The organism is Psychrobacter sp. Rd 27.2 (assembly GCF_001921755.1).
GTDB lineage: Bacteria > Pseudomonadota > Gammaproteobacteria > Pseudomonadales > Moraxellaceae > Psychrobacter > Psychrobacter celer.
In genome coordinates this window covers 57,672-104,820 of the sequence record NZ_MRYB01000011.1, presented here as the reverse complement: position 1 = coordinate 104,820, position 47,149 = coordinate 57,672, and the positions used below count along the sequence as shown (strand labels likewise).

The following is a 47,149-nucleotide window of genomic DNA, read 5'->3' as shown; positions in this document are numbered from 1 at the left end:
ATGTTTGGCATATCTATTAAGTAAGTAGAGTTCAATAATATACGTTGTGTCTTACAACTACTTTTGCAAGAGGTCTAATAAGCTCGCAATACACTCTGACAGAGATTGCACCGAACACCATAACCATTAACCCTGCAAAAAATCCTGCCGCACCCATACCTGAAAACATCACACTAATTCCGCCAACAAAAACGGCAAATAGCGATAGCCAATATATAATAGTGATAACTCTGGGTGTAATGAAAGAATCAAATGATAATAACGAATTCATGGTCTAATGTCCTAAATGGAATGCGGATTGTTAAAGCTAATGACAAAATAAAGCTTAATATTAAGTGTAATATTGTAGCAACATTATACCTATGTAGATTAACAAAACAATCTAATTAGAGACATAAGTTCACTTTAATCGTGATTAATTTTCATACTGCTTTTAAATAATTGGAAAAGGACAAAAAATGAAACTACGTATTCTAAAGTCTGCCGTGACCAACCCTTGGTTTAACCTCGCGACCGAGGATTGGATATTTAATACGCTCAATCCCGACTCGCACACGCTATTTTTATGGCGAAATAGCGAGACCGTGGTCATTGGCCGCTCACAAAATCCATGGGTGGAATGCAAAATCGATAAGATGGAAGCAGACGAGGTGTTTTTGGCGCGGCGACAGAGTGGCGGCGGCGCGGTGTTTCATGATTTGGGCAATACCAACTTTACCTTTTTATCACCCAAAAACGACTATGACCAAGACGCAAACTTTACCATTATTATTAACGCGCTTAAAAAATTAGGCATAGATGCGGATTTATCTGGGCGCAACGACATGCAAGTTGGTGATAAGAAAATATCCGGCAGCGCCTTTAAACATGCCGCCGATCGCAGCTTTCATCATGGTACGTTACTCGTCAATGCCAACATGCAAAAGCTCGGCGACTACCTCAACCCCCATCCGCTTAAACTCAAAGCTAAAGGCATTAAATCGGTTCGTGCGCGCGTGGCAAACTTGGTTGAGTTTAATGAGAATATCAATCATGAGATTTTATCTGATGCGATTATCGAAGCGTTTTATGAATATTATAATGATACCGCGCCAGTAGAAGAATTGGATGAAGCCAGTCTCGCTAAGCAGCCGACATTAAACAAATATTATCAGCAAATGGCGGATTGGGATTGGCGCTTTGGCAAGACGCCTGAATTTACTCATCACATCGAGACGCGATTTGATTGGGGCATTATTGATTTGCACCTTGATGTGAAGCAAGCAGTGATACGCGAAGTGGTCATCTTTTCTGATGCACTAAACGTGGAATTGATTGACTTGTTAAAAGAGACACTAACTGATATCAAATACGATAGACATGATATTAAAGCCAAGCTGGCTAAGCTGGGGCAAGCACATCTTGATGTGGCAGCGCAGATTAATGATGTGTCTGCGTGGTTACTTGGTGAGATGGAAGGTTAGATTTTTGCTTGTTATTAATAATGAATAAAGAGAGTCAAGTTCCTCTTGCAGTCAATTACTCAAAAGCCTTCATAATTCACGCCGATTGAGCTTACCATATAATTTATACCTTTAAACAAACTTAAGTTTGATATTTAGCGTCATAGCCCTCTATAATGTGATGCACATAATAGATCCGCTATAAAAGTCCAAACTTTAAACGTTTAAGCAAGGTAGCACTATGGCAGCCTATATCACCGTCGGCGCAAAGACCTCTCACGGTGGGATGGTCATCTCCGGCTCACCGCACACCACTCACAACGGTATCTCTGTCGCGCGTAAAGGCGATAAAGTCATCTGTAAAAAATGTAAAAAGGTCACTACTATTGTTAGTGGTGACCCGTCGTTTATTGTCGATGGCGCACCTATTGCTCGCGGCGGCGATGTGACAAGCTGCGGCGCTAAGCTGATTGCGATTCAGCAGTCATTTGCGGAGTCGGATTTTGATGTGATGGGAGTTGAGCAGGCAGAGCCTTTGGTGTTTGCAAATTCGGAGCCTGATAGTGAGTTAAGCAATAACTTTGTACAAGACAATGGTGCATTTGGTATAGGAGGTAAAAAAGATTGGATTAAAGGTGCCTTTTCTCTCGGACTATGGAGCCAAGAGCAAGGAAAATCACCTTTAGAAACTCGTAGATTGTTAGATGAGTACAACACTGGCAAACACTATACCAACAAAGCACACCCCTTATTATCAACCGATAAGCCTAAAAACTATGTTGGTAATGAAGAGATGTTTAACCACTATCTACATGGTCAAGGTCAACCCTTAACACTAGAAAATCTAGGTTCCCTAGAGTTATTGAAAAAAGCAGTTGTTAGAAAAGGAGCATTCAAACAAGATGGATCAATACAAAGTCGATTTATTCATCAATTAGTTAGAAAATTCAAAATAAATGATAAAGACTACACTTTTGAAAACTCTTACAATGTTGGTAAAGAAATTGGGATATGGGCTTATGGTAGTGGCGTAATAGCTGGTAAATTCGAAGGTGTAATAAATAAAAACTCTGTAAGTGATATTAGAATCTCTGGAAAAATCAACTACTTCTTCAAAGATAAATTTAAAGATCCTTACGATACATTTGACTGGATACCAGGAAGCTGGGATCCGAACGGTACGCCCTATAAAATCACAGGGAGTTGGTCGAACTATATAAACATAACTATTAAAAAATAGGTAAGGATAAAAGTTGTTTAAAAAACATAAAAACCTCTTAGTTTTATTATTCATTACTCTGTTAACTATAACAGTATTATCACTTCTTAATCATAAGATATATCAACCGCCAATCCTAGGTAAGTTAAAACTGAAATATATCTCTAGCGAAAATTACCAATTGACTTACAAGGGTGAAAAAATAGCAGGCAAAGTAACAGCTGTTGATAGCTGGTATGTACAAAACCCTTATGTTTATGGCTCAACCACGAATTTTAAAACGTCGATAGGCGATGGAATAATTTATTTCTTTATCAATGTGTGTGACGGAAATATTTTCGAAACAGAGAGTTCTATAGAATTTGAAAATTATTTGAATGGTAAGAAAATACTGAAAAATAAAAGAAACTGGATGAGTGGCGATAATGCTATAGATATCAAAAGAGCTGAATACTCCTCAAATATCGACTGTAATAACTATCAATAATTTAACAAAACACCTATCACGAAATTTTATAACCCCATCCATGTTAATGTCTTAACAAAAAAAATCAGTATATATTGCGTTAAAAATCACTAATAAAAAATCAATAAGTAATCGAACATAATAGACACCACCCCTGTTAAAATCTTTTCTGAATCCGAGTATAATTATCAAAACTATAAATCACGCAACCTAAAAAATCTGAAAATAAGTGATCGCACTAAAAAAGAGTATTATAGTCATTTTTTCTAATTTATATTTTTTCAATAGTCTTTAGTTTTTAAACAAGTCCACATATCAAAACTATCAATCATACAGATATGCCAACTAGATTCAACCCCTTACAGTACGTTGACACAGGTAGAGAACTAACAGATGAAGCAGTGGATGACTGGAGATTAACTTATCATATTAAAAATATCTAACTCTAAGACAATCGATATATAGTCAGTTCGAAATAAAATCGATGCGCTCATATGAACGGGCAACTGGTATAAATTTTCCTTGCTTGCTGTGTCTACGCTGACAGATGCTGCGCAAAATTCATACCAGCTGTACTGTATCGGTCTTAAAGTGAGTTAACTATATAGTCAATCCAACTTAAAGTTGTAACAGCAGACATTGCTGAATAAATGATTTAGATTATTCTTACCCCAGCCTTGCCTGAGCGTTTTTACTTCAGCCCACTTCTTCTCAATAGGGTTTAGATCAGGGCTGTAAGGCGGTAGCCAAAGAATACGATGACCATGTCGGTTTAATAGCTTTTTGATACGTTTGTTCTTATGAAGTCTGGTACTCGAGCATAGCTCTCCCCTTGCACTCGGGCAAAACAGTGCTTTGCTTTATTCTCGCTCATGTCCATGATGATGACACATTTGTGACCAAGCTTTGGAATATGTCCTTGTTGTGAAGCGGAGTCTGGTTATCAGGACTTTACCTTAGAATCCATTATTCATAATCGTAACAAGTGGGTTGAATCTCCAAAATTTAAATCGAATGAGAAATATAGAGAGCAATTAGTGAACTACTTGAAATATTTAGAACAGATTAAACAACCTAGTTTTGAAAAATATTATTGAGTATGTAGGAAAATAATCAGTGAAAATAAGAGGCAAACAATATAAATTATCCGACATTTTACTTATTGCTTTCGTTATTATTTTATTTATATGGACTGTAGACTTAGAACCAAATAAAGAGCTTGAAATATACCAACAAGAATTGGTTGAGAAAGAAAGCTGGCTCATATCCGAACTTAATAAAATTGCTAATTTTATGAGCTTCAAAGTAAGCGATAATAGTCATTCTAATAGGGATGTATGGTACACATCCAGATATGCAAGCCCCGAGTTTGACAAGAATAGACTGTTACATTTACATGGCTTTCTTCTCAAAGAAGGCTGGGTAGATATGACTGATAAAATTGACAAAAACGATTATATAGCTAATACCTCAAGTAGATCTGATCAAACAGCCAAACGTGTCCATATTCTATGTAAGGATAAAGCTACCATTTTTATGTATATGACCGACATGCAAAATGATTATCTTATTGATTTATTTAAAGCACGTACTTTGGTGGAGCTTAAGTACGATTACAGCTTACCTTGTTATGACTTAAATGAGCCACAGTATAGTCATACTAATGCCAGATAATAAATAATTGAGGATACTTTCCCCAAAGTTTTATTATAGATAAAAAAATTTCTCCGAAGGAATTATAATGTATCAACAGAAAATCTATAACTTAGCCCAATATATATTGCTAGCGACAGTGCTATCCAGTAGCTTAATAACTTCTGCTTGTTTAGCAGAGTCTTCAAACACACCTATATTATCTAATCAAAGCACCCCTGCTGAAATATACGAGCTTGGCCTTGCCTATTTTGAGGGTGACTCAGTCCCTCAGAGCTATGAAAAAGCTTTTGAACTGTTTCAAGAAGCGGCTAACCAAAAGTACTCTGATGCTCAATTTAATCTTGGTGTTATGTACGAAAATGGAGTAGGCGTTGCTCAAAACTATGAAAAAGCAATGCAACGGTATTTGTTAGCAGCTGATAATGGAGACTTTAAGGCTCAAAATAATATAGGCTCACTGTACTATTTTGGCAAGGGCGTAGATCAGAACTATGATAAAGCCCTTGAATGGTACAAAAAAGCTGCTGATCAAGGGGTAGGTGTAGCACAACTTAATATGGGTGGTCTCTATGAGAACGGTTATAGTGTACCGCAAGATTATGATAAAGCTTTTGAATGGTATGCATTGGCAGCTGACAATGGAGACTTTGATGCCCAAAATAATCTTGGCACTCTTTATGAAAACGGCTACGGCGTACCGCAAGACTATGACAAGGCTTTAGAGTGCTATACCAAAGCCGCTGATCAAGGGTTAGATTTAGCACAACTTAACATCGGTGGTCTTTATGAGAACGGTTATGGTGTGCCGCAAGATTATGATAAAGCTTTTGAGTGGTATCAAAAGGCCGCCGATCAAGGCAATCAACAAGCCAGTAATCGAATCGGTAGATTGGTTATGAATGGTAAAATCGACGATGAAGGTATCGTTATTTATAGCACACAAGAAACGGGACTCACATTAGGTGATATCGAAGAACCCCTATAGAATTAAAAAGGGTCACAGTTTACGAAGTAAAAAACGGCAGGAGATCCCTCCCCTACCGTCCTTTCAATTTAAAACTTTAATTCAAAAATTAAACTTTTAAATACTCGCCGCAACCTCAGCGCCATCACGAATCGCACGTTTGGCATCTAGTTCAGCGGCGAGCTTTGCACCGCCAATCAAATGATACTGCGCGTCTGGCGCATCGCCAACGTTTGGCATCAGCTCTACGACCGACTCTTGACCGGCACAGACGACCACGCTATCGACACGCAGCAGCTGGCTTTGACCTTGGGCATTGGTCACCCAAATGCCTTCGTTGGTGATTTTGTCATACTGTACGCCAGCAACTTGGATGACGCCGTGCGACTTAATATGGGCGCGATGCACCCAGCCAGAGGTTTTATTGAGTCCGCTACCCAGACGGCCTTTAGTGCGCTGCATCAAGTACACTTGGCGAACCGGCTTAATGGCTTCAGGCTTAATCAAGCCACCCTCCGTTTGGTAACTCGTATCAGAGGTCACGCCCCACTCTGCGCGCCACTCGCTGATAGACTGCGGCGTGGTGCGGTAGCTTGGATCTTTTAGCGCGTCAGGGCCGATTTCATCAAGTGATTGACCGTGGTTGGCCGTCAGATATTCACTGACATCAAAGCCAATACCGCCTGCGCCTATGACTGCGACCGTCTCGCCAACTGATTTTTCGCCCGATAGCAGCTCAGCATAGCTGATGACTTGTGGCAGCTCAGCACCTTCTAGCTTGCCTTCAAGGCTTCTTGGGACTACGCCTGTGGCGACAATAACATGATGGAACTGGGCTTTCTCAAGCATGGCTTTATCGACTTTGGTATTGAGTTTAATCTCAACGCCTAAGTGCTCAAGCTCATTGATATAGTAGCGAATGGTCTCAAAGAACTCTTCTTTGCCAGGGATGACTTTGGCATAGTTAAACTGACCGCCCAAGACGTCTTTGGCTTCAAATAATGTCACGTCATGCCCACGCAATGCCGCGACGTGAGCCGCTGACATACCAGCGACGCCGCCACCGATGACTGCGACTTTTTTCGGATTTTTGGTTTTCTTATAAACCAATTCCGTCTCGTAGCAGGCTTGCGGATTGACCAGACAAGTCGAGCGTTTGTTTTCGAACGTATGGTCAAGACACGCTTGGTTACAAGCGATACAAGTATTGATGCGATCCGTCTGACCTTTTTTGGCTTTATTAACCCAGTGCGCATCGGCTAAGAACGGACGCGCCATCTGAATCATATCCGCTTGACCACTGGCGACGATATCTTCGGCAGTCTCTGGCATGTTGATACGGTTGGCCGCCATCATTGGGATACTGATATGCTTTTTAATCTCAGCGGTGAAATCGACAAAAGCGGCGCGCGGCACGCTGGTGACAATCGTCGGGACGCGTGCTTCATGCCAGCCAATACCGGTATTCATAATGGTGACGCCCGCTTCTTCTAGCGCCTTGGCGACTGTGATGACCTCGTCCATGACGTTGCCGTCTTTGACCAAGTCAATCACTGACAAACGGAACAGAATGATAAAGTCTTCGCCCACCGCCGCACGAACGGCTTTGACCACATCGACAGCAAACTTCATACGGCCATTGATATCACCGCCGTATTGATCGCTGCGTTTATTGACATGACGTGATAAAAACTGGTTGAGCAAATAGCCCTCTGAGCCCATAATCTCAACACCATCATAGCCTGCCTGCTTGGCAAGCTTGGCGCAGCGTGCGTAGTCCTCGACGGTTTGCTCGATGTTTTTGACGCTCATCTTACGCGGTTTAAACGGTGTGATGGGTGACTTGATGGGACTTGATGACACGATAAATGGATGATAACCGTAGCGGCCACTGTGCAAGATTTGCATGATAATTTTGCTATCAAACTTATGTACCGCACGGGTGACGCGCTGATGGTTGATGACGTCCATTTTGCTATTCATGGTACCGCCAGCGGGTAGCAGCCAGCCTTCGCGATTGGGCGAGATACCACCTGTGATCATCATCGCCACGCCGCCCTTTGCGCGCTCTGCAAAATAAGCCGCCAGCTTGCCATAATTATAAAAACGGTCTTCAAGGCCGGTGTGCATCGAGCCCATGACCAGACGGTTTTTTAATGTGGTAAAGCCTAAATCTAATGGCTCGAATAGATGTGGATAGTGGTCGTTTGCGCGAGCAGTTTCTATGGTTTTGGCAGTGCGGCTGGCTGTCATATCATTTTCCTTATGAATGGTTTGGGAGACTACTTTTAAGCTGGCTGAGCGTGCAAAAGTTTCGCTTTTATATCAGCTGGGCTGCGGGATTGAGCATTGCTGATATCCTAACACACCGCTATTATTATCAGCTACGCGGACAAGCGACTGATGAGTGGGCAATATATTGCCGCGATGGATGGACAATACGGTTTTTGACATTTGTTTAAATATCCGCCATAAAACCTGCCCCATTTTCGATACGATTGGCTATAATAGCGGGGCGCTGCTTTTTACTCAGCCAAACAGTCGGTCAAGCAATCAGACAAAAAGCCTGTCGCCTGTGACGCAAAACTCACCCTACTCAGCGAGCCATTCAGTGATACGCTAGGCAGTTTACTGACAGCCGCCATTCAGTGACAAACGTTGTCGTTGAGTGACGTTACAGCTGCCACCATGCGACTGCGATCAGTTTTTCGCAGGCTTTGAGCCAATAACTCTGATGACCAATGCACCGCACGTGAGTCGCGTTTTACCAGTAATACGATGACATTGGCGTCGCTGTGTTATTTTGAGCTGACTTTGGGTTGAGCTGACTTAGCAGCCGCTTCGCTCATCCCTTGCACCATCGCATTATAGAAATACGATAAAGGACTATCCTAATGACAGACTTTCATACCGGTCTTGGCAAAACGCCTGCCAATCACCAACCGCTCACTCCTATCGACTTCATCATCCGTAGCGCGCAGGTCTACCCTGACAAAACTGCCATTATCTACGACGATCTGACGCACAACAACCTCACCCAGAGCTGGCAACAGACTTATGATCGCTGTCGTCAGCTGGCTGATGGTCTGCGCAAACTGGGTATCGATAAGAATGATACCGTCGCGGTGATGATGCCAAACACGCCAGCGATGGTCGAATGCGCCTTTGGGGTGCCGATGTCAGGCGGTGTGCTTTGTACCCTTAATACCCGTCTCGATATCAATGCGCTTAGCTTTTGTTTGCAGCATTCAGAAGCCAAAGTATTGATCTTGGACAGTGAGTTTGCTGAGCATGCCGAGATTATCGATGAGGCCTTTCCCAATCTTATCGTCATTCATGCGACAGATGCCGCGATCGATATTGAGCGTTTTGGTCAAATGAGCTACGAAGAGCTCATCGCCAGCTCAGACAACCTAGACAACTGGGAACGTCCAACGGATGAGTGGGATGCCATCGCCCTTAACTACACCTCGGGCACCACGGGCAAACCAAAAGGCGTGGTCTATCACCACCGCGGTGCCACGCTTAACGCTGTTTCCAATATTCTAGATTGGGACATGCCCAAACACCCGATGTATCTATGGACACTGCCCCTATTTCACTGCAACGGCTGGTGCTTTCCTTGGACCATCGCCGAGCGCGCCGGTGTCAACGTCTGCCTGCGCAAGATTGATGCAGATTTGATTTTGCAGCTGATTGCCAAGCACCAAGTGACGCATTACTGCTCAGCGCCTGTGGTGCACAACATGATCGCAGGTGGCAAGGCTGAATATAAAGCAGCCATTACTCATGAAGTCAAAGGCTGGGTCGCTGGTGCGCCGCCCTCTGAGACCATGCTGGCAGCGATGGAAGCGATGGGCTTTCATATCTCGCACGTCTACGGTCTCACCGAAGTCTATGGGCCAGTCACCATCTGCGCTGAGCAAGACGAGTGGGAGACGCTGGATGTCGCTGGCCGCGCTCAGAAAAAATCTCGTCAAGGCGTGACCTCGCATCTGATGACGGGTTTTGAGCTGTTTAAACAAGGCACCACGGAGCCAGTCGCCGCTGATGGGGAAGAGATGGGCGAGCTGGCCCTGCGCGGCAATATGGTGATGAAAGGTTACCTAAAAAGCCGCAAAGCGACCGAAGAAGCCTTTGCTGATGGTTGGTTCCGCACCGGTGACTTGGGGGTCAAATACCCTGATGGCTATATCAAGATTATGGATAGGCTAAAAGACATCATCATCTCAGGCGGCGAGAATATCTCAAGTATCGAGGTCGAAAACGTCTTATACAAAATGTCTGAAATCCAAAGCTGCGCCGTCGTCGCCGCACCGCACGACAAATGGGGCGAAGTGCCCGTGGCCTTTATCGAGATTCATGCTGGTAGCACCTTGCAGCGCGACCATGTGATGGAGCACTGCAAGCAGTACTTGGCAGGCTTTAAAGTGCCCAAGTACATTATCTTTGCTGAAATACCTAAAACCAGCACGGGCAAAGTACAAAAATACGAGCTGCGCCAAGCGGCCAAATCACTGGCACACGAAACACCCAAAGTCACCGCCAGTGCCAAAGCATAGCCATTAATCGTTTTATATCAGTACTGTAAAAAGGTCAGCCTAACGACTATCGCTAGGCTGACCTTTTTGATGCATAAGTTTTGATACATAAGTTTTGATATATGGGGATTGTCACTTAAGTCACCAGCGCTCAATCAAGCTTTGGCGCCACCCACTGATAGATGAGCATACCTGCCAGCATAGCAGCGGCAAATACATACGCTTGCCAGTGCCCTGTCCCCAGTAGCACAATGCTTGGGCCTGGACAGATACCCACAAGCCCCCAACCGATACCAAACATCATCGCGCCCATTAGCAGCTTTTTGTCAATCACAGTCTTACTTGGCAATAAGATAAAAGTGCCCGCCCAGCTGGTTTTTTGCCGCTTGGCCAACTGTACACCGATGATCGCCACTAGCAGCCCCCCACCCATCACCAAGGCCAAGGAGATATCCCACGCGCCAAAGACATCCAAAAACCCTTGCAACTTAGCAGGGTCGGTCATGCCTGCTATCAGCAGTCCCAAGCCGAATAATAAACCGGCCAGTAATCCAATCATGTTTTTTAGCATTATTGTGCCTCATACTTCATCTGTTTATTCAAGCCGTTATAGATAAAACGAGCCGTCTATACTGCGTTAAGTCATTTTTAAAACATACCGAGTACATGCCTGCCCACATACACAGTCACAACACCAAACAGCATAAATGTCGCCGTCGCTGCCATTGAGCGTTTTGACAGGCGCGCGTTGCCGCAGATACCATGGCCACTGGTACAGCCTGACCCCAAACGCGTGCCAAAACCCACTAATAGCCCAGCAACGAGCAACAAGGGTAATGACGTGGTGATCTCTATATCTGGCAGTGGTCGCACCAGACTATATAGTAAAGGCGAGACGATAAGCCCTGCGATAAACAGTATCTGCCACATCTCTATATTTTTGGGTTTTAGCACGCTTGACACGATACCGCTGATGCCGGCAATACGCCCAATACCCAATAACAAAACAACGGTCGATGTCCCTAGCAGCAAACCGCCGACCAAGGATATCGGCGTAAAGGCCAGCCAATCTATCTGTATACTCATCATATTTACCTAAGCCAATTTTTATCAAAAATAAAATACATTCGTTTTACATAAATACATTATATAATAAAATATAATAAAAGGGTAAAAAAATACTGAACCCAATGATTATAGGTTCAGTATGTGATCTGGATGATGCCCAATCAGATAAATGGTGATTAGGGCATGCCCTCAGTTTAATAGGAGCTATTAACTGGCCAATACTTCATCCAGCGCAGTTTCAAAGCGCTGCACTGCGCCGTCGATATCAGTCAATTTATCCAGACCAAACAGACCTAAGCGGAAGGTTTTAAAATTATCAGGCTCGCCAACTTTAAGCGGTACACCAGAGGCGATCTGTACGCCAGCCGCCGCAAACGCCGCGCCTTTATGCATATCATCACGGTCGGTATAAGAGACGACCACACCTGGTGCTTGGTAGCCTTCTGCTGCCACGCTCGCAATCCCTTTGGCTTCGAGCACGTGACGAATGCGCTTACCCAGCTCCCACTGCGCCTCACATAACTGATCAAAGCCGATTTTTTTGGCTTCATTGACGGTGTCGCGGAACTGACGCAAGCTGTCAGTGGGCATCGTCGCATGATAAGCATGGCCGCCGTTTTCATAGGCGCGCATGATATTTAGCCACTGTTTTAGATCAATACTAAAGCTGTCCGACTCGGTGTTGTCTACTTTTTGTACAGCCGCCTCACTTAGCATGACCAGCCCTGCGCCTGGGGTGCTGCTCCAGCCTTTTTGTGGGGCGCTTATCAGCACATCGATGCCCAAGTCTTTCATATCAAGCCAGACACACCCTGAGGCGATACAGTCAATGACCAACAAGCCACCAACGCTATGGACCGCCTCGGCCAATGCCTTGATATAGTCTGCTGATAAGATAATACCTGATGAGGTTTCGACATGCGGGGCAAACACCATGGCAGGCTTGGTCTCTTTAATTTTAGCGACTGCGTCTTCGATCGCGACAGGGGCAAACGGCTTTGGCGTATCGCCGTCTTCGCGGTGTGCTGTCAGTACCGTTGATGACTTGGCGATTTTGCCTTTGTCTAAAATTTGCGTCCAACGATAACTAAACCAGCCGTTACGGATGATCAAGCAGTCTTCATCATTGGCCAGCTGACGCGCCACAGCCTCCATTCCATAAGTACCAGAGCCTGGAACGATGGCGACCGCATCGGCGTTATAGACAGATTTTAGGTCAGCAGATAAGTCGTTCATGACTTGCTGAAAGGCTTTTGACATATGGTTTAGGGCGCGGTCAGTATAAACCACGGAGTATTCTAGTAGGCCGTTTGGATCAATATCTTGACGTAAGGCAGTCATGGGATGCTCCTTGCTCGTTGTCGGATTTTTGGATGGGTATAACCTGTGTTTTCGCCCCATTGATTATAGGGGGTAATCTACCAAAAAACCAACCCGTGTTTAGTGAACGGACGAGTAAGACATTTAGCGGCGGTGGGCGTCTTGGAGTCCAGACACCACAAAATCCAGCAGCTCACTGTCGCCTTGGCGGGCGGCTTTGCGCATGAGCTTGGATGGTGCGTGGGTCAGCGTTTGGGTAAGGCGACGTGACAGCTCGGTGAGGATATCTTCGGGATCGGCATTGTCTTGCTGTAGCTTGGCAATAGAGGCCTGTAGCAGCTTGTCCACCTGATCATGAGTACGGGCACGATACTGCTGGATGTCTTTGCCAACTTGACGGACCTGAAAACGGCGATCCATCTCAACGACCAGCTGACTGACCAGCAACTCGGCATCGACAGCTGCCTGCCTGCGCTGCTCGATGTTGCCTGCGATCACATGCTGCAAATCATCGACCGAGTACAGATATACATCATCGATACGGCTAATGGTCGAGTCGATGTCGCGCGGTACTGCCAAGTCGATCATCAGCATCGGCTGATAACGACGGCGCTTGAGTGCCTGTAGCGTCATGGTTTTATCAATGAGTACATCCATACTGCCACTACAGCTACTGACAATATCGGCTTCACCCAGCACTTGCGGCAGCTCCGCAAGTGCTCTGACCTCGACGCGGCGATTGGGATGGCGCAATTCGGCCGCCAAGGCTTCGGCGCGCTCAGGGTTGCGATTACAAATAATCACTCGCCCCACACCCAGCCCTGCGATATGCGTCGCCACCAAGCGGTTCATCTCCCCTGCGGCAACGACCAATAGCGTCCGACTGGGCAAATCATTAAATATCTGCGTGACCAGTTTGGCCGCAGCAAAGCTCAACGACACCGCTTGCGCGCCCACCTTGGTCTCATTTCGCACGCGTTTGGCCGCGGCAAAGACTTGATCGACAATCCAGCCGAGCTGATTACTCAAGGCTTTTTGGTCTTGTGCCAAATGAACGGCGCGCTTGATTTGACCAAGGATTTGCGGCTCACCCAAGATCATCGAGTCCAAACCTGCAGCCACTCGCAGCCAATGCGTCAGAGCATGGGTATCACGGTGCACGTATAGATGAGGCTCAATCTCAGCCAGTGGCAGCTGCTTAAACTCAGCCAGCCATGTTTTTATCTTAATGATATGAGCGCTGATGGCGGCGGCCGATAGAGTGGTGCTGGTGGTCGTGGCGGCGTTGGTTGCAGACTGAGCAAGCTCGCTTTCTACAGGCTGCGGTACCAGTGCATAAATCTCAGTACGGTTACAGGTCGAGACGATCACGCTGCCATCGGTAAAGGCCTCTAACTGCTCGAGTGCGACATTCACATCGTCACCAACAAGCGCCAAGCGCTCTCGCAGAGCGACTGGTGCGGTTTTGTGATTGACCCCAATGACCACTAATCTCATTATTGATAGACCATAAAAATGACGCTCACCTGCCAGCCATACGGTGTTTTGATTGTTTATATAAACCAATTCTTATATAGTCGACTCTAAATAAAACAGATACATTGCATTTCAACACGGAACTGTCTCATTTTTATCCTAAACTCACTATATATAATATATAAACAAAAAATACCGTTTGCGACGACAGCGCTAAAAGGAAGAGCTTAAAATCGCCTATTATATCATTATTACCAGCGTTAATTAACACTCACCCACTTCGGATGAGTATTTGCTTGTATCTGGGCACTTGCCCGACAAATCAACCACCTAGGCGACTTTTATGACGGGTATCATTACATGACGCCCTGCATCTGTAATTGTGCGCTAGTTGAGTAACACGGCTGCTATTGTTTATCTTGTCATTCTACTCTTATAATGTTTGACAGGCGCTTTCATCTGAGTGTTACCCTAAGTTTTCATCTCAGCCTGCATCATTGAAAACGCACCTTAACCTGACGAACCACCCCTTATTAAACGCTACCTATGGATTAGGCAGTCACTATCGGGCGAACACAGCTATTTATGATTTTTTTTGGGTCATTATTTCGGGCACCGCCAGCACTTGATGAGCGATTGAGCCTACGCGCTTTATTAAACCTCATTATAGAGCGCTTGTGCCAACGCTATCGGCTAACGCTATCGTTGGCTGTTTGTCTGTGCCTATCTGCTCCTGTGCACGCCAGTGCTATCGATATCCCAGCGAAGGTAGAAAACCAGCAAAACAGCGTCAGCACGCTTACGAGCGCCGCGACACCCAGCGCCAGCGAAAGACTGCCAGAGACTGTCGATGTGCAGCGCTTGGCTCCTGCTAGCATCTGGCAGCCTGAGCTAAGCGAGCCAAGCTTGTACGCGCTTTTGGCGGCGGAGTTTGCCGCTGATCGCGATGACAAACAACGCGCCGTCGCCATTTATAAACAGCAGTCATTCAAAAAAGATGCCACCGCTGTCTTTGAGCGGGCGCTGAGCTTATCTTTACAAAACGAGAGTGTGGCCGACTCGTTACAGTTTGCCAAAACGTGGCAAGAGCAAAACCCCGATCACGTGCCTGCTTGGTTTTATGTCGCGCATTTGGCACTGCGCGCACACGATTACGTCTTGGCAGGCGAGACACTAAACCGCATCTTACGCTACGATCCACGCGCCGACTTAAGCGAGATATTAATCGGTATTTACCCCAATACCGATGCTGACAAACGCGATCTACTCGCCGCGCTTCAGCCGCTCGATAGCAAGCAAAACGCGTCATTATCGGTACTAAAGGCAGGCCTGCTCTACCAATTTAATGAGCCTGAGATTGCTATTGTACATATCAACCGTGCGCTGGCACGCCAGCCTGATTATGTGCCTTTTATTACCCTAAAGGCAGATATCTTACGTAAAATCGTCACCGCCGAAACCGTGGTCAATTACCTTAGCCAAGCGCGCTTGCGCAACCCTGATAGCAAGAGTCTGTACCTGTACGAGATTCGCTATTTACTGGACTTAAAACAAAGCCAAGAGGCGTGGCAATTATTACTACAAGCGCACGAGCGCTTTCGTGAGGATGCGGAGATTACCTTGCTTGCCGCCTTGGTCAGTCTGGATATCGAAGAGTACCGCAGCGCTGATGAGCTGCTAAATATACTCGCCAAATCTCCGGCTTATCTCGATCGGGCCTATTACTATCTAGGCATCAGTGCTGAGCGTCAGCAGCGCTTTGAGCAAGCCAAACACTATCTCAATGCAGTGATGCAAGAAGACTTGGTATTGGAGGCACGTCGAAAGGTGGTGGCGTTTGAGCTACTTGATGACGATGTCGCTGCCGCCATCAGCACTTTAGAAAAACTACGCAAACAATTTAGCGTCTTTGCCCCTGACACTTATGTCATGCAGGCCGATATTTTATGGCAACAAAACGAGCCGGATGAAGCGCTACGGCTGTTGACTCGGGCAGCGCGTAAATACCCTGACAATGAGATGCTATTGTTTGCTCGCGCTCAGCTCCTCGATGATAAAAACGACTATATCGTCAAACGCACCTTGCTCAATCATCTGCGCGCGCTCGATCCGAGCAATCTGGCCTATCAGCTAAGTTACGCCCAGCTGCTCTTGGCCAATGAGCCAAACTCTGAGCAAGGCTTGGTCTTGGCGACCGACATCATCCAGATTCGTTATGATGATCCACGCTACGACAACGAGCTGCACTTGCAAGCGCTCAACATATTGGCAAGTAACGCCTTGACCAACCGACGCTATCAGCAAGTCATCGACTATCTACAGACCCCTTATGATGTCTTTCCGACCTTGCGCTCAGGCACGCTGTTGCTACGCGCTTATCAAGGCCTGGGCGATAACGCCAAAGTCGAGGCCTTGCTTGCCGACTTGCAGCAGCGCTTTTCATTTGGTCAGCATAATATCAGCGACCGCATACAACTGTATTAGAGTCTGTGCAAAAGCGGGGTGCGGAGTACCGGTTACAAGGCACTTATAAGAAGCTAACAGCCGCGTATAAGCGAGTAACAAATAGCGCTTAAGCTAGCCTTTAATCAAAATTATTATTTTTGCAAATTTGTTTGTTTTTGAGGATGTTTTATGCCAGTTGCCACCCTTTTTTTTCAGCTCTCTGCCGAGTTTAAATCTAAATATAAATCCAAATATAAATCCAAGTGCAAATCTAAGTTTCAGTCTAAAGCTAAATCGCAAAAGCTGATCCTGCTGACAGCGATGGCGGCTACCCTTGCCATTACCTCTGGCTGTCAGTCTCTAAAGACTGCCAATGCTAGCCATCAATCAGGCACCATGATACAAGGTCAAAACAGCGAGCAGCCAAACAAGCTAGAGAGCTTTAATATCACCGGCAAGATTGGTGTGACCACGCCTGCCAGTGACAGCAGCGGCGCGCAAGGTGGCAGTGCGTTTTATGCATGGGGCCAGCAAGACGATCGATTTGCCATTGAGCTGATTGGCGCACTCGGTATTGGCAAAACCAATATCGAATACGATGGTCAGACGGCCACCTTGGTCAGTGAAAAAACCGGTACTTTGACCGCTGATGATCCTGAGACCCTACTAAAAAAAGCCACAGGCTGGCAAGCGCCCATCTCGCAAATGCCCTACTGGATATCTGGTCGCCCCGCGCCCTCAGACAGCGCGCCCAAGCTCGATGCACAAAACCGCCTGATAAGCTCGGTCAATGGTGAGTGGACAGCCAACTTTACTTATAAAGGCTCAGACAAACGACCTTCCAAAATCAGCGCAGTGCAGCCACAAGGCAACAAGGTTGTCATGACGATTAATCATTAATCTATCAGGTACCAACAACGGATCGCCTTTCAAAAGCTATCGTTGCTCGTTAAGATAGCTTTTTATGACTGTACCTTATGATGAAAAAACATGACTGAAAACATATGATTGAAAATATAGCGGCATCATCTGCTTCTACGATGACTCGTCTCTCACCTGCCAAGCTCAATTTGTTTTTGCACATCACTGGCAAGCGCGCTGATGGCTATCATGATCTGCAAACGGTTTTTCGCCTGCTTGATTGGGGCGATTATCTGCATTTTTCACTTGTAGATGGCCTAGTAGACATCGATAGCACTTTAGCGATCGATCAGCTGTGTGAGCGACTATTAAGGCTGACAGGCGCAGAAGCCATCACCAGCCATGTCACGGACAATCTGATCTTTCAGGCTGCTCGCGCTTTATTGGCCGCGGCCATAGCGTCGAACAAGCTACCCAAGCAGCTTGCGCCAGTGACGATTGAGCTGGACAAACACTTACCCATGGGTGCAGGGCTGGGCGGTGGCTCCTCTAATGCAGCGACGACACTGCTGGCACTTAATGAGATATGGGCGTTTGACTTCTCCCAAGATGAAATGATAAACATCGGTACGACAGTGGGCGCAGATGTGCCAATTTTTATCTTTGGTCAGGACGCGATTGCGCAGGGCATTGGTGAGCAATTAACGCCGATAGCGCTACCAGATCAGCAGTATTTGGTCTTGACGCCTACGGCACATGTCAGCACCGCTGAGCTGTTTACCCATCCTACGCTGCAGCGTGATATTATCCCCCTCTCCATACCGACCATCAAGCGCCAAGCAGCGCACTATACACAAGCTCTACATGCGCCGTATCACAATGTCTTCACACCTGTCGTCACCGGCCTCGCCCCTGCCGTCGATGATGCATTACAGTATTTACAAGGCTTAGAGACGGTAGCACGCAGCACAGCACGGATGACCGGCTCTGGTAGTGCGGTGTTTTTGCCATTGGATGCCAGTATTGCTACCGATAAGGCATTGATAAAAAAATGGCTGGCAAATGCGCCTTGTCCTGCTTACTTGGTAGATAACTTATAATGGCGCTATCAGAGTACAGGCTGCATCCCAAAAGCGGCGGCTTTCCTATACACACTAGGGCGGCTGATATAGATGCTCCTTGCGCGCTACGCCGATGGAGACTACGTAACTGTATTTAAAAAGAGTATCACAACAGCACGTCAGAAAAATTTATACCCGCTCCACGTTGAAATATAGTGTATCTGTGTTATTTAGAATCGACTATATAAAAAATCGAGTGCAAAATTTTTTAATAAATACTAGAAAAAGGCGCAAATGACTTGCAAAATCTAAAAATTTACTTATAATAGGTCGCCACAATAGGGGTATAGCCAAGTTGGTAAGGCATCAGGTTTTGATCCTGACATCCGTTGGTTCGAGTCCAGCTACCCCTGCCATTTTTAGTTTGGATTGCTAGTGATAGCAATTGACAACACCTTCCCAATTTCGGTATAGTTCGCAATGAACACCGCTAGGGAACGCCGTCTTAGACGGTTGATAGGTAGCGACGCCTAGCTAATACTTTGTTAGCATTCAGCGCTCGTCCTGCCTAGACATTACAGGGGTATAGCCAAGTTGGTAAGGCATCAGGTTTTGATCCTGACATCCGTTGGTTCGAGTCCAGCTACCCCTGCCATTTTTTACTATCTTAGTAGTCTATAATTACTTTCACCACTCTTTTCTTTATTTGGGCAGTTAGACACTGCTTAGTGGTCGCTGCTTGAGTCAATAAATAGGACTTCAGTCATGCCTTATTTGGCAATTTTTACGGGCAACGCCCATCCAGAACTTGCGAAAACCGTCGCCGACCACCTACACATTCCTCTTGGTAAAGCTGACATCACGCGTTTTTCTGATGGCGAAATTGCCGTGGAAATTAAAGAGCACGTGCGCGGTAAAGACGTGTTTATCATGCAGCCGACTTGTGCACCGACCAACGACAATTTGATGGAAATCATGATGATGGCGGATGCGCTTCGTCGCTCTAGTGCGGGCCGTATCACAGCAGTGATGCCGTACTTTGGTTATGCCCGTCAAGACCGTCGTCCACGCTCAGCTCGCGTTCCTATCTCAGCCAAAGTCGTCGCCGATATGCTAAATATCGTCAGTATCGACCGCGTCATGACCGTAGATTTGCACTCAGATCAGATTCAGGGTTTCTTCGATATCCCTGTCGACAACATCTACGGCACCCCTGTCCTGTTAAATGACCTACAAAAACAAGACTACGACAACATCATGGTGGTATCACCTGATGTTGGCGGTGTGGTACGTGCTCGTGCGATGGCCAAACAATTGGGCGACACCGACATGGCGATCATCGATAAACGCCGTGCCCGTGCCAATGAGTCGCAAGTGATGCACATCATCGGTGATGTACGTGATCGTGACTGCGTCATCGTTGATGATATGGTCGATACTGCAGGCACCCTATGCAAAGCCGCTGAAGCATTAAAAGAAAACGGCGCGCGCCGCGTATTGGCTTACATCACCCACCCTGTACTATCGGGTAATGCGCTAAAAAACATCTCTGAGTCAGCCCTAGATGAAGTGGTCGTGACTGATACCATTCCATTGTCTCCTGCTGCTCAATCTTGTAGCAAAATCCGCCAAGTCAGTATCGCACCGATGCTCGCTGAGAGCTTACGCCGCATCAATAACGAAGAGTCTATCAGCGCCATGTTTGACGCCTAACGACTTCTGTGTCAGTGGCGGTTTGCACATACAGCTACACAGACACCTGATATAAAAAAACAGCGCCATATTTGATGATATGGCGCTGTTTTTTATGTTCGCATTTTTCGTAGGTCTTTATTATTGCTACAAAACCACGTATAATGCGCGCCTGTGCCGACCGTTTGTGTGATCTTTGATGGTTGGCATCTTTAAAAGTGCTGATCACGTTTGCCAGATAGGTTTTTGCTGATATTTGTCAGTAAACGATGACGGCAAACATATTGCTCTGTTTCTTGGTTGTCAGCGTCACTGATGACCGGTCATCGAGCTTTCATCACGTATTAGTGGATTGGTCGCAAATCCACTTTTTTATGACCAGACACTTCATTTATCTTTTTATAGGATTATATCCATGAGTATTAATCATTTCGAACTAAGTGCAGTTGCCCGTTCTGCAGAACAGCAAGGTAAAGGTGCGAGCCGCCGCCTACGTAAGCAGAACCTAGTACCTGCTATCATCTATGGTGGTGACGAAGAGCCAACTGCGGTTTCTATCAAAATCAATGAGCTGGTTAAGTCTCTTGAATTTGAAGCGTTTTTCTCACACATCTTGACGCTAAATGTCGATGGCGAAGCGCATCAGGTCGTTATCAAAGACCTACAACGCCATCCAGCTAAAGGCTTCCCAATGCATGCTGATTTCCAGCGCATTGTAAAAGGTCAGAAAATCAACATGAATGTTCCTGTGCATTTCATTGGCCGTGAAGAAGCACCAGGTACAAAAGCTGGCGGTATCTTGTCTACCCTAGTATCTGACATCGAAATCGTTTGCCTACCATCACAACTACCTGAATACCTAGAAGTTGACGTATCAGGCATGGAAATCGGCGATCTATTCCGTCTATCAGACATCAAACTACCAGAAGGCGTTATCATCTTCGAACTTGATATGGAAGATGCACACGACCGTACTATCGTTAACATGCAGCCACCAACGGTTGAAGAAGTTGACGAAGATGCTGACGAAGTTGATGCAGCTGACGTACCTGCGACCGAGCAAGGCGCTGAAAACAAAGACGGCGAATAATAAACGACCGCTAGGTCGTGGCACTATGCCGTCGACCTGCTGATAGGTTCGTTTCGTCAAAAAAAACAGCAGGTGATGTATATCTCCTGCTGTTTTTGTAAGTAGGGTTTGAGCATCACAGTGCTGTCAGACATAAACGACAGCACAATCAACCTTACGCTCATTTATCACATTTAAGCAGGATGTTTTTATGGCCATAAAGCTTATTGTCGGTCTTGGTAATCCCGGTCAGCAGTATATGTTTACGCGTCATAATGCAGGGTTTTGGTTTGTCTATCATTTGGCGCAGCAGTTCAATATCGCCCTTTCTCCTGACAAAAAGTTTCATGGGATAACGGGACGCGGACAGATTCATGGCGCTGATGTACGCTTGCTGATGCCATCGACCTTTATGAACAAATCGGGTCAATCGGTGGTACCGATGGTCAACTTTTATGGCATCGACAACGATGAGCTGTTGATCGCGCACGACGAGCTGGATATTCCAGCGGGTAGTATCAAGCTCAAAACCAATGGCGGCCATGGCGGTCATAACGGTCTGCGCGATATCACCCCGCATATCGGCAACGACTTTCATCGACTGCGTATCGGTATCGGGCATCCAGGTCACAAATCAAAGGTCAGTGGACATGTCCTCTCAAAGGCCTCACCTGATGAGCAGATTGCCATCGACAGTGCTCTGAGCGCCGCGTTTGATGCGTTGCCATTGCTGTTAGGCGGCGATATCGAAAAAGCCCGTTCCCAAATTAATGGCTTTAAACTGCCCTAATTATAATGGCCAGACCTTTACCGCTGGGTTTTTACCGCTGGACTTGTTACGTGATACTTTATAGTAGTCTTTTATTTTGGCAAAATCGCCCCCACTAACATGATGATTTCGTTCATTAATCTTTGTTACGCTAAGGAAGCAACTTATGCTACTTAATATGCTTAAATGCAAATTACATCGTGCCCGCGTCACTCATGCCGAGCTGCACTACGAAGGCTCATGCGGTATCGATGGTGATTTATTGGACCTCGCCGGTCTGCGCGAAAACGAATCAATCGACATCTATAATGTCACCAATGGCAAGCGTTTTCGCACTTATGCGATTCGCGCCGAAGCAGGCTCTGGTATCATCTCATTAAATGGTGCTGCTGCTCATATGGCAGACTTAGGCGATATCGTCATTATCTGTGCTTATGCGCACTTTGATGAAGCAGAAGCTGCGACCTACCAGCCAAAACTGGTCTACTGCAACGAAGACAACACGGTAAAAGACACCGCCAATATTATCCCTGTACAAGTGGCTTAAGCGCCTGACGCTCCAAGCGCTGCTGACCCATATCAAACGTCACCGCTGTCAGCCGTCAGGGCATATATATGATTATCGTACATAAAAGCTGACTCTACAGAGGATTCAGCTTTTTTTGTGCCATTTTTATCTGGCACATTTATATTTTTCTCCAAACTTAAAGATGGGCGGCGCTGGACAATACCTGCCAGCTACTTTGTAGATAAACCTAGTTTTAACGGTTTGACAAGTTTTAACGGCTTGACAGGGGTTGGCGTGCTTTTTGAGTTTGGGGTCATTATTCATTGATAAGGAAACATACTGATGTGGTTGGCAGTTATTGCTGTATTGATCGGCTTGGCAATTTTGGTATGGAGTGCAGACGTTTTTATTGATGGTGCCACGGCGCTGGCAAAAAAACTCAATGTACCCAGTTTTTTGATTGGGGTCATTATTTTGGGTCTTGGCACTTCTGCACCCGAAATGGTGGTGTCGGTACTGGCCGCCTTAGAAGGCAGTCCGGAGCTGGCACTGGGTAATGCCTATGGCTCAAACATCATCAATATCGCCTTGGTACTGGGCGCAACTGCCCTAATAAGCCCCATAATCATCCATAAAGGCATCATAAAACGCGATCTGCCAATATTGCTCATCATTACCGCTTTGGCCGCGTGGCAGCTGCGTGACGGGCAGCTGAGTATCGTTGATGGACTGGTACTCTTAGCACTATTGGTCGTGGTCTTAGGCATCCAAATCGTGCTGAGCTTGCGAGAAGGCAGCTCACATAAGGTTGATGATATCGATGATAATAAGATTGTAGAGCACCGCGCAGTGGATGACGCGCTGAGCGCAGCAAATAGTGAGCCAAGCTTGCTGCGTGGTTTGTGGGCATTGTTCCTTGGACTGACCATACTGGTGGCCAGCTCGCGCGCCATCGTCTGGGGTGCAGTAGAGTTGGCGACGCTATGGGGATTGAGCGAGCTGATTATCGGTCTGACCATCGTCGCCGTCGGCACGTCTTTACCTGAGCTGGTGGCCAGCCTGTCAGCGGCGCGCAAAGGCGAACACGATATGGCACTGGGCAATATCATCGGCTCTAATATTTTCAACACTTTAGGCGTGGTGGGTCTGGCAGCCTTGATCGCTCCGATTAGCGCCAGTCCGATTATTTTGTCGCGTGATGTGCTGGCGATGAGTGCAATTACGCTGCTACTTGTCGTGCTGTGCGGCGCCGCTTTTATCAAGCATCGCCCCTTTGGCCGAGGCTCAGGTGCAGCGTTGATGCTGTTTTTTGTTGGCTACACACTGTGGCTGATGCAAACCGTCAACATGTAGAGAGAAGATGAGATCGAGGTAGCTGTGCTAACTGCCAGCGCTTTATCATCCCTGTATGATAAGCGGTACAAATGACGCTTATCATATAGTGAGTTCAGTATAAAAACGATACAGTGGGACTGGGATAATTTTTACGCAGCATCGAGCAGCGCAGGCACAGCACGCAAGGAAAATTTATACCAGTTCCTCGTTGACATATAATGTATCTGTTTTATTTAGAATCGACTATACAAGCTCACAGTTATTGATTTTGCTTACGGTTTTTAAAACCGCGCCATAGTCCCTCATGCGCCACTTTTGGCATCTTAAGAGTAATGGAGTTTGAGAGCATATCTTGTACGGCAAGACCGCGGCGATTAAACAAACAAAACACGTAATTAAAAATTAAACCCAAGAACGCACTGGTTAGCATAATTGTACGCGACCCACCGATCAGGCTACCGATGACACCAAACAGCAACGGCATCAAACAAGCCGCCAATATGCGTTTAAACGACTGTCCCCAAGTCAATAAATGCCCAGCATTGTTGACGGTCTTTAGCCGCCATGTCTGCATGCCAAGGGTCTGGCCGCCGCGTCGCCAAAATATCCCATAAAACGCCACCAAGGTCAAAACAAAGGCCGGCGTCATGACAAGGTTTTGATACCAAGTCGGTAGCGACTGAGCTTGCGACGATTCGGTGCCAGTCTCCATGGTTAGCAAAGTCCCAATCACCGTCAACATTGTACCGACCAAAAACAACAGCGCCAAAATCAGCATGCCATCATACAAAATCGCCACCACCCGAGTTAAGGGTTTGGCAATGCTAGGGGCTTCATTTGGGTCTTGCTGCACAGGCGCACCGGGTGCAGAGGGTGCAGAGGGTTTAGGCGCAGAGGGGTTGGACGCAGTTTTTGGCGGGCGTTTGGATAAACTTTTTGACATGGTACAAGCTCATAGCAAGCAGTGAATAGTAGCGCTATTGTACCGTAATTCAAACGCTTATCGTACCTTTGATGATTAAAGACGTATGCGCCACGTGCTACTGGTATGTATTGTACGCAAATGATAGGTATAAAAACGACAGACACAAAAAAATCGCCAAAGTGTCATAAGACAGGCGATTATTTTAGGTTTTGCTTAAATTTTAATAAGATAAGCTAGTATGCAAATGGTGCGCCTGGAGAGATTCGAACTCCCGACCCCTTAGTTCGTAGCCAAGTGCTCTATCCAACTGAGCTACAGGCGCGTATTTTGCATATCATTCACTACAGTGTTTAATAACAATTGCAGTAAATTAGGTTGGTCATTATATAGATAATATCGCTTGTGTCAACTGATTTATTAAGATAATTTCAAATTATTTTTTGAAGTCATCGCTAAAAAATCATTTATCGTCGATATACTGCGTTAGCACTATTATAACAACAAAATAAATGGCGGTGAAGGAGGGATTCGAACCCTCGATACGCTTACACGTATGGTTCCTTAGCAGGGAACTGGTTTCAGCCACTCACCCACTTCACCGAACGAAGTAAGACACTTATAATACTGTTCAAAAAACAGCCTTACAAATACAGTATCGATGCTAACGATACGTCTTATGTCGTGGGCGAGTATTATAACAAAGCCAAAACGAATTGCAAGCCTTGTCGGCAGATTTAATCTCGCTTTTATGATAATTATTGATTTAAATGCTTTTATCGCTCATTGTGCCCAACAATACTGCCCAAATCTGTACATCAGAGACCCCCTATATACAAGGCTGCAATAGGCTGGTTTGTTTGAATGAACCACCTGTCATAAGTACAATCAATACAACACAAAACTGGCATTTTTTATGTCTGTAGAACGCTACTTATTTAAAACAGGTTAACGCCATGCTGATACTGGCTTTTTTCTTATTGGCTGGCTATAGTATTTATCAGTTTTCTGATAGCTCTTATAAATAAAAGGATATGTTATGCGACCCGTGGTACTGTGTTTTTCAGGATTGGACCCCTCAGGCGGCGCTGGACTACAAGCGGATATCGAGGCCATCGGCCAAGCCGGCGCCCATGCCGCCATCGCTTGTACCGCCATCACCATCCAAAGCTCGCAGCAGGTGTATGGGTTTGAGGCGTGTGCGGCCAGTTTGGTCAAAGATCAAGCCGTCGCCGTGCTCGAAGATCTGCCGGTCCGTGCCATAAAATCCGGCATGCTTGGCACCACTGACAATATCGCCATGCTCACAGAGCTGTTTGCCAAGCAAGTCATCGACGCTGATACGCCGTTTGTCTTAGACCCTGTGCTGGTCGCCAATAGCGGCGGCAGCTTGGGCAATGAGCAGACCTTGGTCACCGCCTTTCGCAAGCTGCTCCCCTACGCCACCTTAATCACCCCCAATACGCATGAGCTGCGTGCGCTAAGCGGCGAGCAAGACCTACATGTCGCTGCACGAAAACTGTGTGCGCAAGGCACCCGTGCCGTCTTGGTAAAAACCTCCCATGACTTCGACAGCGGCGATATCGAGCAGTATCTGTATATCAATGGTGAGATGGTACATCAGAGTATCTTGCCGCGCCTAAAAGGTGAGTTTCATGGCTCTGGCTGCTCGCTTGCCAGCTTTATCGCTGGACGCTTAGCCGTGGGCGATGCGCTGGTTGACGCCGTCAAAGCGGCAGATAATTGGATCACTCAAACGCTACGCGCCGCTGACGTCCCGCACCCTGACGACGACGACGCCCAACTGATACCCAATCGTTTTGTCAATTATTCACATATCCAATAAACACATATAAAAAGGGCGCTCTATATCGATAGAGCGCCCTTTACTCAGGCTAATTAACAGCGCAGCGCCCTAGTGTTAACCCAACATTGGCATAAAGCTGGCGGCCAAACCACCGATGAATATCTCAAGTAAATAAAACGCCAAAAAAGCCACCATCGGTGACAAATCAAACATGCCTAAGTTTGGCGTGATGCGGCGAAATGGTGCCAAAATAGGCTCGGCCAGACTGATGATAATACCGATAATCGGATGCTGAGACTGGGTAAACACCACAATCCAGCTGACGATAATAGAACCGATGACCAAGTAGCGACACATACGCAAAAAGTCTAATAATAAGCTGGTGGTACCCGTAAAAAACAACGGCACCGGCGCAATGCCTTTATGCATCAAAGCGGCTTTGCCAGAGATGTCGATCAGACGGATCAAAAACATCAGTACAATGGCAGCGATGCTGATTCGGCCTTGCGCGACGGTCGGAAAAATACGCCCAAACACATCGACGATATGGGTCGCTTTATAGGCAGGGGCAATCATGGGGTTACGAGCATCCATACCAGCAAACTGCAGCATAAAACGAATAAACACCAACATCATGGCGAAAGTGGTGACCAAATCAAAGATTTGAAATAACATGTTGTTCATGAAGCGCTACTCAATGTGACGTTATTAACGGATTTTAAGAAGACGAATGTCTTTATCAGGCGTTTTTTGATTATAAATGAGATATGCCATCATGCCTGACATATCCCAAGATAGAAAAACAGTAGTCAGCGATTATTTACTCATCTCTTCGCTCAGCGCTTGGCTGCGATCGTAGCAGGCTTGCATGGCTTCAATGATTTGACGACCAATCTCGTTGGCTTGCATAGACTCGACGGCCGCTTGCGTCGTACCATTTGGCGAGGTGACCTTACGGCGCAGCTCGGCTGGTGCGTCATCACTATTCATCGCCATTTTTGACGCGCCTAGCATGGTCTGCATGGCCAGTGCTGACGCTTGCTCTTTATTCAACCCCAGCGCGACTGCACCATCAACCATCGACTCGATAAAGTAAAACATATAAGCAGGCGCTGAGCCTGAAACGGCCGTGACCGCATGCATATGTGCTTCATCATCGACCCACATGACTAACCCTGATGCTTCCATCACCGCCGTTGCCAATTGCTTTTGTTCTGCAGAGATAGTGTCTGTACCATATAAGCCAGTCGCGCCCATCTGAATCATCGCCGGTGTGTTTGGCATCGCGCGCACGATATTGCTATAGCCGCCGAGCATGTCTGTCAATAAAGCCGTCGACAGACCTGCCGCGACCGAAATCACCAGCTGCTGATCTAGCGCATCGGCAAAGCCGCTCACCACCGTTTTCATCACTTGCGGCTTGACGGCCAATACCACGATGTCAGCACCGATAACAGCAGCGGTAGCATCGGCGGTTGGGTCGACAGCATTTAGCCCTTTAGCAGATAGCTGCTCGCGCACCTCGCTACTAGGGTCAGCAACTGTAATCAAGCTTGGCTCCACACCGCAGCTGACAAGCCCACTAATCAGAGCCTGCGCCATGTTGCCGCCACCGATAAAGCTGATTTTTTTATTATCTAATACTGACATACTTGTCTCCTACGCAAAAATCCAAAAGTATTCAAACTAACATACTGCTAGGGAAAATGACACTCAGTTTACCATACTGCTACTGGCATCGTTTGATAAATTCAGCGGCTTACTTGCCCGCTTGTTGCTTCATTGACTGATAGAGTTATCGCCTCTATTTGGACGGACTTTAGTGTTGCTTTGATATTGCTGGCTTTGTTGTCTGGCGCGCTTTTTGTATCATAATCTGACTGACGACACCCTCAGCTATCTCATCAAACGCCGCCGGATGATTACTCTCTACGCGCATGATATCTGTGTGCAATATCCAACAATCAAAAGGCGACAGCAATAAGATAGGCACGGCAGCTGCGTTTTCGATCAGATCGTCTTGTCCGTCTTTTAAATGCCTACAGTCGACGCTTACTATCACCAAGCTTTCACGCAGCCATACTGGTATGCCCAGCGTTTGATATAGTTTTTTGCCCGCTTGTGGCCGCGGCATGGACACCGTGCGCACGCGCTGCTGCCGCGCTAACGGCGCAAACGAGAGACGCATTGTACCCTGATGGTTGGCAAGCTTAGCTCTTAGTGTACCCTTGCTTAACGTAGCACTGCCGCTTCTATCACCACCCAATAAAGCAGCCAAAGCATGAGGCCAAATCTTGGCTTGCCAAACAAAATGTGTGTCACTGCGTAATGTCATCAAGATAGGCTGCGGTCTGATAGTAGGTGTACTAGCTACCTCAGCTGTCAGATCAGAGATTACATGCTCCATCTTACCCAGCGGTAATGTCAGCCAATCCAGCCAGTCGCTACTTATGCGATACAGCCGCTGACGATAACGGCGTATGACGTAAGACTGTAGACTCGCTTGCCAAAAAAGCGCGGTTTGGTGGTTAGAGTCCTGACGCCGGCTAAGGCCAAATACCGCATCTACCAGCTGCTTTGTGGGTGGTAATGGCTCATCTTGAGTAAGCCAATGATGCAGCAATTGGCGCTGACGGTATGGCGGCAGCGTGTTTAGCGCTGCTATATCTAGTACCCGCTGGGCGGACGCGAGCTGCAAATCCCTGACTGCTACCCGCTGCAGATCCGCTACTGCCTGATCATTGACGATGGATTGTGCGTCACTTAATAGCTGGGCGCTACGAGCGATGTTATCAATGACATTTGGATTGTACGTGGCCAAAACTGGCATGACATCGCGGCGCAGACCACTACGGACGTTGTCCCCTGCCTCATTGGTTGGGTCATCAATATAGGGGAGTTGTAAACGCTGCGCATAACGGCTGATCGTACTACGTTTGGCGGTCAACCATGGCCGCCACAGTGCGTTGCGCCGGCCATCTTGGGTTTGCGTGCGCCACGGCTGCATCCCTGATAGCCCATTGACCCCAGCGCCTTGTATCAGCCGCATCAGTATCGTTTCGGCTTGATCATCAGCATGATGTGCGAGCAGCAGTACATCGTCGGTGTTGAGTACGGCGCGCATCACCTCATAGCGGGCATGCCGTGCTGCCTGCTCATCTTGACCCTTAACTTGTGCGCGCAAGATTTGACAAGGCATATTTTGCGCGGTGGCCCAACGCGTGACGTGCTGCGCCCAGACGCCGCTATCTGCTTGCAGGCCATGATCGACGTGCAGCAACTGCGGCAAAAACGGCAAGCGGCCGCGATGATATAGCTGGACACACAGCGCCGCCAGCGCTAAAGAGTCTCGCCCACCACTACAGGCCAGCCAGACACGCCGGCCATGCAGCTGCGTGCTGTATTCTGTCAGACTACTCAGCAATGCCTGCGCCAAATTATCATCAATTGGTAGCGTCGCTATTGGTTTAATAGGAGAGGGAATAATTGCGCTACTGGTCATAATCAGCCTTGTTGATAGCAATCAAAATATCATGAGCCTTAACATATATACGTCGTATAGAAATTATGCTGTTAATTATAGTAAAGTCCAAATATGTCAGATACATGGCGATTAAGTCATTCAATACAAAGTTATTTTTTTAAAGGATTTAAATCGTAGTAGTTAAAAAGTAGCGGAGAATGTCTGGGCGCTTAGATGATTGGATAATTTATTGGCTCAAAATCTTATAAACTACCTCTTATAAATCACCTATGCATAAAAAAACGCGCCATACAATGACACGTTTTTATTTTAACACTTTTATTTTGCAATATGACTCATCAATAAATCAGCAAGGCAGCATCACTTCAGAGTCAAAGGACTTGAGCTTTTCATAACGCAGCGCGCAGCGGGTTTCAACATCCATCTCATTGAGCGCTTTTAATTGCTCAGTGAGCAAGGATTTTAGCGCATCCATGACAGGCTGCGGCTGGACGTGCGCGCCCTCACCTTCTTCAATGACCGCATCAATCAGACCCATTTGATGCAGGTTTACCGCGTTTAGCTTCAACGCTTCACTGGCGTCTTGGGCTTTTTCGGCAGTCTTCCATAAGATAGAAGCGCAGCCTTCAGGTGAGATGACCGAGTAGATACTGTTTTGTAACATATTGACCCTGTCACCCACGCCAATGGCCAGCGCACCGCCTGAGCCGCCTTCACCGATGATGGTCACGATGATAGGAACTTGTAGGCTAGAGAAGACCGCGATACTCTCAGCGATGGCTTGTGCTTGGCCGCGCTCTTCTGCGCCCACTCCTGGGTACGCGCCTTGGGTATCGACAAAGGTCATCACCGGAATATTAAAACGCTCAGCCATTTTTACCAAACGAATGACCTTACGGTAGCCTTCGGGGTTGGCCATACCAAAGTTATGGGCGATACGCTCACGCGTACTACGGCCACGGTGCTGACCGATGACCATCACAGGCTGACCCTCAAAACGCGCCAGACCACCTACGATGGCCTTGTCGTCGGCAAACGCGCGGTCGCCATGTAATTCATCAAACTCGGTAAACAGCTGATTGACATAGTCCATAAACAATGGACGCTTGGCGTGCCGTGCAAGCTGCACACTATCCCAGACAGTGCTCATAAATGCTTCCCTTTAATAATTATACTCAATAATGTTATCGGTTTTTGATAATAAAAGTACAGTTGTAAACTCAATAGAAGCTATAGTAGCACATCTTAAATGGCATGACATTATTGTCAAAGCGGCTTTTGTTACCTAGATCTGTAAACCATCTTACTAACGATAGAGCACATGCCACCGGTAAGGCGCATTGATACGTCGATGGTGTCCGTCATCTAGCATAATAATGATGCTAGCTATCAGATACTAGCTATCAAAGCCATCAGGCCTCTATCACGCTAAGCTTGATACCCCATTTGGCAAACTGCTCAATCTCGGTATGCAAATCTGGCAACAAAAACGCATAGTGCTCACTACTATCGGCAACCGTGATCTGCCAGCAGTGATCATCGACGACAGCGAGCTGTAATGCTGGTAGCTCATGGTCGCTGCGGCTGTGATGCGCCAATACTGCCAAGCGCAGGAGCAAGCACAGATAGACCAACTGGTTGCCGCCGATGGTACAGGTCTGCTCCAACATATCGGCTTTTAGCTTACGGCGGTGATTGAGCATCAGCTGCGCCATGCGCTTTTGGTCGACCTGTGAAAACCCCGGAATATCTGAGTGCTCAAGCAAATAAGCACTGTGCTTATGGTAGCTACTGTGACTGATCGCCAGCCCTATCTCGTGCAAAAACGCTGCCCGTCTGAGCAAATCGCCATCATCACTACTCAGACCCAGCGTGTCTTTGACTTGTTCAAATAAATGCCGACTGGTTTTGACCACTTGTTTGGCTTGTTTTTTGTCGCCTGAATAGCGTTTGATCAGTGCCAGCACGCTGCGGTCACGCACGTCTTCACTCGCAAAACGCCCTAACATATCATACATGACACCTTCGCGCAGCGCGCCGTCAGAATAGACGATGGTTTCGATACCCAGCACTTTCATCACCGCGCGCAGGACCGCCACCCCCGCTGGAAACACCGCCTTTCGATGCTCTTTGACACCTTCTAAATCGATATCGCCGACGTTGCCGATCTTTAGCAGCAGTTTTTCGAGTTTTTTCACCCCTTTATAGGTGATGCGCTCTTGCTCATCGGCCCAGCCTTTTGACACCAACACATTTCGCACCGCTTTGATGGTACCGCTTGAGCCGACCACACTACTCCAGCCGACTTTTTGGTAACGGCCATTGATCGCCAGTACTTCTTTACGCGCGCCTGCGATGGCATTGGTAAACGCGTCTTTGGTAATCTGCCCATCAGCAAAGTACTTTTGGGTAAAGGCCACGCAGCCCATCTGCAAGCTCTCGGTCAGTAGCGGGTCGAACTCTTGGCCGATGATAAACTCCGTCGAGCCGCCACCAATATCGATGACCAAACGCTTATCACTACTGGCATTGGTATGTGAAACGCCCAAATAAATCAAACGCGCCTCTTCTCGTCCTGCGATAATCTCGATAGGCTTGGGCAAAATCTTATTGGCACGGCTGATAAAGTCATTGGCATTTTTGGCTTGGCGCAAGGCGTTGGTGGCAACCACCCGAATACGCTCAGGCGGCACCGAATCCAAACGCGCCACAAAGCGGCTAAGACATCCAAGGCCACGCTTTTCAGCCGCCGCGCTTAGGATGTTGTGCTCATCCAGCCCCGCGGCCAGCTGCACTTTTTCTGACATAGAGACGACTTTACGCACCTCCCCATGATCTAAACGAGCGATGGCTAAGTGAAAACTATTGGAGCCGATATCAATGGCGGCCATCATTTCATCGTCGGCGATTGGCGGGTTTGTAAAATAATCAATGGGCATAAGCGAAATCGTTACCATATTAGTGGGATAAAAGGTACATACATGGGCGGCGCTGGGTCAAACGGCTGGCTCAAGCAAAGCCAAGCTGTCAAACACCTTATAATAACCAAACTATAAAAACCACATGACAAAAACGGGACATCAACATCAATGTGAGAGGCCAACAGACAGCAGTGACACAATTTTCGCCATTAAAGCATTTATGCCAAACACTGGCAAGCGACCCAAATGCTAATTAAGCAGCAAGCGCATCATCGACAAAATAACAAATACGCCATAAACATCCATTGCTTGTGTTAAGGATAGCGTTTTGCTACATTAAAAACGACCAATATTATAATAAATAACAGTCACTTAATGACCGCCTAGCCGTTTTAGTAAAACAAAAAGCCCCCTAATGTCTATACTCAATAAACGATTAGCAAGGAAGCTAAATAAATGAATCAAACTACCATACAAAACACTACCAAAAACACCGATGCTCAAGCGGCCAGCAATGCTAAAAAAAGCATGATGACAGCTGTCAGCCCAACCAAACAAAGCTTTACCAAACAAAGCTTTTATGATTTTTATTTAGATGAGCATCAAAACATGGCTTGCCGCCGGTTGCACTTCGCGGGTAGTAGCTTGGGCTTACTGGGCCTCGCAAAATCGGTCAAGTCGCGCTCGCCCGCCCCGCTGCTTAAAGGTATCGCCGCAGGTTATGCCTGTGCGTGGGTCGGTCATTTTTTCTTTGAAAAAAACAAACCCGCGTCGTTTAAGTCTCCACTAAAAAGCTTTGTCAGCGACTTTCGTATGTACAGTGACGTACTGCGCGGCCGACTGAGCCTAAAAGATGCTAAGTTTGATAAAATCAAATAAAGGCAGCACACCGCATTCATATCCATAAAAAAAGGTCAGCACCATTTATGATACTGACCTTTTTAGAGCGCTCATTTTCAGAGCGTTCAAACCCATGCTAAAAACCGCAACTACGCTGTTGCCATCTCAGCAAATATCTCGTCAGCGGCTTTGATTGAGGCATCGATGTCTGCATCGCTGTGCTTGATAGACATAAAGCCTGCTTCATATGCTGACGGCGCCAAGTAAATACCGCGATCTAACATGCCATGGAAAAAGGTGTTAAAGGCTTCCATATCACACTGCGTCACGTCATTGAAGTTTTGCGGTACAGTAGTGTCGCAGTCTTTGACAAAAAACATGCCAAACATGCCGCCGACGTTATTGGTGCGTAGATTGATACCATGTTTGTCCGCAGCTGCCTGAAAGCCGCTGATTAGCTTATCTACTTTGGCCGATAGCTCGTCATAAAAACCCGCGACCGTTAAGTCCTCAAACATCGCAATACCTGCACGCATGGCAAGTGGGTTGCCCGATAGCGTACCCGCTTGATAAACGCCGCCTAGTGGGGCAATACAAGACATGATTTTCTCTTTTCCGCCAAATGCGCCTACTGGCAGGCCAGCGCCGATGATTTTGCCAAAACAGGTCAGATCAGGGTCGATACCGAAATGTGCCTGCGCGCCGCCAAGACCGACACGAAAACCCGTCATCACTTCATCAAAGATCAGCACGGCGTCGTTGGCAGTGCACTCAGCACGCAAGGTATCGTGAAACGCTTGCGTGGGCACGACCATATTCATGTTGCCAGCGATCGGCTCCAAGATGACACAAGCGATCTCATCACCCCACTTTTCAAAACAATCCTTAATCGCTTGCGGATCGTTATAAGGAATGGTGATGGTATGCTTGGCAAAATCCGCTGGCACGCCTTTTGAGGTTGGCTCGCCAATGTCGAGCATTCCTGAGCCTGCTTTGACCAATAAGCTGTCTGAATGGCCATGGTAGCAGCCTTCGAACTTAACGATTTTGTCACGTCCCGTATAGCCACGCGCCAAACGGATGGCGCTCATGGTCGCCTCCGTGCCTGAGTTGGTCATGCGAATCATCTCAACGCTTGGCACGATCTCGCAGATCTTATCGGCAACGGTGGTTTCAAATGGGGTTGGTGTACCAAAGCTCAGGCCATCATCCGCCGCTTTTTTGACCGCATCGATCACCTTTGGATGAGCATGACCCAAAATCATCGGCCCCCACGAGCCAACATAATCGATATAGCCATTGTCTTCGGTATCATAGATTTTGCTACCGCTGGCACGATGCATAAAAATCGGCGTACCACCTACTCCAGCAAAGGCACGGACAGGTGAGTTGACACCGCCTGGGATATGTTTGCGAGCTTGCGCAAATAGTTGTTCGTTTTTAGTACTCATAAATATTCTCTATTATTGTAGTAAAGGTAATGGTGACGTAAGCCATCTTTAGTCTGTTGGCTTGCAGGCGTTTTATGCCTTTTTTACCACCGAGGATTTTAGCTTCATCGGCCCATAGCCATCGAGCTTACAGTCGATATCATGACCATCGCTCGCATCTGGTAGCAAACGAATGCTTTTGGCCTTGGTGCCTACCTTGATGATGAGTGAGGAGCCTTTAACTTTTAAATCTTTGATGACGGTCACCGCGTCGCCATCTTGTAGCTCGTTGCCGACGGCATCGCGAATGACAGCGCCTTGAGCCTCGGCTTCTGCAGCGTCAGTTTCCGCGGCTGTCCACTCATGGGCACACATGGGACATACCAGCAACGCACCATCTTCGTACGTATATTCAGCATCACATTTTGGACAATTTGGTAAGCTCATCGTTTCCTCGGCAGCCAGCAATATTTAGGTGTATTGTAGAGCTAACATTGTACCGTAACTCGCCATCTTTAACCAATTTGTACGGTTGAAAAATGGTCACTCTACCCAACTTATACCGTAACCATTGGCGAGGCACTGTTGTTTTTTACGGCAGTACTTTTTGTGGTACTCTTCTTAATCTCATCTGGTTTTTATAGGCGCGTATTTGGTCAAAGGAGTCTGATACCAGCCCTTACCTACTATGCGCAAACCCTGCTAATCAGCGCTCAAAAAAGGATAATAACAATGACTCAATCTACCGATATACCGACTCTGCCGCAGTTTTCTCAATTGACGCTCCAAGGCGAGGATGCCGAAAAATTCTTGCAAAGTCAGCTGACCATTGACGTCACCAAACTCGGACTCAGCTATCAAGCTGCTGCCATTAGCAACCTAAAGGGCCGCATCGAGTTTGGCATTTGGATCAAAAAACAAGCCGAAAATCACTTTGATATCGTCATCAGCGCTGACTGTGCCGACAGCTTACAAGCCCATCTTAAAAAGTACGGCGCATTTTCGAAGTTTGAGACCAGCACTCCAGCCGCCATCTATCCTTGTGTGCTCGCTGATGAGCCGACTTTTAGTCACAAAGACGAGCACCATACGATAGAAGAGGCCAATGCATGGGCGCAGCAAAGTATCGCCACTGGCAACTACTGGATCGTCGCGGCGACACAAGGGCAGTTTCAGCCGCAAGAGCTACGCCTGCATCAGCGCGGCGGAATGGACTACGATAAAGGCTGCTACTTGGGTCAAGAAGTCATCGCCCGTATTTATTTTAAATCAGCGCCAAAGGCGTTTTTGCACTACGTCAGTGGCACAGGCGAGATGCCAGCAGCCGGCGACAAACTCGGTAAGATTCAGGTGGTCAACGCCATTGCTAGCAATAATGGCTTTGAGGCGTTAGTCGTTGCCCGTCCAGAACATTTAGCCGACAGCGAGCTGACAGTGTTGGCATTGCCACCAGCATTGCAAGCGGATGTGGCCCGCCAGCCATAGCACAAAACATCTCGCAGCCGTAACAGCACTTTTTTTAAAAACGCAGCAGAGCAATCTATGACACATATCGCGGTACTCGGGGCAGGCGTGGTGGGTGTGACCACCGCATGGTATCTTCGCCAAGCAGGCTATGATGTGACCGTCATCGAGCGTGAATCAGCAGCAGGAATGCAGACCTCGTTTGCCAATGGCGGGCAGATATCGGTCTCGCACGCCACCCCTTGGGCCAATCCTGCAACCCCAAAAAAAGCACTAAAGTGGCTAGGTAAAGAAGACGCACCGCTGCTGTATCGCCTGCGAGCGGACAAGGCGCAGCTCAGATGGGCGCTGCAGTTTTTGCAAGAGTGCCGCGCGGACAGAGCGGATGCCAATCTGGTACAGATGGTCCGATTGGGGCTGTTTTCACGAGAGGCTTTGCAGCAGCTACGCGCGGATATCGGTATCGAGTATGAGCAGCAAACGCGCGGCATCATGCATTTTTATACCGACCAAGCAGAGTTTGAGGCAGCCATTGCTCCGACCGAGCGTATGCAAGCGCTTGGCTGTGAGCGCCATATCATCGATATTCGTACTGCAGTCAGCTTAGAGCCTGCACTCTACCCCATCGCTCATAAGCTCACAGGCGCAACCTATACCAGCCGTGATGAGTCGGGCAACGCCCATCTATTTACTCAGCGCTTGGCTGCGCGCTGCCTCAAAGCAGGCGTACAGTTTTTGTATGATACTGATGTCCTCGCCATCAATCTTGATACCCAAACGTCGCAGCCGCACGTGCATAGCGTCACCCTTCGGCCCAAAGACGAAAACGCCCAGAGCTTTAGCGCCGATAGCTATGTGCTGGCGCTTGGTAGCCATAGCGTCGCCCTGATGAAACCGCTTGATGTACAGCTGCCTATCTTCCCCGCCAAAGGCTACTCAGCCACTTATCAAGTCAATCCTCGCGCCCCGCATCTAGCGCCATTTGTCAGCCTAATCGATGATGAGTTTAAACTGGTGGCATCGCGCCTCGGTGACAAGCTACGGGTCGCGGGCACCGCCGAATTCAACGGCTACAATCTGGATCTAAACCCCACTCGCTGCGCGGCCATCACTCGCCGTGTGCAGCAGCTATTTCCAAAAGGCATCATTGCAAGCTCTGTACAATACTGGACAGGGCTGCGGCCGATGACCCCATCAAACGTACCGCTGATAGGCCGCGCGCACAAAGGCCATGTCCGTCACGGTAGTCACAATACGGCGGCGAGTTTTGATAATTTATGGCTAAACACGGGGCATGGCACACTTGGCTGGACCCACGCTTGTGGTTCGGCAAAAGCTATTAGTCTGTTGATACAGGGTGAGAAACTGCCAGTCGATTTTGACTTTGTCGGTGTGACTGCTCCATAAAAGCTGCCGAGCATTCTCGTAAAATAAACACCCGTAGCCCGTGACGCTAAATACCCGTAGCCCGTGACGCCCTGTAGCACGTGGCACATAGCATCTTGCATACCAGCTTTATTTCGGATTGATTATGTTTAGTGCCTAATATATTTAGTACCTAATATTTAGTCCCTAATCTTGCTAATAAATTTTTATCCATTTCCATTTTTGCGATATCGTCTTTACGGTACTTTGTTGAAAAACCTGCCTTTTATTACACAAAGCTGCCACTCCTAACACAGGCACGTAGATCTCTATAATGGCGCAACACTCTAAACACTGCCTATACAGACAAGGCTATTGTGAGCGCCTATATTAGATATCACCAGTTGGCTCACGCTTGATTGCCAATGCAAGTTGAGTGTTGGTAACAATCAGCAGCCACTGAGTGATACGGTATAAAAAGACAGATGGAACGCATGTCTTATCACTTAATATTCTAAAGCTTAGTATCTAAAAGCTTATTCTTTAGATAAAACTTAGCTTTTAGACTCCGTCTCAACAATAAATTCGATCATAATAGAAGGAATATAATAATGAATGAACATACGTTAAAAGGTGAATGGAACCAAATGAAAGGTGCGGTTAAACAAAAATGGGCAGAGCTCACCGATGATGACCTCACTCATATCGAAGGCAGCCGCGACAAGCTAGTAGGCCGTGTACAAGAGCGTTATGGCCATGCCAAGGACCATGCAGAGCGCGAAGTAGACGAATGGCGTCGCCACAATAATTACTAACAGTAACTACTAATTGTACTTACTGAGCTAGTCTTCTCTACTCACTCACAGTGACCAGCTTAATTACTTGCTTTTGAGTACTTGCTGTTAAGTAAATGATAAATAGTAGAGAATAAAAAAGACCGCATGAGAGTGTGCGGTCTTTTTTTTGTATCGAACGAGCAGATACAATAAAACCGCATAGCAATGAATTGTTATGCGGTTTTATTGTTAACCATCCATGTTACCTATCACGGTTGCGTCATGTGCATCCTTGCACGCTATTCAACATAATGTGATACTGGGCATCCTGCCCTTTTTCTACGACTACCAGCAATCACTGCTGTTGTCAGCAAAGAAAATGTGTCCTTACTTCAGTTCCTATTATCATCCTGATGCTGATCACTGAATCATTATCCTTAATGCGGTCTACTCAATCCTTGAGTCACATTCCCTAATGCCGTGTGACTATAATGCCCAATCTATAATGTGATGTTAAGTGGCGTAAGCGTCATTGCGTGTAAGCATATACTTACATCGAAACTGATACACTCATTTTTATCCATCCAAACTATTGATAATTATCCATTTTATTTTATAAAAGTAACCGCCTGCTTGAAAAAATCATACGGCAATAAAAATAGATTGGCGTTGAACCTCTCTGCATCCCGCACAGTAGTCACCCAAAGTAGCCGATGCTTACGCAAATATTTGCAAAGTTTACAACTTATTAACAGCAAAGACACGCAGCAATGAGATTAGCGTCCTACTATGGTTATGTAAGCAAATATTTCAAAAAGAAGAAATATCCCCTATAGGAGAAGACATTGTGAAAATATTAAGACCTTCGTCTTTATCAGCGGTGGTCACCTCTGGTCTTGCTATCGCATTACTGAGTGTCTCTACCGTCGGTTGCACGGTCGCCGCGCCTGGATACGGTTATGATTACCCCATCTACGGCGGAGATGGTGATTATGACCGTGTCAGTTATAAGCGCGTCAGTCAGCAGCTACGCAATAACTTGCGCCGTAAAGGCTATCAAGTAATGGATATTAGAGCGGACAGTCATCGAGGCCGCCGCGCGCTCATTGCTTATGCCAAAAAGAACAACCAAGCATATGAGCTAAAATATAGCTATCCTGATCTGCGCTTGATCAGCTCAAACAAAAAATCTTGGTCCAATATCTGGGACGACGAAGACTACTATAAGAATGGTAAGTATAAGAACGATAAACACAAGAATCATGGTAAGTACAATAAGCACTATAAAGGTGGTGACGTCGAAGATCGTATCAAACAAGAGTCACGCTACCCTGCCATCAAACAACGGGCGATCAGAAAGGTTGGCGCCATGGGTTACCGCGTCAAAGACATTGAGCTGGAAGAAAAAAACAATCGCGGAGTGTTTGAGATTGAGGCAAAACGCGGCTCCCAAGAGTACGAAATATTTCTTGGCTATCCCAACCTAAATGTCATCAAAATAGAAAAAGACTAATTTTGATGAGATAGTGCGCGTCTCATTGATTATTCTTGTTTGTCCGTGCATTATTCGCGCGACTTTTTGTCAGATTTTGGCATCGTTGTGGTCTTGATGCCTCTGGTCAAATAAGCCAGCCCTTGGTTTGTTTGGCCATTTTTTGTAAACCGACTCATCACATTTTGACCCCATAAGAGGTTTTTATGCACATCACTACTTTTGTAAAGCCTGCCGCAGTGACTGCTATGGTTGCTGCCTTGGCACTGACGACTGGCTGCGTCACCGCGCCTGGCTACAATGCCTGTGGCGATCTATATGAAGACATTTATAAAGACACCAAGCTGTATAAGAAGCACAAAAAAACGCTGAAAAATATCGATAAAGAGCTGTATCAGCCTGCAATCGAGCAGCGCGCTGCCAATAAAGTCAGCAGCATGGGGTACCGTGTCAAAGATGTAAAATACAAAAAAGGCGACCACAAAATAAAGGTAAAAGCCAGACGCGGCGGCGAAGACTATAAGATCGAGCTTGATTACCCAAGCTATCAGGTGATTAAAATAAAAGAAGATTGAACTACTATTAGCCCTCCTGCTTCATCTCTTACCAGTCAAGTACTTCGATGACATCATAAGCAGGCGTCTCATAAGGGTGCGCCTGCTTTAACGCACTGATGACCTGCTCGATGTTTTCTTTTGCCACCACCATCTCAACGCGCCATTCGGTTACTTTTTCTAGTCTATCTTGCGCCCCGATATGCGGATGACTACCTGCCAAAGGCTTAAACTGCCCTGTACCCTGTACTTGCCAGCAGCACGCTTCATAATTGCCAATCTTACCGCCGCCCGCGGCAAACAGCGCTGATTTTACCGCCTCGAGCGCCTCATCAGGGATAAAAACGGTTAATTTATACATAGACTACCTCCTTCGAGCTTATTTAAAAAAACTACCATAGCTATAAACTTACTATGTTTTAGATAACGACGGATGATCAGTCCATATATAGCGTAGCAGCCAGTCCTTGGCGTCGCCTGCATAGTCGATGCCGATACGCGGGCGCAATGACACTGGCGGCTGACAGCCATCGTCTTCGACCCAAACGTCAGATACAGGGGCAATAGGCTTGCCATATAAATCACGATCAATGTGCAAGCGTTTGGTGAGCTTACCTGGTCCTGCAAACTGTTTGGGATCTATCAGCTGCTTACTGGGACGCCATTGCTGCTCGTCTGTGAGGCAGTCACTGTCGCCGGTCAAAAACCCTGCTCGTATCAGCACAGACTCGGGCGACTGGGCAGCCCCGCTGACTAAGTTGAGCATATGATGAACGCCATAAGTCAGATAAACATAAAATACGCCACCTGGCTCATACATAATCTTGGTACGTGAGGTGCGCGTGCCAGCATGAGCGTGGCAGGCTGGGTCTGCTACTCCAATATAGCCTTCGGTCTCCGAGATGCGCATACGTAGGATTTTTTCTGTGCCGTCGCTATCTATCAGCCGCCTGCACAGTACCTTACCTATCAAATCAGCGGCGACCACACAGGTGGGACGCGTAAACCAAATCGGCTCTAGTGCCTTGCTGTTTGTTTTGGGAAACCGCGTGTGAGACATGACTATCGACCTACGTGACACATTCAAAGGTATTATAAGTAGAATACCGTGCTTGTACCGTGCGTCTTTTTTACCAGTTCCGTAATTTTTTGCATAAAAAAACTGAGCACACGGCTCAGTCTTTTATAACGGTCTAAAAAAATCGCTTAGCTTAATGGGACGCCAATGCGGTTGGCCACTTCTTCGTATGCTTCGATCACATCACCCAATGACTGACGGAAACGGTCTTTGTCCAGTTTTTTCTTGGTGGTTTTATCCCAAATACGGCAACCATCAGGTGAGAACTCATCACCCAAGACGATACGGTCGTGGAATACGCCAAACTCAAGTTTGAAATCGACCAAGATCAAATCACCAGCGGCAAACAGCGCTTTTAGTACGTCATTGACTTGATAGGTTAGCTCTTGCATTTTTGCCAACTGCTCTTTGGTCGCCCAACCAAGAGACACGGCCAGTGACTCATTTACCATAGGGTCACCCAGCGCATCGTCTTTATAAAACAGCTCATAAGTAGGCGGCGTCAGTGCTTGCCCTTCTTCTAAGCCCAAACGACGCACCAAACTGCCAGCGGCAAAGTTACGCACCACGCATTCTACCGGAATCATATCCAGACGCTTGACCAACACTTCATCTTCTGACAGCTGCTTTTCAAAGTGGGTTTCGATACCCGCATCCGCCAATTTTTGCATGATAAACGCATTAAAGCGGTTATTGACGACGCCCTTGCGTGCCAATTGCTCGATACGCTTACCATCCAGCGCTGAGGTATCATCACGGAAGTGCAAAATCAGAAGATCATTGTCTTCTGTTTCATATACAGATTTGGCCTTACCTTTGTACAGCAGTTGTTGCTTTTGCATTATGGGAGTTCCTGTTCGTTCAAGCTTATGTGGTAAAAACGCGCAGCTACCGCTTTGGTTTGGCTCAGTCGATCATATACAATCGGCAAGGCAAAAACTCAGCGGTATAAGTAAAGAAATAAAATTAGTTTGAAGGCGTGCTAACCGTACGCTGAGGCTTTGGCAGTTGATACTGACTGCCTGAGTCATTTTTTAGTGTTAGGGTGTTTGTACCAGCGTTAGGCGTAGGATATAAAGGGACAAAAGGTGCAGGCTCTTTATTCGCTGGCAACTCAATCGGTGCCAGTTTTTTGCTTTGTTGGTATTCCAAACTACCATTGTCGCGTTTGCCAAGTACGTTTTTGATACTTTGGCAACCGCTCAATACGAAGGTGCTGCCCAAAACGACGGTTAGCAGCGCAGGGATTATCTTTGTGATCGTCGATGATGTTTTCATCATGTTATCTCTCTGAGTTAGCAATTTTAGCAATTATTGCTCAATGATACTAATGGTGCTCGATCATACGATAGCTCAATATTACTATAGCAAGTTGGCACGCACCAAAGCTTCATCGATAGTGGCATGATGCTTTTGTGCCAGCCATACCAACGGCAAGCGAATCCCTTTGTCGATCATACCCATTTTGTGCAGGGCATATTTGGCAGGAATCGGGCTTGACTCAATAAACAGATCACGATGCAGATGCTTGACCACATCATGAGCTTTGTCAGCAGCGGCAAAGTCGCCGCGCAGACCAGCGGTAAAGGTCTCACTCATGGCTTTTGGTGCGACGTTGGCCGTCACGGAGATATTGCCCTTACCGCCGACTTTCATCAAATCAAGCGCGGTGCCATCATCACCAGATAGCACCACCATTTTATCACCTACAGCTTTGATCAGCTGCTCACCGCGGCCCACTGAGCCTGTGGCGTCTTTGATAGCGACGATATTGTCGATATCGCATAAGCGCTCGACGGTCTCTTGGGCGATATCGACGACGGTGCGTCCTGGCACGTTATAGAGCATCTGCGGAATGTTGACCGCCTCGGCGATGGTCTTGTAATGCTGAAACAACCCTTCTTGCGGCGGCTTATTATAATAAGGCGCAACGAGCAAGGCGCAATCTGCACCAGCGTCGGCAGCATCTTGGGTCAGCTTGATGGCTTCCATGGTGTTGTTGGCGCCTGTGCCCGCAATCACTGGTACGCGACCTTTGACATGCTGCACAAAATAACGAATCACATCGCTATGCTCTTGCATCGATAGCGTTGCTGACTCGCCCGTGGTACCAACGGCCACCAGACAATGCGTACCTTGCTCAATCTGCCAATCTATGAGGTCTGCCAGACGTTTATAATCGACCGTGCCGTCAGGGTGCATGGGCGTTACCAAGGCTACCATTGAGCCTTGTAGTCGGGTTTTAATCTCGTCGTATGCTGTGCTCATAACCGTGCCTTACTGTATTATCCTAGCTTTTATCAAAGCTGTCACATGATAGGTCGTTTGCAAATGCCAGTGTGCGCCTCTACTCTACCTATCGTTATATAGGCAAAAATAGACGCTCATGGTATTACGTGCGATGTTTTATCTTACGTACTGTCGTACTGTGGAAATGCTGGTGTACACCAAGCACTTGCGATATAAATGCGTCTGTCTGATTCTAAAACAGAATCATTAACACATAATCATAAAAAACGCCTGTTAGTGTAGCATATTTTGATTTGACCGCTATCAATCAATTGAGATTACATCTACGTTGCCAATCAATAAAATGCTCACCGCCGCTCACCCATGACCTGCATCAAAAGTGCTACCCGTCATTAATGAGTCACCGTTTGGTGGCTTATTAATGACTGATTAGTGTAGCGCAATGCAGCAGCGCTGATAAGTGTTTTACAAAATATTAACGAATCGTCAACACATCGATAGTGGGCCGATACAAGCGAAACGGCAGACCACGCGTGCCAATACCGCTACTGACAAATATCTGGGCACTGGCATGCTGGTATAAACCGCGCTGCTTACCCATACGACTATTGCCAAGCATACCTTTGTGGCCACTGCGCTGGATGTCTTGTTGCTTTTGCGCCTGCCATATGTTTTTTTGTGTGGCTTTTGCTGCCCCTGTGATCAATAACGGCCGTGGTTGTGGCGATTTTGGCAAATCGCTGATACTATCAAACCGTGAGGCCAAAATAATCACCGGCTGACGCGCGTGGGTGATTTTTGTCCCAAGCTTGGCTTTGTCAGCGCTGTTTTGCTCATTGATTTCGCCACATTGTACAGGAACATCTTGCCAACCACACAGCACGGCTACAGGCGCATCTGATGCGTGCGCCGCTAAGCGCTGGGGTTCTTTTGTATTGTCAAAACGACTGGCAGATGGCGGCACGGCGGCGCATCTGAGCGGCAACGAGGTACACTGCTGACCAATGTAGCTGATATCAAGCACATCAAATGCGCAGGCCAAAGTGTCTTCTAATAATGGCTGGCCTTGCTTGGTGGTGTTGAGCGACTGATAACGCAAGTCTGAGGTACTCATCACTGTATAGACCGGTTTGTTGACCCCTTTAAACAGCATCAACTGCCCGACCAAATCGGCGCTAGGATAATACAGCCAATCACCGGCAATCAAAACCGCATCCACTGCCAAGTCATTGATGGTCGCAACCAGCTTACGAATATGGCGCGGCTTGCCACTATATAGCCCAATGCGTAGGTCTGCCAATACAGCCACCGTCAGTGGTGCCGACAAATCCAAATCGACAGTATGGTGCTCAAGGCGCAAACAATTGGGCTGTATGATAACGGTATAAAAATAGAGCAGCATGGCCGCCACCGCGATGAGCAGCACCGGCCACGCTAGGTCAAATAGACCTTCCATCCAGCCTGTCAGCAGAAGCAGCGCCCAAACGGGCATAGTATATGCGGCATAATACAGTATGAGCTTGCCCCAGATACGCAAAAACCGTCTGGTCGGATTGGCATTGAACGTCTGTAATCCTGACCATAGTAGAATATACGCAAGCAATGCGGCTGCTATAGAGATACTTAGCGTATAAAGTGCGTGGTCAGTCATAATTACCTAGCGGTTATGGATGAAGGTGGAACAATCGAGCAGTGGTTTTTGAGCAGCACTTAGCCATCATTGCTTATCAGTCAATGCTTATTTAGCAGGGGCTACAACGCCCTATAAACTGGGCTGGGCTGACAAAATAGGGCTGACAAGACGCAGATCATAAAATAATAGCTGGCAAACCCTAGCGATTAGACAGCGCCTGCCACCGCCAAATGTGCGACCAGCCAGCATCGCCCAAACGATATGTGGCGAGTTGGATAAAAAACCAGCCATTATAGAGGCCGAGCTCTATGATAGACAAGCACAATTGTAAACCCATGTATTCACTTGACCTATCTTGCGTGCCGTACCGATGATGCTTGCTGAGACGTCTCTAATGAAGCATAGGGTTGATCGACCCGCTCAGCATTCTGCTGGCTGCTTCATTATACTGACAGCCTATGTCAATCATTGCCCTATTTATCCAGTTCCCTCCAGTCAGATGCTCGTATTGCGTGACGGCTCCTGCATGACACAAAGCTACTCGATACGCAGACCAATGATACCTGGGATACCTTGACGAATGACCTCAATGGTCACCACGCCTTTTTTGGGTAGCGTTGAGATGGCACTGGAAAAATCAGTGACTTTTTTAATCGGCTTTTGGTGAAAATTGGTAATCACATCGCCTGCCATGATGCCTGAGCGCGCCGCCAGCCCTGTGGGGTCGACTGTGGTGACTAAGATGCCAGTTTTGTTGTCAACTGCCAGCTCTGCTTGCTCATCGGCGGTCAAGTCACGTAAGCGCAGTCCAAGCTGTATATCATTGTCTTGCTGATCGCCGCTTTGTGCTCGAACATCATTGGGTGCATAGGCCAGTGTGCCACGCGCGAGCATCCGTTTACCATCGCGCTGAATCTGTACATGAAACGCGTCGTTGGGCTTGGCACGGTTGAGTAAATTCAACAAATCCGAGGCGCGCATGATTTGCACATCATTATACTGCAAAATAATATCACCAGATTTTAGCCCTGCTTTTTGAGCGGGCGAATCTGGTGACACGCGAGTCAGCAACGCCCCTTGCGGCCGCGCCAAGTTATACGCTTCTGCCAAGTTGCGATCGATGTCTTGTGGATAAATACCAAGATAGGCACGGGCGACTTCACCATTAGTTTTTAGCTGCTCGTAGATATCCATCGCCGCATCAATCGGGATAGAAAACGACAGCCCCATATAGCCACCTG

At 47.1% G+C, this 47,149-nt stretch carries 43 protein-coding genes and 4 tRNA genes (1 of these 47 running past the window's edge); 23 read left to right on the top strand and 24 right to left on the bottom strand.

Annotation, left to right across the window (positions count from 1 at the left end):
- Positions 1–31 precede the first annotated feature (31 nt).
- Complete coding sequence (locus BTV99_RS10085) at positions 32–271, bottom strand: DUF4282 domain-containing protein (protein WP_075102237.1); 240 nt, start codon at positions 269–271, stop codon at positions 32–34.
- 187 nt (positions 272–458) lie between these two features.
- Here BTV99_RS10085 and BTV99_RS10080 point away from each other — a divergent pair, with 187 nt between their 5' ends.
- From BTV99_RS10080 to BTV99_RS10070, 3 genes are all read left to right on the top strand, one after another.
- Positions 459–1,463: a lipoate--protein ligase gene (locus BTV99_RS10080; RefSeq protein WP_075102236.1), complete on the top strand. Its 1,005-nt coding sequence runs from the start codon at positions 459–461 to the stop codon at positions 1,461–1,463.
- A 220-nt stretch (positions 1,464–1,683) separates the two neighbouring features.
- Positions 1,684–2,682, top strand: coding sequence for a PAAR domain-containing protein (locus tag BTV99_RS10075; protein ID WP_075102235.1), 999 nt, complete (start codon positions 1,684–1,686; stop codon positions 2,680–2,682).
- A 13-nt stretch (positions 2,683–2,695) separates the two neighbouring features.
- Positions 2,696–3,148 carry a hypothetical protein gene (locus tag BTV99_RS10070; RefSeq protein WP_075102234.1) on the top strand — a complete coding sequence of 151 codons (453 nt, stop codon included), beginning with the start codon at positions 2,696–2,698 and terminating at the stop codon, positions 3,146–3,148.
- A gap of 587 nt (positions 3,149–3,735) precedes the next feature.
- Here the strand turns inward: BTV99_RS10070 and BTV99_RS10065 are convergent.
- On the bottom strand, positions 3,736–3,978 hold the full coding sequence (locus tag BTV99_RS10065; protein WP_256713776.1) for a transposase: 243 nt from the start codon (positions 3,976–3,978) through the stop codon (positions 3,736–3,738).
- Positions 3,979–4,243: 265 nt separating this feature from the next.
- Here BTV99_RS10065 and BTV99_RS10060 point away from each other — a divergent pair, with 265 nt between their 5' ends.
- Both BTV99_RS10060 and BTV99_RS10055 read left to right on the top strand, forming a co-directional pair.
- Positions 4,244–4,801 carry a hypothetical protein gene (locus BTV99_RS10060; RefSeq protein ID WP_075102233.1) on the top strand — a complete coding sequence of 186 codons (558 nt, stop codon included), beginning with the start codon at positions 4,244–4,246 and terminating at the stop codon, positions 4,799–4,801.
- Between the two features lie 67 nt (positions 4,802–4,868).
- Positions 4,869–5,768, top strand: coding sequence for a tetratricopeptide repeat protein (locus BTV99_RS10055; RefSeq protein ID WP_075102232.1), 900 nt, complete (start codon positions 4,869–4,871; stop codon positions 5,766–5,768).
- A gap of 96 nt (positions 5,769–5,864) precedes the next feature.
- Here the strand turns inward: BTV99_RS10055 and BTV99_RS10050 are convergent, their stop codons facing one another.
- Positions 5,865–8,000: an NADPH-dependent 2,4-dienoyl-CoA reductase gene (locus BTV99_RS10050; protein WP_075102231.1), complete on the bottom strand. Its 2,136-nt coding sequence runs from the start codon at positions 7,998–8,000 to the stop codon at positions 5,865–5,867.
- Between the two features lie 641 nt (positions 8,001–8,641).
- On the opposite strand from BTV99_RS10050, the gene BTV99_RS10040 reads away from it, so the two are divergent.
- Positions 8,642–10,309: an AMP-binding protein gene (locus tag BTV99_RS10040; RefSeq protein ID WP_075102229.1), complete on the top strand. Its 1,668-nt coding sequence runs from the start codon at positions 8,642–8,644 to the stop codon at positions 10,307–10,309.
- 130 nt (positions 10,310–10,439) lie between these two features.
- Here the strand turns inward: BTV99_RS10040 and BTV99_RS10035 are convergent, their stop codons facing one another.
- The 4 genes from BTV99_RS10035 to hemA all read right to left on the bottom strand — a co-directional run bounded on the left by BTV99_RS10035 (position 10,440) and on the right by hemA (position 14,173).
- Positions 10,440–10,859 carry a DUF6691 family protein gene (locus BTV99_RS10035; protein ID WP_178377951.1) on the bottom strand — a complete coding sequence of 140 codons (420 nt, stop codon included), beginning with the start codon at positions 10,857–10,859 and terminating at the stop codon, positions 10,440–10,442.
- A 77-nt stretch (positions 10,860–10,936) separates the two neighbouring features.
- On the bottom strand, positions 10,937–11,374 hold the full coding sequence (locus tag BTV99_RS10030; RefSeq protein WP_075102227.1) for a YeeE/YedE family protein: 438 nt from the start codon (positions 11,372–11,374) through the stop codon (positions 10,937–10,939).
- A gap of 189 nt (positions 11,375–11,563) precedes the next feature.
- On the bottom strand, positions 11,564–12,697 hold the full coding sequence (locus tag BTV99_RS10025) for an aminotransferase class V-fold PLP-dependent enzyme (RefSeq protein WP_075102226.1): 1,134 nt from the start codon (positions 12,695–12,697) through the stop codon (positions 11,564–11,566).
- A 123-nt stretch (positions 12,698–12,820) separates the two neighbouring features.
- Positions 12,821–14,173: a glutamyl-tRNA reductase gene (gene hemA / locus BTV99_RS10020; protein WP_075102225.1), complete on the bottom strand. Its 1,353-nt coding sequence runs from the start codon at positions 14,171–14,173 to the stop codon at positions 12,821–12,823.
- Positions 14,174–14,737: 564 nt separating this feature from the next.
- On the opposite strand from hemA, the gene BTV99_RS10015 reads away from it, so the two are divergent.
- The 10 genes from BTV99_RS10015 (at position 14,738) to BTV99_RS09970 (ending at position 23,910) form a co-directional block, all read left to right on the top strand.
- Complete coding sequence (locus BTV99_RS10015) at positions 14,738–16,636, top strand: tetratricopeptide repeat protein (RefSeq protein ID WP_075102224.1); 1,899 nt, start codon at positions 14,738–14,740, stop codon at positions 16,634–16,636.
- A gap of 150 nt (positions 16,637–16,786) precedes the next feature.
- Positions 16,787–17,497, top strand: a complete 711-nt coding sequence (lolB, locus tag BTV99_RS10010) for a lipoprotein insertase outer membrane protein LolB (protein ID WP_083608614.1) — start codon at positions 16,787–16,789, stop codon at positions 17,495–17,497.
- 104 nt (positions 17,498–17,601) lie between these two features.
- Positions 17,602–18,558, top strand: a complete 957-nt coding sequence (gene ispE / locus BTV99_RS10005) for a 4-(cytidine 5'-diphospho)-2-C-methyl-D-erythritol kinase (protein WP_075102223.1) — start codon at positions 17,602–17,604, stop codon at positions 18,556–18,558.
- 301 nt (positions 18,559–18,859) lie between these two features.
- Positions 18,860–18,935, top strand: a tRNA-Gln gene (locus BTV99_RS10000).
- A gap of 163 nt (positions 18,936–19,098) precedes the next feature.
- Positions 19,099–19,174, top strand: a tRNA-Gln gene (locus BTV99_RS09995).
- Between the two features lie 110 nt (positions 19,175–19,284).
- The gene (locus BTV99_RS09990) at positions 19,285–20,232 is read left to right on the top strand and encodes a ribose-phosphate pyrophosphokinase (RefSeq protein WP_058367921.1); all 948 of its coding nucleotides are present in this window, start codon (positions 19,285–19,287) and stop codon (positions 20,230–20,232) included.
- 394 nt (positions 20,233–20,626) lie between these two features.
- Positions 20,627–21,301, top strand: a complete 675-nt coding sequence (locus BTV99_RS09985) for a 50S ribosomal protein L25/general stress protein Ctc (protein ID WP_075102222.1) — start codon at positions 20,627–20,629, stop codon at positions 21,299–21,301.
- 190 nt (positions 21,302–21,491) lie between these two features.
- Positions 21,492–22,070: an aminoacyl-tRNA hydrolase gene (pth, locus tag BTV99_RS09980; RefSeq protein WP_075102221.1), complete on the top strand. Its 579-nt coding sequence runs from the start codon at positions 21,492–21,494 to the stop codon at positions 22,068–22,070.
- 145 nt (positions 22,071–22,215) lie between these two features.
- The gene (gene panD / locus BTV99_RS09975; RefSeq protein WP_075102220.1) at positions 22,216–22,596 is read left to right on the top strand and encodes an aspartate 1-decarboxylase; all 381 of its coding nucleotides are present in this window, start codon (positions 22,216–22,218) and stop codon (positions 22,594–22,596) included.
- A 303-nt stretch (positions 22,597–22,899) separates the two neighbouring features.
- Positions 22,900–23,910 (top strand): calcium/sodium antiporter, encoded by a 1,011-nt coding sequence (locus BTV99_RS09970; protein ID WP_075102219.1) that lies wholly within the window; start codon positions 22,900–22,902, stop codon positions 23,908–23,910.
- Between the two features lie 241 nt (positions 23,911–24,151).
- Here the strand turns inward: BTV99_RS09970 and BTV99_RS09965 are convergent, their stop codons facing one another.
- The 3 genes from BTV99_RS09965 to BTV99_RS09955 all read right to left on the bottom strand — a co-directional run bounded on the left by BTV99_RS09965 (position 24,152) and on the right by BTV99_RS09955 (position 25,417).
- A complete protein-coding gene (locus tag BTV99_RS09965) occupies positions 24,152–24,835 on the bottom strand; it encodes an RDD family protein (protein ID WP_075102218.1) in 684 nt (227 codons plus the stop codon).
- Between the two features lie 227 nt (positions 24,836–25,062).
- Positions 25,063–25,139, bottom strand: a tRNA-Arg gene (locus BTV99_RS09960).
- A 188-nt stretch (positions 25,140–25,327) separates the two neighbouring features.
- A tRNA-Ser gene (locus BTV99_RS09955) sits at positions 25,328–25,417 on the bottom strand.
- Positions 25,418–25,853: 436 nt separating this feature from the next.
- Here BTV99_RS09955 and BTV99_RS09950 point away from each other — a divergent pair.
- Positions 25,854–26,660: a hydroxymethylpyrimidine/phosphomethylpyrimidine kinase gene (locus tag BTV99_RS09950; RefSeq protein WP_075102217.1), complete on the top strand. Its 807-nt coding sequence runs from the start codon at positions 25,854–25,856 to the stop codon at positions 26,658–26,660.
- Positions 26,661–26,735: 75 nt separating this feature from the next.
- Here BTV99_RS09950 and BTV99_RS09945 read toward each other — a convergent pair whose 3' ends face one another.
- The 5 genes from BTV99_RS09945 to ppx form a co-directional block, all read right to left on the bottom strand.
- Positions 26,736–27,305, bottom strand: a complete 570-nt coding sequence (locus BTV99_RS09945; RefSeq protein ID WP_075102216.1) for a YggT family protein — start codon at positions 27,303–27,305, stop codon at positions 26,736–26,738.
- Positions 27,306–27,437: 132 nt separating this feature from the next.
- Positions 27,438–28,271 carry a pyrroline-5-carboxylate reductase gene (proC, locus tag BTV99_RS09940; RefSeq protein WP_075102215.1) on the bottom strand — a complete coding sequence of 278 codons (834 nt, stop codon included), beginning with the start codon at positions 28,269–28,271 and terminating at the stop codon, positions 27,438–27,440.
- 169 nt (positions 28,272–28,440) lie between these two features.
- Positions 28,441–30,123 (bottom strand): tRNA lysidine(34) synthetase TilS, encoded by a 1,683-nt coding sequence (gene tilS, locus BTV99_RS09935; protein WP_075102214.1) that lies wholly within the window; start codon positions 30,121–30,123, stop codon positions 28,441–28,443.
- A 328-nt stretch (positions 30,124–30,451) separates the two neighbouring features.
- On the bottom strand, positions 30,452–31,255 hold the full coding sequence (locus tag BTV99_RS09930) for an acetyl-CoA carboxylase carboxyltransferase subunit alpha (protein ID WP_075102213.1): 804 nt from the start codon (positions 31,253–31,255) through the stop codon (positions 30,452–30,454).
- Between the two features lie 262 nt (positions 31,256–31,517).
- A complete protein-coding gene (ppx, locus tag BTV99_RS09925) occupies positions 31,518–33,044 on the bottom strand; it encodes an exopolyphosphatase (RefSeq protein ID WP_075102212.1) in 1,527 nt (508 codons plus the stop codon).
- A gap of 510 nt (positions 33,045–33,554) precedes the next feature.
- Between ppx and BTV99_RS09920 the strand changes: the two genes are divergently transcribed.
- The gene (locus BTV99_RS09920; RefSeq protein WP_143507123.1) at positions 33,555–33,905 is read left to right on the top strand and encodes a DUF962 domain-containing protein; all 351 of its coding nucleotides are present in this window, start codon (positions 33,555–33,557) and stop codon (positions 33,903–33,905) included.
- 110 nt (positions 33,906–34,015) lie between these two features.
- On the opposite strand, the gene hemL is transcribed toward BTV99_RS09920, so the two are convergent.
- Positions 34,016–35,317, bottom strand: coding sequence for a glutamate-1-semialdehyde 2,1-aminomutase (gene hemL / locus BTV99_RS09915; RefSeq protein ID WP_075102210.1), 1,302 nt, complete (start codon positions 35,315–35,317; stop codon positions 34,016–34,018).
- Positions 35,318–35,389: 72 nt separating this feature from the next.
- Entirely contained in the window at positions 35,390–35,743 is a 354-nt protein-coding gene (locus BTV99_RS09910) for a zinc ribbon domain-containing protein YjdM (RefSeq protein WP_075102209.1), read from the bottom strand.
- Between the two features lie 285 nt (positions 35,744–36,028).
- Here BTV99_RS09910 and BTV99_RS09905 point away from each other — a divergent pair, with 285 nt between their 5' ends.
- From BTV99_RS09905 to BTV99_RS09885, 5 genes are all read left to right on the top strand, one after another.
- Positions 36,029–36,781, top strand: a complete 753-nt coding sequence (locus BTV99_RS09905; protein WP_075102208.1) for a folate-binding protein YgfZ — start codon at positions 36,029–36,031, stop codon at positions 36,779–36,781.
- Between the two features lie 57 nt (positions 36,782–36,838).
- Entirely contained in the window at positions 36,839–38,167 is a 1,329-nt protein-coding gene (locus BTV99_RS09900; RefSeq protein ID WP_075102207.1) for a D-amino acid dehydrogenase, read from the top strand.
- Positions 38,168–38,736: 569 nt separating this feature from the next.
- Positions 38,737–38,940 (top strand): CsbD family protein, encoded by a 204-nt coding sequence (locus BTV99_RS09895; RefSeq protein WP_075102206.1) that lies wholly within the window; start codon positions 38,737–38,739, stop codon positions 38,938–38,940.
- Between the two features lie 808 nt (positions 38,941–39,748).
- Positions 39,749–40,414, top strand: coding sequence for a hypothetical protein (locus BTV99_RS09890; RefSeq protein ID WP_075102205.1), 666 nt, complete (start codon positions 39,749–39,751; stop codon positions 40,412–40,414).
- 185 nt (positions 40,415–40,599) lie between these two features.
- Entirely contained in the window at positions 40,600–40,968 is a 369-nt protein-coding gene (locus BTV99_RS09885) for a hypothetical protein (RefSeq protein WP_075102204.1), read from the top strand.
- Positions 40,969–40,996: 28 nt separating this feature from the next.
- On the opposite strand, the gene BTV99_RS09880 is transcribed toward BTV99_RS09885, so the two are convergent.
- The 7 genes from BTV99_RS09880 to BTV99_RS09850 all read right to left on the bottom strand — a co-directional run.
- Positions 40,997–41,308 (bottom strand): YqfO family protein, encoded by a 312-nt coding sequence (locus tag BTV99_RS09880; protein WP_075102203.1) that lies wholly within the window; start codon positions 41,306–41,308, stop codon positions 40,997–40,999.
- Positions 41,309–41,359: 51 nt separating this feature from the next.
- Positions 41,360–42,007 carry a DNA-3-methyladenine glycosylase gene (locus BTV99_RS09875; RefSeq protein ID WP_075102202.1) on the bottom strand — a complete coding sequence of 216 codons (648 nt, stop codon included), beginning with the start codon at positions 42,005–42,007 and terminating at the stop codon, positions 41,360–41,362.
- Positions 42,008–42,153: 146 nt separating this feature from the next.
- A complete protein-coding gene (gene purC / locus BTV99_RS09870; RefSeq protein ID WP_075102201.1) occupies positions 42,154–42,867 on the bottom strand; it encodes a phosphoribosylaminoimidazolesuccinocarboxamide synthase in 714 nt (237 codons plus the stop codon).
- Positions 42,868–42,991: 124 nt separating this feature from the next.
- A complete protein-coding gene (locus tag BTV99_RS09865; RefSeq protein ID WP_227679979.1) occupies positions 42,992–43,306 on the bottom strand; it encodes a hypothetical protein in 315 nt (104 codons plus the stop codon).
- 81 nt (positions 43,307–43,387) lie between these two features.
- Positions 43,388–44,293, bottom strand: coding sequence for a 4-hydroxy-tetrahydrodipicolinate synthase (gene dapA, locus BTV99_RS09860; protein WP_075102200.1), 906 nt, complete (start codon positions 44,291–44,293; stop codon positions 43,388–43,390).
- A gap of 457 nt (positions 44,294–44,750) precedes the next feature.
- Positions 44,751–45,926, bottom strand: coding sequence for a hypothetical protein (locus BTV99_RS09855; protein WP_075102199.1), 1,176 nt, complete (start codon positions 45,924–45,926; stop codon positions 44,751–44,753).
- Positions 45,927–46,445: 519 nt separating this feature from the next.
- Positions 46,446–47,149 carry the end of a Do family serine endopeptidase gene (locus BTV99_RS09850; RefSeq protein WP_075102244.1) on the bottom strand. 712 nt of this gene lie beyond the right edge of the window, so 704 of the gene's 1,416 nt are visible here — the last part of the coding sequence; its start codon lies beyond the right edge, outside the window — the gene reads right to left on this strand; its stop codon occupies positions 46,446–46,448.

Bases quoted from the DNA above. Each gene is read 5' to 3' on its own strand.
- hemL (WP_075102210.1), bottom strand. From the start codon at position 35,317: ATGAGTACTAAAAACGAACAACTATTTGCGCAAGCTCGCAAACATATC.
- BTV99_RS09855 (WP_075102199.1), bottom strand. From the start codon at position 45,926: ATGACTGACCACGCACTTTATACGCTAAGTATCTCTATAGCAGCCGCA.
- BTV99_RS10055 (WP_075102232.1), top strand. From the start codon at position 4,869: ATGTATCAACAGAAAATCTATAACTTAGCCCAATATATATTGCTAGCG.
- tilS (WP_075102214.1), bottom strand. From the start codon at position 30,123: ATGACCAGTAGCGCAATTATTCCCTCTCCTATTAAACCAATAGCGACG.
- BTV99_RS09965 (WP_075102218.1), bottom strand. From the start codon at position 24,835: ATGTCAAAAAGTTTATCCAAACGCCCGCCAAAAACTGCGTCCAACCCC.
- BTV99_RS09880 (WP_075102203.1), bottom strand. From the start codon at position 41,308: ATGTATAAATTAACCGTTTTTATCCCTGATGAGGCGCTCGAGGCGGTA.
- hemA (WP_075102225.1), bottom strand. From the start codon at position 14,173: ATGAGATTAGTGGTCATTGGGGTCAATCACAAAACCGCACCAGTCGCT.
- BTV99_RS10040 (WP_075102229.1), top strand. From the start codon at position 8,642: ATGACAGACTTTCATACCGGTCTTGGCAAAACGCCTGCCAATCACCAA.
- BTV99_RS09895 (WP_075102206.1), top strand. From the start codon at position 38,737: ATGAATGAACATACGTTAAAAGGTGAATGGAACCAAATGAAAGGTGCG.
- BTV99_RS09930 (WP_075102213.1), bottom strand. From the start codon at position 31,255: ATGAGCACTGTCTGGGATAGTGTGCAGCTTGCACGGCACGCCAAGCGT.
- BTV99_RS09945 (WP_075102216.1), bottom strand. From the start codon at position 27,305: ATGAACAACATGTTATTTCAAATCTTTGATTTGGTCACCACTTTCGCC.
- BTV99_RS09970 (WP_075102219.1), top strand. From the start codon at position 22,900: ATGTGGTTGGCAGTTATTGCTGTATTGATCGGCTTGGCAATTTTGGTA.
- BTV99_RS10025 (WP_075102226.1), bottom strand. From the start codon at position 12,697: ATGACTGCCTTACGTCAAGATATTGATCCAAACGGCCTACTAGAATAC.
- BTV99_RS10075 (WP_075102235.1), top strand. From the start codon at position 1,684: ATGGCAGCCTATATCACCGTCGGCGCAAAGACCTCTCACGGTGGGATG.
- proC (WP_075102215.1), bottom strand. From the start codon at position 28,271: ATGTCAGTATTAGATAATAAAAAAATCAGCTTTATCGGTGGCGGCAAC.
- BTV99_RS09900 (WP_075102207.1), top strand. From the start codon at position 36,839: ATGACACATATCGCGGTACTCGGGGCAGGCGTGGTGGGTGTGACCACC.
- BTV99_RS09990 (WP_058367921.1), top strand. From the start codon at position 19,285: ATGCCTTATTTGGCAATTTTTACGGGCAACGCCCATCCAGAACTTGCG.
- BTV99_RS10030 (WP_075102227.1), bottom strand. From the start codon at position 11,374: ATGAGTATACAGATAGATTGGCTGGCCTTTACGCCGATATCCTTGGTC.
- ppx (WP_075102212.1), bottom strand. From the start codon at position 33,044: ATGCCCATTGATTATTTTACAAACCCGCCAATCGCCGACGATGAAATG.
- purC (WP_075102201.1), bottom strand. From the start codon at position 42,867: ATGCAAAAGCAACAACTGCTGTACAAAGGTAAGGCCAAATCTGTATAT.
- ispE (WP_075102223.1), top strand. From the start codon at position 17,602: ATGATTGAAAATATAGCGGCATCATCTGCTTCTACGATGACTCGTCTC.
- lolB (WP_083608614.1), top strand. From the start codon at position 16,787: ATGCCAGTTGCCACCCTTTTTTTTCAGCTCTCTGCCGAGTTTAAATCT.
- BTV99_RS10035 (WP_178377951.1), bottom strand. From the start codon at position 10,859: ATGCTAAAAAACATGATTGGATTACTGGCCGGTTTATTATTCGGCTTG.
- BTV99_RS10015 (WP_075102224.1), top strand. From the start codon at position 14,738: ATGATTTTTTTTGGGTCATTATTTCGGGCACCGCCAGCACTTGATGAG.
- BTV99_RS09875 (WP_075102202.1), bottom strand. From the start codon at position 42,007: ATGTCTCACACGCGGTTTCCCAAAACAAACAGCAAGGCACTAGAGCCG.
- BTV99_RS09885 (WP_075102204.1), top strand. From the start codon at position 40,600: ATGCACATCACTACTTTTGTAAAGCCTGCCGCAGTGACTGCTATGGTT.
- dapA (WP_075102200.1), bottom strand. From the start codon at position 44,293: ATGAGCACAGCATACGACGAGATTAAAACCCGACTACAAGGCTCAATG.
- BTV99_RS10080 (WP_075102236.1), top strand. From the start codon at position 459: ATGAAACTACGTATTCTAAAGTCTGCCGTGACCAACCCTTGGTTTAAC.
- panD (WP_075102220.1), top strand. From the start codon at position 22,216: ATGCTACTTAATATGCTTAAATGCAAATTACATCGTGCCCGCGTCACT.
- BTV99_RS10085 (WP_075102237.1), bottom strand. From the start codon at position 271: ATGAATTCGTTATTATCATTTGATTCTTTCATTACACCCAGAGTTATC.
- pth (WP_075102221.1), top strand. From the start codon at position 21,492: ATGGCCATAAAGCTTATTGTCGGTCTTGGTAATCCCGGTCAGCAGTAT.
- BTV99_RS10050 (WP_075102231.1), bottom strand. From the start codon at position 8,000: ATGACAGCCAGCCGCACTGCCAAAACCATAGAAACTGCTCGCGCAAAC.
- BTV99_RS09910 (WP_075102209.1), bottom strand. From the start codon at position 35,743: ATGAGCTTACCAAATTGTCCAAAATGTGATGCTGAATATACGTACGAA.
- BTV99_RS09950 (WP_075102217.1), top strand. From the start codon at position 25,854: ATGCGACCCGTGGTACTGTGTTTTTCAGGATTGGACCCCTCAGGCGGC.
- BTV99_RS09920 (WP_143507123.1), top strand. From the start codon at position 33,555: ATGATGACAGCTGTCAGCCCAACCAAACAAAGCTTTACCAAACAAAGC.
- BTV99_RS09985 (WP_075102222.1), top strand. From the start codon at position 20,627: ATGAGTATTAATCATTTCGAACTAAGTGCAGTTGCCCGTTCTGCAGAA.
- BTV99_RS09905 (WP_075102208.1), top strand. From the start codon at position 36,029: ATGACTCAATCTACCGATATACCGACTCTGCCGCAGTTTTCTCAATTG.
- BTV99_RS09865 (WP_227679979.1), bottom strand. From the start codon at position 43,306: ATGATGAAAACATCATCGACGATCACAAAGATAATCCCTGCGCTGCTA.